The organism is Alicycliphilus denitrificans (assembly GCF_044792555.1).
GTDB lineage: Bacteria > Pseudomonadota > Gammaproteobacteria > Burkholderiales > Burkholderiaceae_C > Alicycliphilus > Alicycliphilus denitrificans_A.
In genome coordinates, this window is record NZ_CP126238.1 from 2694157 (window position 1) to 2751134 (window position 56978).

Sequence of the window (56978 nt, forward strand, 5' to 3'; positions counted from 1 at the left end):
CGGCTGCGCGGTTGCCGGCGGGGCGGCGCTGCCGCTCACAGGCACCTCCACCTGGCCCGGATGGCCGGCGCTGTGGCTGCTACCCCTGGGGCTGCTGGCCGCCGGTGGCCAGCTGTGCATGACGCTGGCCTATGCACGCTCACCCTCGGCGCGCGGCACGCTGGTGGTGGCCAACCTGCAGTACACCGGCCTGATCTTCGCCGCCATCTACGGCATCACGGTGTTTGGCGACGAGTTGCCGCTCATCTCCTGGCTGGGCATGCTGCTCATCGTGGGCAGCGGCATCGGCGCCACCGTGCTGCGCGCGCGCACCGCACCCGACACACCAGGCGAGGAACGCTGATACCGGTCGGCATTCCACGCGCACCGGCATCGGCAAAGCCGGCTACACGGCAGGCAAATCCTCGTGAATGCAGAGGTAGTTGCCCTCCGTGTCCTTGAACCACGCGGCCTTCTCCGCGCCCAGCACGCAGACATGGTCCACGGTCTTCAAACCGGGGAAGTCATAGTCCTCGAAGACCACGCCCGAACATTTCAACTCCGCGATGGCCGCAACGATATCTGCCACCCGGAAACTGATGGCCGTGTGGTCGGCCTTGGTGCCTTCGGGCTTAGGGAACAGCGCCAGCGTGGTACCGCCAACCATGTAGACAAACTTGCCATCGGGGCGCAAGCCGCCAGGTAGCAGGCCCAAACACCCTTCGTAGAAGGCACGCGCACGCGCCATGTCCTTGACCGGCAGCATGGTGGTGACGGATGAATCGGAAAACATAGACAGTCCTTTCTCCCGCGCTGGCCCCGGTGCGCGCTCACGGATGGGCTTACCTGGCCAGCGGTACAGCTTAGACCCGCGGCCCCCGTGGCGCCAGTGCCCGCAGCGCAGCCACAATCGAGGCCCGACTGTTCCCCCCACGCAAGTTCCATCATGCCCTTTACGACGCTCATTTCCGCCTCCCAATTACAGGCCCTGATGCACAGCGGCCAGCCGCTGATGGTGTTCGACTGCAGCTTCGACCTGGGCGACCCCGCGCTGGGCGCGCGCCAGTACCACGCGGACCACGTCCGCGGCGCCCTGCACGCCGACCTGGAGCGGCACCTGAGCGCCCCGCATGGCACGCATGCCGGCCGCGCCACCGCACCTGTCGATCAGCCCGCATCCGGCGGCCGCCACCCGCTGCCCAGCCGCGAACGCTTTGCCGCCTGGCTGTCGCAGATCGGCTTTGGCAACCACATGCAGGCCGTGGTCTATGACCGCAACGGCGCCAACTACTGCGGCCGCCTGTGGTGGATGCTGAAATGGGCGGGCCACGATGCCGTGGCCGTGCTCGACGGCGGCCTGCAGGCCTGGCAGGCGGCCGGTGGCGACATTGCCAGTGGCGCGGAGCCGGCCAGCCGGCCGTGCGATTTTGTGCTGGGCGCAGCGCTGCGCCGGCTGGTGAGCGCGCAAGAGGTGCTGACCTGCCTGGGCGACAGCTGCCAGACGGTGGTCGATGCGCGCGGCGCGCCACGCTATCGCGGCGAGGTCGAGCCGCTAGACCCCGTGGCAGGCCATATTCCCGGCGCGCTCAACCGCCCCTTCGGCCTGAACCTGGGGCCGGACGGCCGTTTCAAGGCCGCCGAGCAACTGCGCGCCGAATTTGTCGACCTGCTGGGCGAGCACCCGGCCGCGGGCGTGGTGCACCAGTGCGGCAGCGGCGTGAGCGCCATCCCCAACCTGCTGGCCATGGAGATCGCGGGCCTGGGCCCCACGACGCTGTTTGCCGGCAGCTGGAGCGAGTGGTGCAGCGACCCCAGCCGCCCGGTCGAGCGCGGCTGATGCAAAAGCCCCGGGGCCTTGCCGGCCGCCGGGGCTTTTGCTTTGCGTCGCCAGTGATCAGCGACTGAGAGTTTTTTGACCCTGCCCGCGCTTGGCGTGACGCTCAGGCCGGGACAAAAAACTCAGTGCATGTGCAGACCGCCGTTGACGGAGAAGTCCGCGCCGGTGGCGTAGCCGCCCTCGTCCGAGGCCAGCCAGGCGACGATGGAGGCGATCTCGCTGGGCTCGCCCAGGCGCTTGACGGGCACGGTGCCGACGATCTTCTCCAGCACGTCGGGGCGGATGGCCTTGACCATGTCGGTGCCGATGTAACCGGGGCTCACGGTGTTCACCGTCACGCCCTTGGTGGCGAGCTCCTGCGCCAATGCCATGGAGAAACCATGCATGCCGGCCTTGGCAGCCGAGTAGTTGGTCTGGCCGGCCTGGCCCTTCTCGCCGTTCACGCTGCTGATGTTGACAATGCGGCCCCAGCCCTTTTCCACCATGTCGGCCACGACCTGCTTGGTCACGTTGAACATACTGTTGAGGTTGGTCTCGATGACAGCGTCCCAGTCCTCGCGCGTCATCTTCAAGAACATGCGGTCGCGCGTGATGCCGGCATTGTTCACCAGCACGTCGATGCTGCCATGCTCGGCCTTGGCCTTGGCGAAGGCCTCGACGGTGGAGTCCCAGTCCCCCACGTTGCCGGCCGAGGCGTAGAAGGTATAGCCCAGCGCCTTCTGCTCGTTCAGCCACTTTTCATAGTCGCGGGTGGGACCGCAGCCAGCGATGACCTTCATGCCCTCGCGGTGCAGGCGCTGGCAGATCGCCGTGCCGATTCCACCCATGCCCCCCGTGACGTATGCGACTTTCTGACTCATTGTGTGCTCCTTGCTTGGTGGATGAACTCGTAAACACTCTACCCAATAAACCCGCCCGTTCGATAAAGGTAAACACGGGCTATCGGGCATTCCGGCCTTGGCGCCGGGCTCCGCCGCGACGCCAAGCCGCTGTCACGCTCAGCGTTCCAGGGCCAGGGACACGCCCATGCCGCCGCCGATGCACAGCGCCGCCAGGCCCTTCCTGGCATCGCGCCGCTGCATCTCGTGCAGCAGGGTGACCAGCACGCGGCAGCCCGAGGCGCCGATGGGGTGGCCGATGGCGATGGCGCCGCCGTTGACATTCACGCGCGCGGGGTCAATGCCCAGTTCCTTGTTCACGGCGCAGGCCTGGGCGGCAAAGGCCTCGTTGAGTTCGAACAGGTCCACGTCGGCCGCGTTCCAGCCCGCGCGCTGCAGCGCCTTGCGCGAGGCCGGCACCGGGCCCATGCCCATGGTGGCCGGATCCAGGCCGCTGGTGCCATAGGCGGCGATGCGTGCCAGGGGCTTGAGGCCCAGGGCTGCGGCCTTCCTGGCCGTCATCACCACCACCGCGGCGGCGCCGTCGTTGATGCCCGAGGCATTGCCCGCCGTCACCGAGCCGGCCTTGTCGAACGCCGGCCGCAGGCTGGCCAGGGCGTCGGCGTTGGTCTTGCGGTTCAGGTATTCATCGGCAGTGAAAAGGATGGGGTCGCCCTTCTTCTGCGCCAGCGAAACGCCGAAGATCTCATCGGCGAAACGGCCCGCGTCCTGGGCGGCGGCGGCCTTCTGCTGGCTGGCCAGGGCCAGGGCGTCCTGCATTTCGCGCGTGATGCCGTAGGCCTTGGCCACGTTCTCGGCGGTGATGCCCATGTGGTACTGGTTGTACACGTCCCACAGGCCGTCCACGATCATCGTGTCCTGCATCTTCCAGTCGCCCATGCGCTGGCCGTCGCGCGAGCCGTTCAGCACATGGGGCGACAGGCTCATGTTCTCCTGGCCGCCGGCCACCACGATCTCGCTGTCACCCGTGGCCACGGCCTGGGCCGCCAGCATCACGGCCTTCAGGCCCGAGCCGCACACGGCGTTGATGGTCAGCGCCGGGGTTTCCTTGGCCACGCCCGCCTTCATCAAGGCCTGGCGCGCCGGGTTCTGGCCGCAGCCGGCCGCCAGCACCTGGCCCATGATGACCTCGCCCACCTGGTCCAGCCCCACCTTGGCGCGCGCCAGGGCCTCCGTGATGACCAGGGCGCCGAGCTCGGTGGCCGGGGTCTTGGCGAGTGCGCCGCCAAACTTGCCCACGGGCGTGCGTACGGCGGAAACGATGACGATGTCTTCCATGGTGAGTCCTCTTGAGAGCAATGATGTCCTGCGGCCCCCTGCCGCAGGCTTATGAACATATTACGCGGGCAGTCAGGCCTTTTCCTTGACGTAGCGCCCCGGGGCGGGCTCGATGGCCTTGAATTCGGGCGCCCTGCCATAGTCCTTGGGCGCCGCGACCTGCTTGCCGGCATGGCCCTTGAGCCATTCGCTCCAGTCGTCCCACCAGCTGCCGGGCAGCTCATCGGCCCCGGCCAGCCATTCCTGCAGCGTGGCGGGCAGCTTGCCGTCCTCGCGCACCCAGTGGCTGCGCTTTTTCTTGGCCGGCGGGTTGATCACGCCGGCGATATGCCCCGACGCGCCCATGACGAAGCGTTTCTTGCCGGGCAGCACCTGGGTGGAGGCGTACGCCGCGTCGGCAGGCACGATGTGGTCCTCGCGCGAGCCGTAAATGTAGACGGGCAGCTTGACCTGGTTCAGGTCCAGCTGTTCGCCACACACGGTGAGGGCGCCGGGCTGGATGAGCTTGTTTTCCAGATAAAAGTTGCGCAGGTACCAGGCGTAGTACGGCCCGGGCAGGTTGGTGCTGTCGCTGTTCCAGTACAGCAGGTCGAACGGCGGCGGCGTCTGGCCCTTGAGGTAGTTGTCCACCACGTAGTTCCACACCAGTTCGTTGGGGCGCAGGAAGCTGAAGGTGGAGGCCAGGTCCTGCCCCTTCATCAGCCCGCCCTGCCCCATCTGCATCTCGCGCAGGCGCACGAAGTTCTCGTCGATGAACACGTCCAGGATGCCCGTGTCGCCAAAGTTGATCAGCGTGGTGAGGAAGGTGGCGCTGGCGACGCAGTCCTGCCCGCGTGCGGCCAGCACCGCCAGCGCGTTGGCCAGCATGGTGCCGCCCACGCAAAAGCCCAGGACGTTGATCTTGGGCACTTCGGCGATTTCCTGCACCTTGGCAATGGCGGTGAGCACCGCGCCTTCGATGTAGTCGTCCCAGGTCTTCTGCGCCAGCGACTCGTCGGGGTTGCGCCAGCTCACCACGAAGGTGCGCTGGCCCTGGGCCACGGCGTGGCGGATCAGCGAGTTCTCGGGCTGCAGGTCGAGGATGTAGTACTTGTTGATGCACGGCGGCACCATGAGGAAGGGCCGCTCGTAGACCTTGGGCGTGAGCGGCTTGTATTCGAGCAGCTGGAACAGCTCGTTCTCGAACACCACGGCGCCTTCGGTTGTGGCCACGTTGCGGCCGACCTCGAAGCGGCTCTCGTCGGTCATGGAGATATGGCCCTGGCGCATGTCGTGCAGCAGGTTGGCCAGGCCCTTGGCGATGCTCTCGCCATGGGTTTCCAGCGCCTTCTTCTGCGCATCGGCATTGAAGGCCAGGAAGTTGCTGGGCGCCATGGCGGCCAGCCATTGCTCCACGCTGAAGCGGATGCGGGCGCGGGTCTTTTCGTCCGCCTCAACGGCGTCCACCAGGCCCAGCAGGGCGCGCGCCTGCATCTGGTAGGCCGCCACCGAATACACCGACAGCGGGTTATTCGCCCAGTTCTCACCGGCAAAGCGTCGGTCGGCCGACTTGGGCAGCTGTGGACTCAGGCCCTGGCCCCAGAACGCGCGCACTTCCTCCAGGTATTGGTGCTGCAGAGCCGCCAGCTTGTCGGCCGCGAAAGTCACCGGCGACGATGGCGGCATGGACATAGCCTTGCCCAGCTCCCCCGGCTGCAGGGCCTGCAGCATGTGGCTCCAACTCTCGCCAAGCATTTGCTGAAATTGCCGGGCGCTTTCGGTCCAGCCTGCATCGTTGGTCATACGGTCTCCGTGAATACGCCCGGGAGCGGGCCTAGCGTCTTATTGTTGCCGAGCCATTCCTCGTGCGGCAATCCGCGGCAGCTTGGCGGGCTTTTTTTTGGGGCTTTGAGGATTTTTACGGCCGCCGGGTGGCCTGCCAGCCACAATTGGGCGTTTGCTTTCTTGAAACCGCTCATGTATCTGGTGCTTATCGCCTGGTTTTATGTCACCTTGATGATGGCCGTGGCCGAGGCCACCTCGGCCCAGGGCACGGTCTTGGGTGCCATCATCACCTTCGCGCTGTACGGGCTGCTGCCCATGGCCATCGTGGCCTACATCCTGGGCACGCCAGCGCGCAAGCGCGCCATTCGCGCCCGCGAGCAGGCCCAGGCCGCGTCAGGCGCCGATCCAGATGCAGGCGGCCATGCGCCCGCTGGCTCCGAGCAGGGAGCTGTCGCGCCGGTGCGAAAAGAACCGTGAGGGGTTGCCCACGGTGCACCAGGCGGGACTGCCGTCGTTGCCATAGAGCGCCGTGACGCCCTGGGCGCGCAGGCGCTGGCGCGCCAGGCCCGCCAGATCGGCCAGCCACTTGCCGGCGTTGCCCTGGGGCTTGAAGTACGCACTGGCCTGTGGGTCGTGATCGCAGAAGGCCGCGCGCACCTCTGCCCCCACCTCGAAGGCCTGCGGTCCTATGCACGGGCCCAGCCAGGCAAGAACCTCCTGCGGCGCCTCGGCAACAGCATTTTTGATAGCTGCTTGCGCTTTCCCCATAGGGCACTGAGCCATAAAAGACTTCAATGTTTCCTCCAGCACCCCCGCCGCCAGGCCGCGCCAGCCGGCATGGGCCGCGGCCACGCGTGTGCCCGCACGGTTGGTCAGCAGCACCGGCAGGCAGTCCGCCGCCATGACGGTGCAGGCCACGCCCGGGGTGGCGGTGGTGCAGGCATCGGCTGCGCCGCCTTCGGGCGTGCCGGCATCCAGCGGCTGTACGGTCGTGCCATGCACCTGGCACAGATAGACGGGGCGCACCGGCCGGCCCGCGGCGCTCACGGCCGCCTGCAGCGCGGCCCAGTTGGCCTGCACGGCGGCGGGATCGTCGCCCACAAGGCGGCCCAGGTTGAAGCTGTCATACGGCGGCGCGCTCACGCCGCCGTTGCGCGTGGTGCATAGCGCGTGCACATGGGCGGGCGCGGGCCAATCGGGCCGCAGCCAGTCGTGGGGGACGGTATGCGCCACTGCTTCAGCCCTCATGGTCCGGGCAGGCCGATGGTTGGGCGCGCTGGAAGGCCGGCAGCTGCATGCAGGCCTGGAATGCGGCCATGGTGCGCGGCAGGCCGCCCAGGTCCACGTTGAAGCGCTGGGCATTGAAGATCTGCGGCACCAGGCAGCAGTCGGCCAGCGTGGGTTGCTCGCCCCAGCACAGGCGCGAGGGCGCCAGGCCCGCATCACCGCGCTCGCACTCCAGCAGCGCCAGCTGGCGCTCGAAGGCTTCCAGCCCCTGGCGCACCCAGTGGTGGTACCAGGCATCCTTGGCCGCATCATCGACCCGCAGCTCGCGCTTGAGGTACTTGAGCACGCGCAGGTTGTTCAGCGGGTGGATCTCGCAGGCCACCATCTGCGCCAGCGCCCGCACATGGGCGCGCGCCAGCGCGTCGCCGGGCAGCAGCGGCGGCGCGGGGTGGGTTTCGTCCAGGTATTCGATGATGGCCATGGACTGGGCCAGCAGGTGGCCGTCATCGGTCTGCAGCGCCGGCACCAGCGCATCGCCCAGGCGGCTGGCGTAGGCCGGCGCGAGCTGCTCGCCCTTCACCAGATGCACGGGTACATAGTCGTAGGACAGGCCCTTGAGCTGCAGCGCGATACGCACGCGAAACGAGGCCGACGAGCGGAAGTAGTTGTAGAGCTTCATGCCCCGCAGCATAAGCGCGGGCGCGCGCTCATGGCACACTGCGGCAACGACCACCAAGGCAGAGACTTCCCGATGAGCTACGTCTTCCCCCCCAGCATCCAGGCCAGCGTGCCCGTCCTGGGCTCCACCGAGCGTTTTCCCGTGCACCGCATCTACTGCGTGGGCCGCAACTATGCCGAGCACGCCAAGGAAATGGGCTTCACCGGCCGCGAGCCGCCCTTTTTCTTCATGAAGCCGGCCGACGCCGTGCTGCCCGTGAACCCGGGCGAGACGGGCCGCATGCCCTACCCCAGCCTCACCCAGGACCTGCACCACGAGATCGAGCTGGTGGTGGCCATAGGCAAGGGCGGCAAAAACATCGCCGCGGCCGACGCGCTGCAGCATATCTGGGGCTACGCCGTGGGCCTGGACATGACGCGCCGCGACCTGCAGGGCGAGATGAAAAAGCAGGGCCGCCCCTGGTGCATTGGCAAGGGTTTCGACGCCAGCGCGCCCATAGGCCCCATCACCCCCGCCGCGCAGGCGGGCGACGTGCAGCGCGCCGCCATCTGGCTGCAGGTCAACGGCGCGCAGCGCCAGCGCAGCAGCGTGAGCCAGCTGATCTGGAGCATTGCCGAGACCATCGAGCACCTGTCGGCCGCCTGGGAGCTGCAGCCCGGCGACCTGATCTTCACGGGCACGCCCGAGGGCGTGGGCGCCGTGGTGCGCGGCGACGTGCTGGAGGGCGGCATCGACGGCCTGGGCCGGCTGCGCGTGGCGCTGGCTTGAAACTACTATAAAGATAGCTTCCAGCGCTTGATGCACAAGCGCTGGAGTCCTTTTTTCCTAAAATTATCCGATGATTTTCCGCCGCCCCATCAAGCATTGCCGCGAATGCGGCACGGCCGTGGCCTACCGCCTGCCCGACGACGGCGACACGCGCGAGCGCGCCATCTGCCCGGCCTGCGGCACCATCCATTACGAGAACCCGCTGATGGTGGTGGGCACCGTGCCGGTGCTCGGTGAGCGCGTGCTGCTGTGCAAGCGCAACATCGAGCCGCGCTGGGGCAAGTGGACACTGCCCGCCGGCTTCATGGAGCTCGACGAGACCACCGCGCAGGGCGCGGCGCGCGAGACCGACGAGGAGGCCGGCGCCCGGATTGAGATCGGCCCGCTGTTCTCGCTGCTGAACGTGCCCCAGGTGGGCCAGGTGCACATCTTCTACCTGGCCACGCTGCTGAGCGACCGCTTCGACCCCGGTCACGAGACCATCGAGGCAAGGCTGTTCCGCGAGGACGAGATCCCCTGGGACGAGATCTCGTTTCGCACGGTGAAGAAGACGCTGGAGCAGTTCTTTGCCGACCGCCGTGCGGGGCGTTTCGGCATGCACAGCTTCGACATTCTTTAGCCGCCTGCGCTCCTTGCGGTCAGGCCAAGGCCTGCTATCCCAGTTTGGCCAGAATGCCGGTCATTTCATCCTTGGAGAAGGCCCGCATGGTCTGCATGCGGACATTGCCGGCGGAGGCAATCGCCAGGCCGAAGGCCGTGGCCGATGCATCGTCGGCGGCTTCAATGAACGCCACCAGATCGTAGGAGCCAAGGGTCCAGTAGAGCTGCGGCATCTTGGCGCCGAATTTCGACGCCGCCTCCTGCACGGCGTCGGCGCGCTTGGTGGTGTCCTTGATGCTGCGGATGCCCTGGTCGGTGAAGTTGCATAGTGCGATGTACGTTGCCATGATGTTTCCCCTGCGCAAGAGGGCCTGGTCCGGTGAACCGGTTGGGCAGGCCCCGTTGTCCAACCGGAAATGCACCCTCCCTCGGTGAGCGGAAAAAACCAGAGGCCGATAACGAACGCCCGGCCACAGGCAAGCACATCAAGATGCGCCCTCTTTGGGGCAAAGTCAAGACATAGTCTTGTCCAACGAGGCATGCGTCTGGAGCCAGACCTGTGACTCCAACGAGGTTTGTGGCGGCAGCGGCGCCGTGGACTCCGGCTGGGGCGCCGCGGGCTCGGGCTGTTGCACCCACACGGGCGGCTCGGCTGTTGCGCTGGCGCGCGGCGTCACCTCCTGCAGGGGAATGAGCGGCGCCTCGATGATCTCGGGGCGCTCCTCCTGTGGCGGGGCGCTGGGCGCGGGCGCACTTGCGCGCGGCGGCTCAGGCTGCGGCGCGGGCGGCACCAGCGCCGGGCCGTCCGGCTCGCCCGTGCGGCGGCCGAACAGGTCATAGGCCCAGTTGCGCAGCGTGCCCGTAGCCGTGGCAATCCAGCTGCTTTCCTCTTCGTCGATAAAACGCTCGCGCGCGTCGATGATCTTGCCGCGCAGCGCCTGGCGAAACACGTCGCCCACCATGGGCAGCGCGCTGTGCGCGCCCTGCCCCCAGTAGTCGCTGCGCAGCGTGATGCGCCCGTCGTTGAACCCGGCCCAGGCGCCGGCCACGAGCTGCGGGTGCATCAGGATGAACCAGCCGTCGGTGTTGTCCTGCGTGGTGCCGGTCTTGCCGGCCACATCGGCCGTGATGCCGTAGCGGCCGCGAATCGCCGCACCCGTGCCCTTGTCGACCACGCCGCGCATGGCATCGCGCAGGGCCTGCGCGGCGCTGAGGCTCAGGGCGCGCTCGGGCGCCGCGCTCTTGAACGCCTCGAGCAGCCTGCCGTGCTTGTCCTCGATGCGCACAATCACCTGGGGCGCCTGGTAGAGCCCGCCGCTGGCGATGGTGCCGTAGGCGGCGACCATCTCCTTCAAGGTGACGGAGCTCGTGCCCAGCGCCAGCGCGGGCACGGCCTCCAGCCTGGATTCGCGCACCCCCATGGCGCGCGCCAGCTGCGCCACGCGCTCGGGCCCCACCTGCTGCATAAGCTGGGCGGTGATGGTGTTCTTGGAATACGCCAGGCCGTCACGCAGCTCCATGGCTTCGCCGCTCGGCGGCTGGCGGCCGTCCGTGGGGCGCCAGACCTGCCTGCCGCCCAGGGGGATTTCCACGGCCTGGTCCATCAGCTGGTCCGTGGGCAGCATGCCCCGGGCGAAGGCCGCGCCGTAGACGAAGGGTTTGAAGGTGGAGCCGGGCTGGCGCCGGGCGGCCTGCACATGGTCGAACGGGTCGGCGCCGTAGTCGCGGCTGCCCACCCAGGCCAGCACCGCACCGTTCCTCGGGTCCAGCGCCATGAAGCCGGCCTGCACGCGGGTCTTGGCCTGGCGCAGCTCGCGCAGAAAGCCGCCATCCGCCAGCAGTTTGCCCAGCGCCTCCTCGGGCGCTGCGCCGCCGGCCACGGCCTTGGCGTACTGGGGCGATTCGCGCACCAGCTGCTGCACCAGCGGGCTCTTGGCGCCCCACACGGCGCGCGGCGCCCAGGCGGCATCGGCCACGCCCTGCAGCTGGCGGCCCTGGCGCTGCACGGCTTGGGTGGCGATCTCCTGCAGCCGGCCATCGATGGTGGTGTGGATCACCAGCCCGTCGGAATACAGGCTGTAGCCGTTGCGGTCGGCCCAGTCGATGAGCTGGCGGCGCAGTTGCTGCGCCAGGTGCGGCGCCAGGCCCGCCACCTCGTTCTGGCGCTCGAAGCGGATGCGCAGCGGGCGCTTGATGAGCCTGTCGTACTCGGCCGGCGCGAGCTTGCCGCGCTTCTTCATCTGCGCCAGCACGGTGTTGCGCCTGGCCTGCGCGCGCTCGGGGTTGAGCACGGGGTTGTAGTAGGCCGTGCCCTTGAGCATGCCGATCAGCGTGGCGCTCTCCAGCACGTTGAGCCTGTCGGCAGATTTGTCGAAGTAGGTGCGCGCCGCCATCTCTATGCCATAGGCGTTGTAGAGAAAGGGCACGGTGTTCAGGTAGGTCTCCAGGATCTCGTCCTTGGAGTAGAGCCACTCGATCTTCAGCGCCGTGATCGCCTCCTTGATCTTGCGCGTGAGCGTGGGCGCGCGGCCTATGTCCTCGGGGTAGAGGTTGCGCGCGAGCTGCTGGGTGATGGTGGAGCCGCCCTGGCGGTCGCCGCCCGCCGTGCGCACCAGGGCCGAGGCCGTGCGCCGCCAGTCCAGGCCGAAGTGGTCGTAGAAGCGGTGGTCCTCGGTGGCGATCAGGGCATCGAGCACCGGTTTGGCGATGGTTGCAAGCGGCACCCATTCGCGGTTCACCCACTTGTATTCGGCCAGCAGCCGCCCGTCGGCCGACAGCAGCTGCGCGGGCTGCTCGGTCTTGGCCTTGCGGATGTCGCTGATGGCGGGCGTGAACGGGATCAGCGCCAGCACGTACACAAAGGCGGCACACAGCAGCCCGGCCAGCAGCCACAGCAGGCCGTGGGCAGAGGCCCAGCGCTCGGGCCGCTGCGCCAGGCGCGCGAGCCGCGGCCAGAGCAGGGCCCAGCGCGCGCGCAGGGAGGCGGTCAAGGTCATGAGTGATTACAGTAAAAATTGGCCTGCAACGCTTGTGTATCAAGCGCTTGGAGCTATGAATTCAGAAGTATTTACCCCCGCGGGCCTGGCAGCATCGGCCGCAGGGTGGCGCCAGGGCCTGGTGGCCGGCAAGGCCTGCTTTATACCGCCAATCATTTGAAATCAACGGCTTACAGGTTTTTCCAAACGTTCAGCCCAGGTTCAGCCCATGAACTGCCGCAGCTGCGGCAGGCTGGCCTGGGCGGCGCGCCGGCCCTCCTCGATGGCCTCCTTGGCGCGGTGAAAGTCGAGCTGGCCCAGGTGCGCCAGGCGCGGCGCGATCACCACCTCGGGCGGGTCGCCCGCCATGCGGCTCCTGGTGATGCGCATCTGCATGATGTTCACGCTGGTCATCATCACGTCCAGCATCGAGGGCTGCTTGGGCACGGGTGGCTTGCCGCCCGGGCCGGCCCAGAACTTCAGGCGGCGCGCCCACTCGCCATTGCGCGCCGGTTCGGGCTGGGGCGGCGGCGCGCTGCCCTCCGGCGCATCGGCCTCGGGTGCGCGCACCACGGCCAACGGATGCATGTGGCGCTGCACGATGTCGGCATTCAGGTCCACGCCGATGACGATGTCCGCCCCCATGGCGCGCGCCAGCGACGTGGGCACGGGATTCACCAGGCCGCCATCGACCAGCAGCCGCCCGTCGGCCTGCACCACGGGCGTGAACAGGCCCGGCAGCGCGATCGAGGCGCGCACGGCATCGGCAATCGAGCCTTCGCGCAGCCAGACCTCGGCGCCCGAGTGCAGGTCGGTGGCCACGGCGGCAAAGGGCAGCGGCGAGGACTCGATGTCGAAGTCGGCGAAGTTGCGGCGCCAGAAGGCAATCAGCTTCTCGCCCTTGAGCATGCCGCCCGCGAGGTTGAAGTCCATGAAGCCGAACACCTCGCGCAGGCCCAGGCTTTGCACCCAATCCCCAAAGCGGTCCAGCTCGCCCCCTGCATAGGCCGCGCCCACCAGCGCGCCGATGGAGGAGCCGCAGACCAGGTCCAGCGGCACGCCCTCGTCGCGCAGCACCTGCAGCACGCCGATATGCGCCCAGCCGCGCGCCGAGCCGCTGCCCAGCGCCAGGCCCACGCGGGGTGCGCGGCGTGCGAGTGCCATGGCTAGATCTCCCCCCGCAGCAGGGCGCGCATGCCGTCCTCGTCGAGCACGGGTATGCCCAGCTCCCGGGCCTTCTCCAGCTTGCTTCCGGCCTCGGCCCCGGCCACGACGTAGTGCGTCTTCTTGCTGACCGAGCCCGCCACCTTGGCACCCGCGGCCTCCAGCAGGTCCTTGGCCTCGTCGCGGCCGAGCGTAGGCAGGGTGCCGGTGAGCACCACGGTCTTGCCGGCCAGGGGCTGGGCGGCGGGCTCGGTGGGCGCGCCCTCTTCCCAGGTCAGGCCGCAGGCGCGCAGCTGCTGCACCACCTCGCGGTTGTGCGGCTGGGCACAGAAGGTATGGATGGACTCGGCCACCACGGGGCCCACGTCGCTGACCTGCAGCAGCTGCTCCACGCCGGCGTCCAGGATGGCGTTCAGGCTGCCGAAATGCCGCGCCAGGTCCTTGGCCGTGGCCTCGCCCACATGGCGTATGCCCAGCCCGAACAGAAAGCGCGCCAACGTGGTGCGCTTGGACTTTTCCAGCGCGTCCAACAGGTTCTGCGCCGACTTTTCCGCCATGCGCTCGAGCCCCGCCAACTGCGCCAGATCCAGCCGGTACAGGTCGGCCAGGCTGTGCACCACATTGCCGTCGATGAGCTGGTCCACCAGCTTCTCGCCCAGGCCCTCGATATCCAGCGCGCGGCGCTGGGCGAAGTGCAGCACGGCCTGCTTGCGCTGCGCCGGGCAGAACAGCCCGCCCGAGCAGCGGTGGTTCATCTCGCCGCGCTCGCGCACCACGGCACTGCCGCAGATCGGGCAGGCCGCGGGCATGCGGAAGTTGGCCACATAGGGGCGGCGCGGCAGGGGCCGGCCCGCGCCGTCGGTGGCGCTGCCGACGCGGCCCACCACCTCGGGAATCACGTCGCCCGCGCGGCGCACGATGACGGTGTCGCCCACGCGCACGCCCTTCTTGCGGGTCTCGAACAGGTTGTGCAGCGTGGCATTGGTGACGGTGACGCCGCCCACGAACACCGGCGCCAGGCGCGCCACCGGCGTGAGCTTGCCGGTGCGGCCCACCTGCACGTCGATGCCTTCGCAGACCGTGAGCATCTCCTGCGCCGGGTACTTGTGCGCCACGGCCCAGCGCGGCTCGCGCGTCTTGAAGCCCATCTGGCGCTGCAGCGCCAGGCTGTTGACCTTGTAGACCACGCCGTCGATGTCATAGGGCAGTGCATCACGCTGCGCGCCCAGGCTCTGGTGAAACGCTACGAGTTCAGGAGCGCCTTGCGCAATCCGCACCTGCGGCGCGACCGGAAAACCCCATTCTTTCAGCTGCAGCAGCAGGGCGTAGTGGGTGCCGAAATCTGGCCCGCCCTGGTCGGCGGGCGTGACCTCGCCCAGGCCGTAGGCGAAGAAGGACAGCGGGCGCTGGGCGGTGATGCCGGAGTCCAGCTGGCGCACGGCGCCGGCGGCGGCGTTGCGCGGGTTCACAAAGGTCTTCTCGCCCCTCTCGCGCTGGCGCTCGTTGAGCGCCTCGAAGTCGGCGCGGCGCATATAGACCTCGCCGCGCACCTCCAGCACCGGCGGCACGGCCGCGGGCAGGGTCAAGGGGATCTGGCGGATGGTTCGAATGTTGTGCGTCACGTCCTCGCCCACCTCGCCGTCGCCGCGCGTGGCGGCCTGCACCAGGCGGCCGCCCTCATAGCGCAGGCTCATGGCCAGGCCGTCGAACTTGGGCTCGGCCACATATTCCACGGGCGCTGCCGAGGGGTCCAGCCCCAGCTCGCGGCGCACGCGCGCGTCGAAGGCCTGGGCACCGCTGGCCTCGGTGTCGGTCTCGGTCTGGATGCTGAGCATGGGCACGGCGTGGCGCACGCTCGCCAGGCCGCCCATCACCGCGCCGATGACGCGCTGCGTGGGCGAATCGTGCGTGACGAGGTCGGGGTAGGCGCCTTCGAGCGCCTGCAGCTGCTGGAACACGCGGTCGTACTCGGCGTCGGGCACGCTGGGCGCGTCCTGCACGTAGTACTCATGGGCCCAGCGATTCAGCTGGGCACGCAGTGCTTGTATTTTTGTAGCTACCAGCGCAGGTCCCTTGGGCGCTGGATCCGAAAAAAGCTCTGATTGACTGGACATGGTGCTCAACTGAACAGCCGCCGCGCCAGCACCGAACCGGCCGACAGCTCACGGCTGTCGAGCTTGTCGTAGAGCAGTTCCAGGTCGGCGGCGATGGGCTCCATGGTCATGGCGGGCAGCGGCTGGCCGTTCTGGTCGCAGAGCACGCCGTCCATGGCCTGGCCCAGGGCGGCTGCGACCTCGCGCAGACGCGCGAAGGGCTGTTCGCCGCGGTGCACCTGGGACACATCCAGGCTCAGCAGCACTTCGCGCACGGCGGACTGCTCGGGGTCGTCGGACATGGCGGCCTGCGCGTCGTAGCTCAGCGTCAGCAGGGGCGGCAGCCCGGCGCCGCTGGCCGGCAGCACCAGCCGCCCCGGAATGGGGCCTGCCACCAGCCCCAGGCGCGCGGCGTTCTGCTGCACGTAGCCGGGGCTCCACGCGGCCTGGCGTGCGCGCAGCATGAAAGTGAGCTGCGCGTCATGGTCGCTGGCGAACTGGTCGAGCTCGCGCGCACGCGCCACCTCGTGCAGCATGTCGGGAAAGTCGGGCGTGGCGTTGATGGCGTCGGCAAAGCCCTGGGCCTTCATGACGAACTCGGAGAACTCGATCTCGTTGAGCGCACCCAGGCGGTTGGCCAGCTGCACGCCGGCCTGGAACTGCAGGTAGCGCTGGCCCGGCTGGGGCGTTTCCCATTGCTGCTGGTGCTCGTTGAAGCCCTCGATGGCAAAGGGCTTGCTGCCCGCGCGGCGCGTGGGCGGCAGCGCCGCCAGGGCGGCATCGCCCGAAACCTGCTGCTCGGCGACGATGGGGGCGATCACGTCGATGAGCGGGTCCAGGCCGCCGCGGCGCTCGGGCGACGGCACGGGCATCTGCAACGCGTCGCGTGCGTCCACGGCGTGATCTTCGAAGTGCGGCTCGGTGGCGGCGGCAGCGTGGCCGCCCAGCCCCGCAGCGTCGAACGCCGGCTCCTGGCGCACGGCGGGCTCCTGCGCGCCCTCGCCCTCGCGCGGGCTGGCGCGCTTGGGGGCGTTGCGCTGCGTGGTCCAGGCGTTGTAGGCAATGACGACGATGAGTACCAGCGCGCCGGCGAGGATGAGTCCAAGTTGGAAGTTGCTCATGATGTTCAGGTCTCCGCCATCGACAGGGCGGACTCCATGTCGACCGCCACGATGCGCGAGACACCCTGCTCCTGCATGGTCACGCCGATCAGTTGCTCGGCCATCTCCATGGCGATCTTGTTGTGGCTGATGAATAAAAACTGCGTGCCGCGCGCCATGCTGCTCACCAGCTTGGCGTAGCGCTCGGTGTTGGCGTCGTCCAGCGGCGCGTCCACCTCGTCGAGCAGGCAGAACGGCGCGGGATTCAGCTGGAAGATGGCGAACACCAGGGCGATGGCCGTGAGCGCCTTCTCGCCGCCCGACAGCAGGTGGATGGTCTGGTTCTTCTTGCCCGGGGGCTGGGCCATGACCTGCACGCCGGAGTCGAGGATCTCGTCGCCGGTCATGATCAGGCGCGCCTGGCCGCCGCCGAACAGCTCGGGGAACATGCGGCCGAAATGGCCGTTGACGGCGTCGAAGGTGCCCGACAGCAGGGTGCGCGTCTCGCCGTCGATCTTGCGGATCGCGTCCTGCAGCGTGGTCATGGCGAGCTGCAGGTCCTCGGTCTGCGCATCCAGGAAACTCTTGCGCTCGCGCGCCAGTTGCAGCTCGTCGAGCGCCGCCAGGTTCACCGCCCCCAGGGCCGCGATCTCGCGCTGCAGGCGGTCGATCTCCCCCTGCAGGCCGCTGGCGCGCACGCCGCCCTCCTCGATGGAGCGGGCCACGGCCGCCAGGTCGGCCTGCGCGTCCTGCAGCAGCTGGCTGTACTGCTCCAGTCCCAGGCGCGCGGCCTGCTCCTTGAGCTGGAATTCCGTGATGCGCGCGCGCAGCGGGTCCAGCTGGCGTTCGTGCTGCAGGCGCCGCTCGTCGCTGGCGCGCAGCCGGGCAGTGAGCCCGTCGTATTCGCTGCGCTGTGCACCGAGTTGCTGCTCGCGCTCCATCTTCAATTCGAGGGCCTGCTGCAGCCCGCCCTGGGCCGCAGCGTCGGACAGGCGCGCGAGCTCATCCTGCGCGCGCTGGCGCTCGTCGTGCAGCGCCCTGGCCTGGCTGGCCGCCGTGTCCATGGTGCGCGCCAGCTCGGCGCGGCGCGCCTGCAGGCTGCGGTGCGAGAACTGCGCTTCCTGCACGCGCCGCTCCAGTTGGCGCTGCTGCTCGCGGCATTCGTTCAGGCGGCGTTCGGCCTCGATCACGCGGTCGCCCAGCTGGGCGTGGCGCTCCTGGCTGTCGGCCAGCTGCATATCGAGCTCTTCGAAGCGCGCCTCGGACGCCACGCGGCGCTCCTGCAGCTCGGACAGCTCGGCCTCGACCTCGGCCAGGTCGGCATCGATCTGTGCGCTGCGCGTGCGTGCCTGCTCGGCCAGCTGGGACAGGCGCAGCGTCTCCACCTGCAGCGCATGGAAACGCCCCTGGGCCTCGCTGGCCTCGCGGCGCGCGGCCACCAGGCGCTGGGAGGCGTCGGCGTAGGCGGCCTCGGCGCGCACCAGGGCCGTGCGCGCCTCCTCGGCGATCAGGGCCTGGGCGCGCAGTTCCTTCTCCAGGTGTTCGATCTCCTGGGCGCGCGCCAGCAGGCCCGACTGCTCCGAGTCCTGCGCATAAAAGCCCAGGCTGTGCGCCATGACCGCATGGCCGTCGGCGACATAAATGGCCTCGCCCGGCTGCAGCTGGGCGCGGCGGTCAAGGGCCTCGTCCAGCGACTGCGCCGTATAGCAGCCCTGCAGCCAGTCCACGAGCACGGCGCGCAGGCCCGCACCCTCCACGCGCAGCAGGTCGGACAGGCGCGGCTGCGCGCTCGCGGGCTCGGGCTGGGCATGGGCGGGCGCGCTGTAGAAGGCCAGGCGCGCCGGCGGCGCGTCGCTGCCGCCGGCGCCGAGGAAGCCGCGCACCATGTCCAGCCGGCCCACGGGCAGCGCCGCCAGGCGCTCGCGCAGCGCGGCCTCAAGCGCGTTTTCCCAGCCGGGCTCGACATGGATGCGGCTCCACAGCCCCTGCAGGCCGTCCAGGCCATGCCTGGCCAGCCAGGGCTGGAGCTTGCCATCGACCTTGAGCTTTTCCTGCAGCGCCCTGAGGGCGTCGAGGCGCGCCGACAGGTCGGCCTGGCGCGCCGCCTCGGCATTCACGGCCTGCTGGCGCGCGCGCCGGTCTGCGTCGAGCCGAGGCACGCCGTCCTGCAGCTCGGCCTGGCGTGCCTCGGCCAGCTCGGCGCCCTCCTCGGCCTCGGCGAGCTGCTGGCGCAGCTGTGCCAGGCGCGACTCGTCGGGTGCGGCCAGGGCGTTACGGTCGCCGCGCAGGCGCTCGTGGCGCGCCTCCAGCTGGCGGCTTTGCTGATCCAGGCTGCGCTGCTCGGCGGCCAGCACCTGGATCTGCTGCTGGACCTGCACCACGGTGCTGCGCTGCTGCTCGCTGCGCTGCTGGCTCTGGCGCAGGGCGTCTTCCAGGTCGGGCAGCTGCAGGGCTTGTTCTTCCAGCTGGGCGGCCAGCAGTTCGGCCTGCTCCTCGGCGCCCTCGCCGACGCCGGCCAGGTGCTCGGCCTCGGCCTCGGCCTCCTCCTTGCGCGTGGACCATTCACTGATCTGTCCGGCCAGCTGCACCAGGCGCTGCTCCACGCGCTGGCGACCCTCGACCACGTAGCGGATCTCGGCCTCCAGCCGGCCGACCTCGGCCGTGGCCTCGTAGAGCCGCCTCTGGGCCTGATTGACCTGGTCGCCGGCCTCGTAATGCGCCTGGCGTATGGCTTCGAGGTCGGCCTCCACATGGCGCAGGTCGGCCATGCGCGATTCCAGGTCGTTCACGGCCTGCAGGCCCTCGGCGCGCACGCGGGCCTGCTCGGCTTCGGCATCGGCGCGCTTCAAAAACCACAGCTGGTGCTGCTTGAGCGTCACGTCCTGCTGCAGGGCGTTGTATTTGGCCGCCACCTCGGCCTGCTTTTCCAGCTTTTCCAGATTGGCGTTCAGCTCGCGCAGGATGTCCTCGACGCGCGTCAGGTTCTCCACCGTGCCTGCCAGGCGGTTCTCGGTCTCGCGCCGGCGCTCCTTGTACTTGGACACGCCCGCGGCCTCCTCCAGGAACAGGCGCAGTTCCTCGGGGCGGCTTTCGATGATGCGGCTGATCGTGCCCTGGCCGATGATGGCGTAGGCGCGCGGCCCCAGGCCCGTGCCCAGGAACACGTCCTGCACGTCGCGCCGGCGCACCGGCTGGTTGTTGATGTAGTAGCTGCTGGTGCCGTCGCGCGTCAGCACGCGCTTGACGGCGATCTCGGTGAACTGGTTCCACTGACCGCCGGCGCGGTGATCGTGGTTGTCGAAGCTCAGCTCCACGCTGGCGCGGCTGGCCGGCTTGCGGCTGGTGGTGCCGTTGAAGATCACGTCCTGCATGGATTCGCCACGCAGCTCGCTGGCCTTGGACTCGCCCAGCACCCAGCGCACGGCGTCCATGATGTTGGACTTGCCGCAGCCGTTGGGGCCCACCACGCCCACCAGCTGGCCCGGAAGCTGAAAGTTGGTGGGCTCGGCAAACGACTTGAAGCCGGCGAGTTTGATCGAGTTGAGACGCACGAATTACCTGTCACACCGTGCCGCTCGCGTGCCCGGCGGTTCAAAGAAACGAATGTTACCCGAGGCGGGTGACGCAACCGCGCCCATGGCTCATGCGGGGCCTTGGAATCTGCGGCGGCGTATCGCCCTCAGCCCCTCCCCGCCTGCCAGCCAAGATTTCGTCGGTTTTTTTTACAACTCATCGGATTCGGTCCCAGGAAAAAAATACAACTGATTGATTTTGAAAGGATTTTTATATTTGGCACGAATGATGCTTACAGGACTACCACCGCAACCGATCAACTCACAAGTGAGGTTCCCATGAAATTCAAGAGAGCTCTTCAAACCATTGCGCTTTGCTGCGGGCTGGTGGGTTTTGGCAGCAGCAACGCGGCGGTCATGCTGTTCGATGGCGTGAGCGATACGGGTTCGATCCTGTATTCGGGCTCCCAAGACGGGGCCACGCTGTCGGCAACGGTGCAGTTCACGCTCAATTCGCTGTCGGCCACGCAAGCAATCTTCGGGGTAGTGGTCGCAAACAACTCCTCCGGCCCCGGCAGCAACCGGCTGACCTCGTTTGGGATCGACGTCGTCAGCCCCGCATTGAGTTTCGCTTCGTCCAACAACGGCTGGGATACCACACTCAATACCAACTTCCCATCCTTCGGAAGGGTAGACCTTTGCGTTTGGGATGGCAGCAACTGCTCCGGCGGCGCTAGCGGGGGTGTTGGCGAAGGACTGACCGAGTCCTTTTCGCTGAGACTGTGGACCACAGGAAACTTCCTCACGAATGGGATTGAGTTCACCAGCCCTTATGCCGTCAAGTTTCAAAGTGTTGGCACCCGTGGCGACTCCACTGAATTCGCCGGCTGCATCGTGGGCACGGCCAATTGCGGTTCGAACCCGATTCCCGAGCCTGCCTCGCTTGCCCTGATGGGCCTGGGCCTGCTGGGCGCCGCACTGGTCCGCCGCCGCAAGGCCTGATCGCCCAGGCGCAGCCAAAACCTACCGCGACCCGGCAGGGTTCTCCCATCCAAAAGCGCTCGACGAGCGCTTTTTGCATGGGTGCTTGCAACCTGGCCAGGCCCGCCGGGCCTTGCTGCCTTCGAACAATGGAGTTATTGCCAAATCCGCGCCTAACGCCCGTGTATCAAGCGCAAACAGCTATTGTTTTTGGGGATTTTATAGATACCTTCAGCCGCGTGGCGCAAACGCGATGATGGCCATGCCGCACAGCGTGACGGCCACGCCCAGCCAGTCCCAGGGGCCGGGGCGTATGCCGTCCACGGCCCAGAGCCAGGCCAGCGCCACGGCCACGTAGACGCCGCCGTAGGCGGCATACACGCGCCCCGCCGCCGCCGGGTGCAGCGTCAGCAGCCAGACAAACAGCGCCAGGCTGGCCCCGGCCGGCAACAGCAGCCAGGCACTGCGGCCCTGGCGCAGCCACAGCCAGGGCAGGTAGCAGCCGACGATCTCCGCCAGGGCCGTGGCGAGGAACAATCCGAGGGTCGTGAAAATCTGCATAAAGGCCCGGGCGTAAGCGCGCTCACACCTTCTCGGGCGCTTCGTCTGGGGCATGTTCGAGCACCAGATCCTCAAAGGCCGGCACCGGCAGCGGGCGGCTCAGCAGATAGCCCTGCCAGGCGTGGCAGCCGCTGCGCTCCAGGAAGCTGCGCTGCGCCTCGGTCTCCACACCCTCGGCGACGACCTGCAGGCCCAGGCTGGTGCCCAGGGCGACGATGGTGCGCGCGATGACCGCATCGTTGGGGTCGGTAAGCACGTCGCGCACAAAGCTCTGGTCGATCTTCAACTCGTGCAGCGGCAGGCGCTTCAGGTAAGCCAGCGAGGAATAACCGGTGCCAAAGTCGTCCAGCGCAAAGCCCACGCCGTAGCCGCGCAGCTGCACCATCTTGGCAATGGTGTCCTCCACGTCCTGCAGCAGCAGGCCCTCGGTCAGCTCCAGCCGCAGCCGGCGCGCATCGGCGCCCGTGCCGGCCAGCGCCTCCAGCACCTGGGGCACAAAGCTAGCCTCATGGAACTCGCGCGGGCTGACGTTCACCGCCACCGACAGCTGGCCCAGCACCGGGTGGGCGTTCCACAGCGCCAGGCGCTCGCAGGCCGCACGCAGCACCCATTGCCCCAGGCGCAGGATCAAGCCACATTGCTCGGCCAAGGGTATGAACTCCGACGGCGGTATGAAGCCCTTGACCGGGTGGCGCCAACGTACCAGGGCCTCGGCGCCCGTGATGCGCCCACGCACCATCTTGGGCTGGTAGTACAGCTCGAAGTGACCGGCCTGCAGACCGGTGCGCATATCTTTCTCCAGGGCCACGCGCTCGGACATCTGGGCCTGCATCTGCGGGTCGAAGAAGCGCAGGGCGTTGCGCCCCGCCGCCTTGGCCTCGTACATGGCCATGTCGCTGCGCTTGAGCAGTTCGTCTGGCGATTCACGCAGGCCCTGGAAGATGGTGATGCCCACGCTCAACGTGCTGTGGCGCAACTCGCCACCGCCGATGGCGAAAGGCTCGCGCATGGCGACCAGGAGTTGCTGGCCCACGGCCTCGGCATGGGCTGCGGCTTCCTGCGGGTTGGCGCCCAGGTCCTTGAGCACGACGACGAATTCATCCCCCCCATGACGCGCCAGCGTATCGTCCTCGGGTATGCAGCGGCGCAGGCGCGCGGCCACGTCCTGCAATAGGCGGTCGCCCATGTCATGGCCCTGGGTCTCGTTGATTTGCTTGAAGTGGTCCAAATCCAGCATCAGCACCGCGCCACACTGCTGGTGGCGCGCGCTCACCGCCAGGGCCTGCTGCAGGCGGTCAAGCAGCAGGCGCCGGTTGGGCAGTCCGGTCAGCGGATCGTTGTTGGCCAGGTAGTTCACCTCTTGCTCGGCCTGTCTGCGCTGGCTCAGGTCCACCATGGTCACGATATGGCTGTCTTGCAGCATCACCCCCGACAGTTCCACGGTGCGTTGCTGGCCAGACTGGGAGGTGATCACGCATTCCAGCGGGCGAATGGCCCCGTTCGCATCGTCACGCGCCGCCGTGCAGGCGGCCCGCCAAGCCTCGCGCGTGTGCAGGCGCTGCGCGGCATCGGGCATCGCCAGGCGCCACCAGCTGTCCACATCCGGCGCCTCCCGTGCACCATAACCACAGATCTGCACGTGGCTGTCATTGCGAAACACAATGGCCCGATCCTGCACCAGATTCACACCCACAGGCATGTGGTTGAGGATGCTGAGCAGGCGCTGCTCGCTACCCCGCAGCGCCTGCTCCATGCGTTTGCGCTCGCTGATGTCCTGCAGTACGGCCAGGTGAAAGCCTGGCTCGTGCGCCAGGTTCATGCGCGAGACCATGAGATCGCCCCACACAACGCTCCCGTCCTTGCGGCGGTAGCGTTTTTCCATGCGGAAGTCACCCAACTTACCGGCGTGCAGGCGCTCCATCAGCGCCAGACCGGTGCTCAAGTCCTCGGGGTCGGTGATGTCCTGAAAGCGCAGCTGCTGCAGCTCCTGCTCGGTATAGCCCAGCATGTCGCAGAATCTTTGGTTCGTGCGCATCAGCCTGTCCGTGTTCAGGTCGACCTGGGCCATGCCCACAGCCGCCTGGTTGAACACGGCGCGAAAGCGCGCCTCGCTCTCGCGCAGCGCCATGCCGGACAGCTCCACGTCTTCGAGCGCGCTGGCGCGGCGCAGCACCAGCAGGCTGACCAGGGCCGTGAGCAGCGCCGTGATCAGCAGCCCCCCTAAGCCCCGCATCCAGGGCAGGCGCTGCTCCTGGGGTGACAGCAGGCTGGCCGTGGGCCGGAACTCCAGCAGCCAGCGCCGCCCGCCCACCTGGATCTCCTGGCTACGCTGCATGGCGCCGTAGGTGGGCGTGTCCATGCCGAACAGGCGCCGAGCGGGGGCGGCCTCCGTTTTGCCAACCAGACCGATGTCGGACAGGGTCAACGCCAGGTCCTGGAGATGGCCCACGCGGCGCAAGGCCTGCACCACATCGTAGATGCGCACGCTCACGCCCACGGAGCCCAGGAAACGCCCCTCCTCCTGCTGCCCCGGCGCAGCGGCGGCGAACACCGGGGTGCGGATCATGATGCCGGTGCGGTGCTCGCTCTCCTGGATCAGGTCAAAGGGCGCCGATGCCACCAACACCTCGCCGTCGCGCGCACGCCCCATGGCCTCCAGGTTGCTGGGCTGAGGATGGATTTCCAGCCCCAGCACCCCGGCATTGCCGGCCTGGGGCCAGAGGAATTCGATGACGAAATATTCCGCCCGTTCCTGCTCGGGGTGAATGGCAAAGTCGACGGGCAGGCTGCCGTCCATATGAGGGTCGCTGCGGGTCTGCGCCTGGAAGGCCGCGCGCTGCGCCCCCGGCACATAACGAGTGAAGTGGATGTTCTTCACGCCGGGGTGGTTGCTCACCAGATTCAGTTCGCTGGCCACGCGCTCGAATTCAGCGCGCCGCAGCTGCGGTTTGATGGTGAACAGGCCACGCAGGCCCTGCAGCAGGTCGGTATGCGACTCCATCTGCCGCTGCAGCGCATCGGCAAACGGACGCGTTTCCTGCTCGAAACGCAACTCGGCGATGGCGTCTACAGACGCCTGCTGCTGCTGCCACAGCGCGTAACTGGTCAGGCAACCCACCAATGCCACTGCCACGCCAGGAAGCCAAAGCCGGAGTGCGAACCGCCCAATGGAATGCTGAAACATGGTCAGGAGAAACGGGGAATTAGAGCGTGGATGCCTCGCAGGAGGAACGCATCATAGTCACACAAAGTTGCACCATGAACTGATCCAATCAATCTACCGAGAAACAGGGGAAATCAAGGGCAAATACCAATTGCCTTACCGGTATCACCAATAAATTCACCTCGCCCTGACGCTGGATTATTACAAGTAACACAAATCAACAATCTGAAACCATCTGCCGGCAAGTTAAACGGCTCCCCGTGTTACCCTCGCTCTCCATGTTTCGTCGGTTCATCGTTTTGCTACTGCTTAGTGCAAATGCTTACGCCTCTCCTCCCGACGAGATGGAACGCTTGCTGGCCGACCGCGGCCTGATCGTGCAGCTGCAGGAAATGCGCCACACCGTCGCCGGCCGCACCTCGGATTTGGTCTCCACGGCCATGGGCTTCATCGGCGTGCCCTACCGCCGCGGCGGCAACAGCGCCGAAACCGGTTTTGATTGCAGCGGCTTCGTACGCACCATCTACGAGCAGGCCAAGGGCATGGTGCTGCCGCGCAAGGCCAGCGAGCAGGCCGCAGCCACCGCGGTCATCGACAAGAAAGACCTGCAGCCCGGCGATCTGGTGTTCTTCAACACCATGCGCCGCACCTTCAGCCATGTCGGCATCTACCTGGGCGATGGCAAGTTCATCCACTCCCCGCGCGCGGGCGCCCAGGTGCGCGTGGAGGACATGGGGGTGGCCTATTGGGCGCGGCGCTTCAACGGTGCCCGCCGCGTGGCACAAAACGACTTGGACATGCCGGCCATCGCCGCCTCGGCCCAGCCCTGAGCCTTCATATCACCATCACCACCACCGGCCGCTCCTATCGCGGCCGGTTTGCTTTGGACCTCTTCTACCGCCTCCCCGGCGCAGCCGGAGAGGCCCTTTGAGAACTAGAACCGATAGCCCACGCCCACACCCACCAGCAATGGGTCGACCTTGAACTTGCCGATGCCGTTGCTGACCGTGGTGTCGATGTAGAGCTTCTTCACGTCGAAATTGAGCGACCAGTTCTTGTCCAGCGCATAGTCAAAGCCAACCTGCAACGCCGCGCCCCAGCTGTTCTTCTTCACCGTCAGCGCGCCGCCGGCGATGTCCACACCGGAAAAGCGCGTGTAGTTGATGCCGGCGCCCACGTAGGGCTTGAACGCGCCCATGCCGGTGAAGTGGTACTGGCCCAGCAGCGAGGGCGGCAGGTGCTTGAGGGTGCCGATCTTGCCGCCGTTCAGGCGCACGTCATGCTTTTGCGGATAGGTCAGGATCAGCTCGGCCGCGAAGTTGGGCGAGAAGAAGTACGACACATCGACTTCCGGGATCCACTTGTTATTGACGCTCACGCCAGCCGCGCCCGCGGCACCGCCGTTGGCACTGTCAAGATGTACGGCACGCGCGCGTACCAGCCATTGGCCGTCTTGTTGCTGTGCGTAAGCCGCACCGGAAGTCATTGCACACAAGATGGCCAGTGCCAGCAGATTCTTTTTCATTGGACTCATTACCTTGGTTGAACGGGGACGGCCCCCGTACACCTATTAGGCCCACCAGCAAAATGGTCAACTTTGCTTCATATCAAAATTTAACCATGAGCCGTGTATGGGTGTGATGAAAGCGACAGCCACTCCAGACTATTCATGCGTCCCGCCGGGACTGCGCAGGCGCCCCAGCAGCATCCACCCGGCCAGAACGACGGCGCCGGCCACGAGCCCCGCCAGGGCGTTGAGCAGGTTGCTCACCAGCAACGTCCACAGGCCGCCCAGCGGCCAGCCAAGCACTGCGGCGCCCACCCCCTCGACGGCGTGGTACAGCGCCGGCACGCCATGCACCAGAATGCCGCCGCCCACGAGAAACATGGCCGCCGTGCCCAGCACCGACAGCGTCTTCATGAGCCACGGCGCCGCCGCCAGAATGCCGCGCCCCAGCGCCCGCGCGGCGCCGCTGGCCCGGCCGCTGAGCCACAGGCCCAGGTCGTCGAGCTTGACGATGCCCGCCACCAGGCCGTAGACGCCCACGGTCATCACGGCCGCAATGCCCACCAGCACGGCGACCTGCTGCATCAGCGGCGCGGTGGCCACCGTGCCCAGGGTGATGGCGATGATCTCGGCCGAGAGAATGAAGTCGGTGCGCACCGCGGCCTTGATCTTGTCCTTCTCCAGCGCCGCCAGGTCCATGGCCGGATCGGCATTGGCCTGGGCATGGCGCGCGTGTTCCGCCGCATCTTCATCGGCCGAATGCAGGAACTTGTGCGCCAGCTTCTCGCAGCCTTCGAAGCACAGAAAGGCGCCGCCCAGCATGAGCAGCGGCGTCACGGCCCAGGGCGCAAGCGCGCTGATGAGCAGCGCCGCCGGTACCAGGATGGCCTTGTTGACCAGCGAGCCACGGGCCACGGCCCAGACCACGGGCAGCTCGCGCTCGGCGCGCACGCCCGTGACCTGCTGGGCGTTCAGCGCCAGGTCGTCGCCCAGCACGCCGGCTGTCTTCTGCGCCGCGACCTTGGCCATGACCGACACGTCGTCGGCCATGGCGGCGCTCTTCTTGGCCGCAAGCTTGGACATGAGCGCCACGTCGTCCAGGATGGAAGCAATGTCGTCGAGCAGGGTCAGAAGGCTGGCACCGGCCATGAATCACTCCAGGGAGAAGGAGCTGGCATTATGAACAAAATAGCCCCTGGCACTTGATACACAAGCGCCAGGGGCTATCGTTTTAAGAGTTAGGAAAGACTTAGCCGACCCACTTGCGCGCGTTGCGCCAGATGCGCATCCAGGGGCTCAGGGCCTCCAGGCCACCGGTGGCGGCCAGGTCGGTCCAGCTCATCTGGATGTTGCGGAAGGCGCGCTCGGGGTGCGGCATCATGGCCGTGAAGCGGCCGTCCTGCGTGGTCACTGCCGTGAGCCCCCCGGGCGAGCCATTGGGGTTGAACGGGTACTGCTCGGTGGGCTGGCCGTGGTTGTCCACGAAGCGCATGGCCGCTACCGCCTTGTCCGCGTTGCCGCGGCGCGCGAAGTTGGCATAGCCTTCGCCGTGCGAGACCACGATGGGCAGGCGGCTGCCGGCCATGCCCTGCAGGAACAGGCTGGGCGAATCGAGCACCTCGACCATGGACAGGCGTGCCTCGAAGCGGTGGCTCTGGTTGGTGGTGAAGCGCGGCCAGTCCTGGGCACCGGGGATGATGTCGGCCAGCTCGGCAAACATCTGGCAGCCGTTGCACACGCCCAGGGCGAAGGTGTCGGCGCGGCCGAAGAACTGCTGGAACTGCTCGGACAGGCGTTCGTTGAAGGTGATGGAGCGCGCCCAGCCAATGCCCGCGCCCAGGGTGTCGCCGTAGCTGAAGCCCCCGCAGGCGACCACGCCGGCAAAGTCCTGCAGCCGGGCGCGGCCGGCCTGCAGGTCGGTCATGTGCACGTCGAAGGCCTCGAAGCCGGCCTCGGTGAAGGCGTAGGCCATCTCCACATGCGAGTTCACGCCCTGCTCGCGCAGCACGGCCACCCTGGGCCTTGCCAGGTTCAGGTAGGGCGCGGCCACGTCATCCTGCGGGTCGAAGCTGAGGCTGACATGCAGGCCGGGATTGGCCGGGTCGCCCATGGCGGCGTGCTCGCTGTCGGCGCAGGCGGGGTTGTCGCGCTGCAGGCAGATCTTCCAGCTTACGGCGTCCCAGACCTGGTGCAGGTCGGAGAGGGTGGCGCCAAATACCTTCTTGGCGTCGCGCCAGACCTGCAGTTCGCCCTTGCCGGCATCCACGGGCGACGTAGCCGGGCGTGTCTTGCCAATGGTGTGGCTGCACTGGACCAGGCCATGCTCGCGCAGGGTCTGCATGACGGCGGCGCGGTCGGCGGTGCGGATCTGCAGCACCACGCCCAGCTCCTCGTTGAACAGCGCGGCCAGGGTCTGGGCCTCGCGCCGGCCGCTGACCTGGGCGCCCCAGTTCTTGCCCTCGCCGCTGTCCATGCGGCTGTCGCTGATGCCGTCGCCCTCGGTGATCAGCAGATCCACGTTCAGCGCCACGCCCACCTGGCCGGCGAACGCCATCTCGGCCACGGTGGCCAGCAGGCCGCCGTCGCCCTTGTCGTGGTAGGCCAGGATCTGGCCCTGGGCGCGCAGCGTGTTCACGGCGTTCACCAGGGCGACCAGGTCCTTGGCGTCGTCCAGGTCGGGCACCTCGTTGCCGCTCTGGCCCAGTACCTGGCCCAGGATGGAGCCGCCCATGCGCATCTTGCCGCGGCCCAGGTCGATGAGCACCAGGGTGCTGTCCTCTTCCCGTGCATCGAGCTGGGGCGTGAGCGTGCCGCGCACGTCGGAGAGCGTGGCAAAGGCGGTGACGATCAGGCTCACGGGCGAGGTGACTTTCTTGACCTCGCCGCCCTCGCTCCACTGCGTGCGCATGGACAGGCTGTCCTTGCCCACGGGGATGGAGATGCCCAAGGCCGGGCACAGCTCCATGCCCACCGCCTTCACGGTTTCATACAGCGCGGCATCCTCGCCCGGCTCGCCGCAGGCGGCCATCCAGTTGGCCGACAGCTTCACGCGCGGCAGCTCGATCGGCGCCGCCAGCAGGTTGGTGATGGCCTCCGCCACCGCCATGCGGCCGGATGCGGGCGCGTTGATGGCGGCCAGCGGCGTACGCTCGCCCATGGCCATGGCCTCGCCGGCAAAGCCGCGGTAGTCGGCCAGGGTCACGGCCACGTCGGCCACGGGCACCTGCCAGGGGCCGACCATCTGGTCGCGGTGCGTGAGGCCGCCCACGGCGCGGTCGCCAATGTTGATGAGGAAGCGCTTGGAGGCCACCGTGGGGTGGGCCAGCACCTCGATGACGGCCTTCTCCAGCGGCAGGCCATCGAGCTGAATGGGCGCGAAGCTGCGCTGCACACTCTTGACATCGCGGTGCATCTTGGGCGGCTTGCCCAGCAGCACATCCATGGGCATGTCCACGGGGTACTTCTGGTCGCCATCGGCCACGGCCGTGTCTTCCAGCACCAGTTGGCGCTCGTCGGTGGCCGTGCCGATCACCGCGAAGGGGCAGCGCTCGCGCTCGCAGAAGGCCGTGAACTGCGCCAGCGATTCAGGCGCAATGGCCAGCACGTAGCGTTCCTGGCTTTCGTTGGACCAGATTTCCTTGGGCGCCAGGCCCGATTCCTCCAGTTGCACGGCGCGCAGGTCGAAGCGCGCGCCGCGGCCGGCGTCATTCGTCAGCTCGGGGAAGGCGTTGGACAGGCCGCCCGCGCCCACGTCGTGGATGGCGAGGATGGGGTTCGCCGCGCCCTGCGCCCAGCAGTGGTTGATGACCTCCTGCGCGCGGCGCTCGATCTCGGGGTTGCCGCGCTGCACGGAGTCGAAGTCCAGCTCGGCCGCGTTCGTGCCCGTGGCCATGGAGCTGGCGGCGCCGCCGCCCATGCCGATGCGCATGCCGGGGCCGCCCAGCTGGATCAGGAGCGTGCCGGCGGGAAACAGGATCTTCTTCGTGTGCTGCGCGTCGATGGTGCCCAGGCCGCCCGCGATCATGATGGGCTTGTGGTAGCCGCGCGTGATCTCGCCGACCTGCTGCTCGTACTCGCGGAAGTAGCCGCAAAGGTTGGGACGGCCGAACTCATTGTTGAAGGCCGCGCCACCCAGCGGGCCCTCGGTCATGATCTGCAAGGGGCTGGCAATATGCTCGGGCCGGCCCACAGTGCTGCCCCAGAGCTTGGAGACAGTGAAGCCGGTCAGGCCGGCCTTGGGCTCGGAGCCGCGGCCCGTCGCGCCCTCGTCGCGGATCTCGCCGCCCGCGCCGGTGGCGGCGCCGGGGAAGGGCGAGATGGCCGTGGGGTGGTTGTGCGTCTCCACCTTCATCAGCACATGGTGGGTGCCACTTCGCTTTTGATAGCTGGGTGCGCTTGCCTGATCTGCGAAAGAGTTGAATTTTGCAAAAAACTGCTCGACCTCGCTGCCCTCCATGATGGAGGCGTTGTCGGCATAGGCCACGATGGTGTGCTGGGGCGAGACGGCCTCGGTGTTGCGGATCATGCCGAACAGGCTTTTCTCCTGCGCCACGCCGTCGATGGTGAACTGGGCGTTGAAGATCTTGTGGCGGCAATGCTCGCTGTTGGCCTGGGCGAACATCATCAGTTCCACGTCCGTGGGGTTGCGCGCCAGGCCCGTGAAGGCCGCGACCAGGTAGTCGATTTCGTCGTCGGCCAGCGCCAGGCCCCAGGCTTTGTTGGCGGCCTCCAAGGCGGCGCGGCCGCCCTTCAGTACATCGACGAAGGCCATGGGCTCGGCCTGCAGCTCGGTGAACAGCCGCTCGGCTTCGGCGCGCGAGGCGACCACCGATTCGGTCATGCGGTCGTGCAAGAGCGCCGCGACCTGCTGCAGCTGTGCCGCATCCAGCTCGGGCTTGCCGCCAAGCAGTCCGCTCTTGAGGCTGATGCGGTACTCGGTGATGCGCTCCACACGGCGCACGGCCAGGCCGCAGTTGTGGGCGATATCGGTGGCCTTGGAGGCCCAGGGCGAGACCGTGCCCAGGCGCGGCGTGACCAGCAGCACCACGCCATCCTGCGGGCCGGCGTAGGGGTCGCCATAGGCCAACAGCGCGGTCAGCCGCTCCAGCGCGGCGGGAGTAGGGGCGGCGTCCTGCGCCACCAGGTGCACATGGCGCGCGGCCAGGCCTTCGATCTTGGGGTGGATGGCCTGCAGCTGGGGCAGCAGTTGCTGGGCGCGAAAGGTGCTGAGGGCATTGCCGCCCTCCAGCTGGGTGATGTGCAAGGTCACGGTATGGCGGCCTGGAGTGGTGGGAGGAAAAGGCTTTGCTGCCGCAGGGCGCGGATGGCCGCTGAATGGGGCCACCGCGCCCGGCGGCGCGTATGCGTGGTAACCCGACATTTTAACGGCGACCACCTTGCCGCGCAGGCGGGGTGGGCAAGCGTCTGCAGGGGGTAAATGCGAATGGGATAATTTCCGCCATGAGCAGCATCACCATCAAAGACTCCCAGGGCATTGCCGGCATGCGCGAGGCCTGCCGCCTGGCATCCGAAGTGCTGGACTACATAGCACCCCATATCAAGCCTGGCATCACCACCCTGGAGATCGACCGCCTGGGCGCCGAGTGCATGGCAGCCCAAGGCACCGTGTCCGCCACCGTCGGCTACCAGCCACCGGGCTACCCGCCCTACCCCGGTCACCTGTGCACCTCGGTCAACCATGTGGTGTGCCACGGCATACCGAACGAAAAGCCGCTGAAGAAGGGCGACATCGTCAATGTGGACGTGACGGTGATCACCAAGGATGGCTGGTACGGCGACAACAGCCGCATGTACCTGATCGGTGAATGCTCGATCGCCGCCAGGCGGCTGTCGTCCCTGACCTATGAGGCCATGTGGCTGGGCATACAGCAGGTCAAGCCCGGCGCACGCCTGGGCGACATCGGCCACGCCATCCAGAAATTTGCCGAGGGCCACGGCCTGTCGGTGGTGCGTGAGTTCTGCGGCCACGGCATAGGCCAGAAGTTCCACGAAGACCCCCAGGTGCTGCACTACGGCCGCCCCGGCACCGGCCAGGAACTGGTGCCGGGCATGACCTTCACCATCGAGCCCATGCTGAACCAGGGCAAGCGCGACATCAAGGAACTGGGCAACGACGGCTGGACCATCATCACCAAGGACCGCAGCCTGTCGGCGCAGTGGGAACACACGGTGCTGGTCACGCCCACGGGCTACGACGTGCTCACGCTCTCGACCGGATCGCCCGCCCTGCCCTCCTTCGTGACTACGACCACCACCTGAGCACGGGGCTGGCGCATACGACTCCTGCCTCATGCCATCGTCCCAGCCACCATCTGCCGATCCCGCCGCGCTGCACGCGCTGCGCGACGGTTACCGCCGGGACAAGGACGCCCTGCTGACCAGGCTGCAGGTGCCCGGCGCCTCCACGCGCGGCATCCGCAGCCTGTTGCGCAAGCTCTCCGCGCTGGCCGACGGCTTGCTGTGCCGGCTATGGACGCGCGCTCAGCTGCCGCCGGGCTGGGCGCTGGTGGCCGTGGGCGGCTATGGCCGTGGCCAGCTGTTCCCGCATTCCGACGTGGATGTGCTGCTGCTGCTGCCCGACGGTACGGCGGCGGCCGACGACGCGGCGCGCCAGCCCATCGAGGCCTTCATCGGCAGTTGCTGGGATGCGGGCCTGGAGATAGGTTCCAGCGTGCGCACCGCGGGCGAATGCCTGAGCGAGTCCGCCGCCGATGTGACGGTGCAGACTGCGCTGCTGGAATCGCGCCTGCTGTGCGGCAGCGCTGCGCTGTTCGAGGAGTTCCGCCAGCGCTATGACGCGCAGATGGATCCGCGCGCCTTCCTGGTCGCCAAGACGCTGGAAATGCGCCAGCGCCACACCAAGTACGAAGACACGCCCTACGCGCTGGAGCCCAACTGCAAGGAGTCACCCGGCGGCCTGCGCGACCTGCAGCTCATCCTGTGGACCGCCCGCGCCGCAGGCCTGGGCCGCAACTGGCGCGAGCTGGCGGCCAACGGCCTGGCCACGCCCTTCGAGGTGCGGCAGATCGAGCGCAACGAGGCGCTGCTGCTCCTGATCCGCGCGCGCCTGCACCTGCTGGCCGGGCGGCGCGAGGACCGCCTGGTATTCGATATGCAGACAGCCGTGGCCGAGGGCCTGGGCTACCGCTCCACGGCGCCGGACGGCCGGCGCCTGGCCATGCGCGCCAGCGAAACGCTGATGCGCCGCTACTACTGGGCCGCCAAGGCCGTGTCGCAGCTCAGCCAGATCCTGCTGCTGGGTATCGAGGAGCGGCTCAACCCCTCGACGCACGAGCCGCGCCCCATCAACCCGCGCTTCTTCGAGAAGGCCGGGCTGATCGAGGTGGCCAGCGACGACCTGTACGAGCGGCACCCGCACGCCATCCTGGAGACCTTCCTGCTCTACGAGAGCACGCTGGGCCTGAAGGATCTGTCGGCGCGCACGCTGCGCGCGCTCTACAACGCGCGCGCCGTGATGGACGGGGGCTTTCGCCGCGACCCGGCCAACCGCGCGCTGTTCATGCAGATCCTGCGCCAGCCGCGCGGCATCACGCACGCCATGCGGCTCATGAACCAGACCTCGGTGCTGGGGCGCTACCTGTGGCCCTTCAGGCGCATCGTCGGCCAGATGCAGCACGACCTGTTCCACGTCTACACGGTGGACCAGCACATCCTGATGGTGCTGCGCAACGTGCGGCGCTTCTTCATGGCCGAGCATGCGCACGAATACCCGTTCTGCTCGCAGCTGGCCGCGGGCTGGGACAAGCCCTGGATCCTGTACGTCGCGGCGCTGTTCCACGACATCGGCAAGGGCCGCGGCGGCGACCATTCGCGGATCGGCGCACAGGAGGCGCGGCGCTTTTGCCGCGCGCATGGCGTAGAGAGCGAGGATGCGCGGCTCATCGAATTCCTCGTCGCCGAGCACCTGAGCATGAGCCAGGTAGCGCAGAAGCAGGACCTGTCCGACCCCGGCGTGATCGCGGCGTTCGCCAAGCGCGTGGGCAACGAGCGCTACCTCACCGCCCTGTACCTGCTCACCGTGGCCGACATTCGCGGCACATCTCCGAAGGTCTGGAATGCCTGGAAGGGCAAGCTGCTGGAAGACCTGTACCGCGCCACGCTGCGCGTGCTGGGCGGGCGCGCGCCCGACCCAGCCGCCGAGATCGAGGCGCGCAAGCGCGAGGCGCTGATCCTGCTGGCCCTGAGCGCGCTGCCGCACGAGGCGCACAAGCGCCTGTGGGAGACGCTGGACGTGAGCTACTTCATGCGCCACGAGGCGCCCGACATCGCCTGGCACACGCGCCACCTCTCGCGCCATGTGGGCAGTACGCGGGCCATCGTGCGCGCCCGGCTGTCGCTGGCCGGGGAGGGGCTGGAGGTGCTGGTCTACGCCCCGGACCGGGCCGACCTGTTCGCCCGCATCTGCGGCTACTTCGACCGCGCGGGCTTCTCCATCCTGGACGCGCGCGTGCACACGGCACGCAACGGCCACGCGCTGGACACTTTCCAGGTCGTGGCTGCAAACCAGCCTGGCGCCTACCGTGAGCTCATCCATATGGTCGAAAACGACCTGCAGCGCGCCATCGAGGACCAAGGAGCGCTGCCCGAGCCGGCACGCAGGCGCGTTTCGCGCCGCGTCAAGAGCTTTCCCATCGCGCCGCGCGTCACGCTGCGCCCCGACGAAAAGGCCCAGCGCTGGCTCATCAGCATCTCGGCAAGCGACCGCGCCGGCCTGCTGTACATGGTGGCGCGCGTGCTCTCGCGCCATGGTCTGAACGTGCAGCTGGCCAAGGTCAGCACCCTGGGCGAGCGCGTGGAGGACACCTTTTTGGTGCAGGGTACGGAACTGCAGAGCAACGCGCAGCAGATCCGCATCGAGACCGAGCTGCTGCAGGCGCTGGCCGATCAGTAGCTCATCAGTGCGCGTGTGCGCCGGCCACGGGCACCAGCTTGCCGCTCTTGTCGTAGAGCTTGCCGTCCACCACCACATCACCGTCATACAGGCTGGCCAGCACCTGCGCGCTCAACGTGCGGTCCGAGGCCGCGACAAACACTGATTGCTGGTCTGAATTGCCCCGCTTGAAGTGGTTGAACAGCAGGTTGAGCACGATGGCGACCAGGGCGGTGGCGCTGATGCCGGAATGGAAAATGGTGGCGAACCAGTCGGGGAACTGTGCGTAAAACTTGGGCGCGACCACGGGAATCAGCCCCGCGCCCACCGAGGTGGCGACCACGATCAGGTTCATGTTGTTCTGATAGTCCACCTTGGACAGGGTGCGTATGCCGCTGGCCGCCACCGTACCAAACAGCACCAGCCCGGCACCACCGAGCACCGACGGCGGCACGCAGGCCACCACGCGGCCCATGATGGGCAGCACGCCCAGGGCGATCAGGATCAGGCCGCTGTAGGCCACGACGAAGCGGCTCTTGACGCCGGTGACGGCCACCAGGCCCACGTTTTGCGCAAAGGCGCTTTGCGTGAACGAGCCGAACAGCGGCGCGACAATGCTCGACAGCATGTCGGCGCGCAGACCGTCGCCCAGGCGGCGCGAATCAACGCGCGTACCCACAATGTCGCCGACCGCCAGCACATCGGCCGAGGTCTCGACCAGGATCACCAGGATGACGATGAACATCGACAGAATGGCCGCCAGGTTGAACACCGGCCAGCCAAAGTGCAGCGGCGCAGGGAGGGCAAACCACGCGCCTTGCGCCACCTGCGAAAATCCGCCTTGCCCAGCAGGGCCGCCACCAGCGTGCCGATGACGATGGACAGCAGGATCGATAGGCGCGAGATCGCGGCGTTGCCGAGCTTGGAGAGCAGCAGCACGGTCGCCAGCGCAATGCCCGCCAGCGCGATATTGCCCACGCTGCCGTAGTCCGCCGCACGCACATTGCCGCCCATGGCCCAGTGCGCGGCCACGGGGATCAACGACAGGCCGATCACCGTGATGACGCAGCCATTGACCAGCGGCGGGAAAAAGCGCGTGACCTTGGAAAACACCGGTGCGATCAACAGTCCAAGCATGGCCGAGGCCATCACCGCCCCCAGGATGCCCTGCATGCCACCGCCGGTCTGCAGGATGCTGACCATGGTGGCTACGCCGGCAAACGACACACCCTGCACCAGCGGCAGGCGGCTGCCGAAGAAGGGAATGCCCAGGGTCTGCAGCAGCGTGGCCACGCCGCCCATGAACAGGCAGGCCGTGATGAGCAGGCCGGTATCGGCGGCCGCCATGCCGGCCGCCTCGGCCACGATCAGCGGCACGGCGACGATGCCGCCGTACATGGTCAGCACATGCTGCAGGCCATAGGCGAGGTTGGCGCCCAGGCCCAGGTTTTCGTCCTCCGGCCGCTGCTCGCTGGTCGCGTTCGTAGGTTTGACGGAATGCGTGTTCACTGTGGTCTCCTAGAGTTTTTAAGCCCAAGGCTCTTCATGGCCACTTGGCTCGCTGCACCGCCCTCTTTTCTTGGATGCGCGTTCTTGCTATCGCACCCAATCTCCTCAACTGCAGCCTGCGAGGCACTGTACGATCAGCTCAGGCAAAAATTGCATACGGTTATGTATACAGTCTTTAACCATTCTTCTGCCAATTCGCAATCTGCAAACGCGACGGGGAAACCGCCGTTATTCCTCCTCGACCGTGCCGATGTCCGAAAACAGCACCTCGGTAAAGCCGAACTGGCGGAAATCGCGCATGCGCATGGGATAGAGCTTGCCCCACAAGTGGTCGCATTCGTGCTGCACCACACGCGCATGAAAGCCGCTGACCATGCGGTCTATGCGCTCACCATGCACATCAAAGCCGGTATAGCGCACGGTCTGCCAGCGCGGCACCATGCCACGCAGTCCGGGGACTGACAGGCAGCCCTCCCAATCGAACTGCTCTTCATCGCCTACGGGTGTGATCGACGGATTGATCAACACCGTGCGCGGCACGATGGGCGCGCCTGGGTAGCGCGGATTGGGCGCACCCGAGCCGAACACCACCACTTGCAAATCCACGCCGATCTGGGGGGCAGCCAGACCGGCGCCGTTGGCCGCATGCATGGTCTCGAGCAAGTCAGCGACCAGCTGATACAGCTCTTCGGTGTCGAAATGCGTGACCGGCTGGGCGACCCGTAACAGACGCGGGTCACCCATTTTCAGAATAGTGCGCAGGGTCATTGAGTCAAGTCAAAAGCAATGGCAACGTACAGGTCATGCAGGATAACGCGTGTCAACTCCTGCCCGGCCAACGGCACAATCAGCCCCATGACCGAGCACACCGAGTCTCTGCCCCCCGTGCCCGAGCAGCCGCCATTGCCGGCGCTGGCACGCTGGCTGCTGCTGGTGTTTGCCGTGCTGTGCCTGGTCATGGGCGCGATTGGCGTCGTTGTGCCAGGCCTGCCCAGCACGGTCTTCGTCCTCCTGGCCGGCTGGGCAGCGGCACGCAGTTCACCACGCCTGTACCGCTGGCTCTGGTACCACCCCCTGTTTGGCTCCATGCTGCGCAACTGGGCCAACGGCGGGCGCGTGAGCCGCCACGCCAAATGGAGCGCCACCGGCCTGATGACGCTATGCGCGGTCATCCTGCTCGTGATCGACACCCCGCGCTGGGCCGCCTACATGGCATGCGGCTTCATGGCCATCACGCTCACCTGGCTATGGCTACGGCCCGAACCAGTCCGCTAAACAGCCAGCAACCGATTGATTGCGAGAAAGTATCCAGACAAGGTCGTTTTTATGTATATAATTTAAGGCTTATTCCCCGATAGCTCAGTCGGTAGAGCGACGGACTGTTAATCCGCAGGTCCCTGGTTCGAGCCCAGGTCGGGGAGCCAAAGTTGAAAGGCCTTGCAATTGCACAAGGCCGGCAAGAATTACCGATCATTCCTCAATAGCTCAGTCGGTAGAGCGCCGGACTGTTAATCCGTAGGTCCCTGGTTCGAGCCCAGGTTGAGGAGCCATTCAAGGCCATCCCGAATATATTCCGGGATGGCCTTTTTCTTTGCCTGAGTCGCGTCGGCCAGAGAAAAAAGGCCCGCCCGATCAAGGGCCGGCCTTGTGCCTGAGTACAAACCCGTGCAGCTCACATATTGTCGATCATGACCTGCCCAAAGCCCGAGCAGCTCACCTGGGTTGCGCCTTCCATGAGGCGCGCAAAGTCATAGGTGACGCGCTTGCTCTGGATAGCCTTTTCCATGGCCCGGATGATGAGGTCAGCCGCCTCGGTCCACCCCATGTGGCGCAGCATCATCTCGGCCGAGAGGATTTCGGAGCCCGGGTTCACATAGTCCTTGCCCGCGTACTTGGGTGCCGTGCCGTGCGTGGCTTCGAACATGGCCACCGAATCCGACATGTTCGCGCCCGGTGCTATGCCTATGCCCCCCACCTGGGCCGCCAGCGCGTCGGAGATGTAGTCGCCATTCAGGTTCAGCGTGGCAATCACGCTGTACTCGGCCGGGCGCAGCAGGATCTGCTGCAGGAAGGCATCGGCAATGCTGTCCTTGATGGTGATTTCCTTGCCCGTGCGCGGATTTTTCAGCCGCATCCACGGACCGCCGTCGATCAGCGTGGCACCGAACTCCTGGGCCGCCAGCTCGTAACCCCAGTCACGGAAGCCCCCTTCGGTGAACTTCATGATGTTGCCCTTGTGCACCAGGGTCACACTGGGCTTGTCGTTGTCGATGGCGTACTGGATCGCCTTGCGCACCAGGCGCTGCGTGCCCTCGCGGGACACGGGCTTGACACCGATGCCGGAGGTCTCGGGGAAGCGGATCTTCTTGACGCCGAATTCGTCCTGCAGGAACTTGATGAGCTTCTTGGCCTTGTCGGACTCGGCCTCGAACTCGATGCCGGCGTAGATGTCCTCCGAGTTCTCGCGGAAGATCACCATATTCGTCTTGTGCGGCTCCTTCACCGGCGAAGGCACACCCTTGAAATACTGCACGGGCCGCAGGCAGACATACAGATCGAGCTCCTGGCGTAGTGCCACGTTCAGCGAGCGAATGCCCCCGCCCACGGGTGTCGTCAGCGGCCCCTTGATGGAAACCACGTAGTCGCGCACGGCTTGCAGGGTTTCCTCGGGCAGCCATACGTCGGGGCCATAGACCCGGGTGGATTTTTCGCCCGCGTAGACTTCCATCCAGTGGATCTTGCGCTGCCCGCCATAGGCCTTGGCCACGGCGGCATCCACCACCTTGAGCATCACCGGAGTGATGTCCATGCCCGTGCCATCGCCCTCGATGTAGGGAATGATGGGCTGGTCCGGCACGTTGAGGGACATGTCGGCATTGACGCTGATCTTCTGGCCCTGGGCGGGCACCTTGATGTGCTGGTAGCTGGTCATGTAGCAGGTCTCCGGTAATGATTGCCAGGCGAGCGGTACTTATGCCCAGCCTGGCCGCAAATGCCTGGGGATTCTAGCCAGAGATAGAACGAGAACGCCTGCCTGCCTGCGCAAGGTTTGGCAGAGCGCAAACGGCCCAGCTTGCGTGGATGCGCATGGGACATCCCAAAAACCGCCAAAATGCTCACCGTTCTCCGGGCATATGGCTGCCCAATTTTTGCATCAGACTCACTGGCCCTCCATGAAGCCGAATTCCTTTCTTTCTCGCACCTTCCTGCTGGCGGCAATCACCCTGTCCAGCGCCGCCGGGGCCCAGAATGGCCCGCAAATGAATCTGCAACGCGTGGAACTGGCGGCGGGCATGCACCGCATAGAGGCACAGTTGGCTGCGTCGGCCCAGGAACGCCAGATCGGCCTGATGTTTCGCCGCGAGATGCCGCAGCACGAGGGCATGCTGTTCGTCTTTGAACAGCCCGCCACGCAGTGCTTCTGGATGAGAAACACACCGCTCGCGCTCACGGCCGCCTTTGTGGCCGACGATGGCACCATCGTGAACCTGGCCGACATGCAGCCCATGACCGAGGACTCGCACTGCTCGGCAAGGCCCGTGCGTTACGTGCTGGAAATGAACCAGGGCTGGTTCTCCAAGAAGGGGCTCAAGGCAGGCAGCAAGCTCACAGGCCGGCCATTTCAACCCGCACGCCCATAAGCCACACAACCCGAAATGCAAGAAGCCGGCCCAGGAGCCGGCTTCTCGTCTATTGAGAAGAGCCGGCTTACAGCCAGCTCCGGGTATCAAGCCGTCAGCGACGCGATGGCTGCATTGAATGTGCTGCTTGGACGCATCACGGCATCAAGCTTGGCCGAATCAGGCTGGTAGTAACCACCAATGTCCACCGCCTTGCCCTGCACGCTGTTCAATTCGTCAACGATCTTGGCCTCGTTGTCGGCCAACTGACTGGCCAGCGGAGCAAATTTGGCAGCCAGCTCGGCATCCTCGGTCTGGCCGGCCAGCTCTTGCGCCCAGTACATGGCCAGGTAAAACTGGCTGCCACGGTTGTCCAGCTGACCTGTCTTGGGGCTGGGGCCCTTGTTGTTGTCCAGCAGCTTTCCGGTGGCCGCGTCCAGCGTCTTGGCCAGCAGCTTGGCGCGGGCATTATTGTGCTTGATGCCAAGGTCTTCCAGCGACACGGCCAGGGCCAGGAACTCACCCAGCGAGTCCCAGCGCAGGTGGTTTTCCTCCACCAGCTGCTGCACATGCTTGGGCGCAGAGCCACCGGCGCCCGTTTCATACATGCCGCCACCGGCCATCAGGGGCACGATGGAGAGCATCTTGGCGCTGGTGCCCAGCTCCATGATGGGGAACAGGTCGGTGAGGTAGTCGCGCAGGATGTTGCCTGTGGCGCTGATGGTGTCCAGGCCGCGGATGACGCGCTCGAGCGTGTAGCGCATGGCGCGCACCTGGCTCATGATCTCGATCTGCAGGCCCGTGGTGTCATGCTCGTGCAGGTACATCTTGACCTTGGTGATGAGCTGCGCCTCGTGCGGACGGTAAGGGTCGAGCCAGAACACCACCGGCATGCCCGACTGGCGCGCACGCGTGACGGCGAGCTTTACCCAGTCGCGGATCGGTGCGTCCTTGACCTGGCACATGCGCCAGATGTCGCCGACTTCCACGTTCTGGCTCATCAGCACCTCGCCGGTGTCCAGGTCGGTGATATTGGCCACGCCATCCTCGGTGATCTCGAAGGTCTTGTCGTGGCTGCCGTATTCCTCGGCCTGCTGGGCCATCAGGCCGACGTTGGGCACGGTGCCCATGGTCTTGGGGTCAAACGCGCCGTGCCACTTGCAGAAGTTGATCATCTCCTGGTAGATGCGGGCGAAGGTGGACTCGGGCATCACGGCCTTGACATCCTTCAGGCGCCCGTCGGCGCCCCACATCTTGCCGCCGTTGCGAATCATGGCCGGCATGGATGCATCCACGATGATGTCGTTGGGCGAGTGGAAGTTGGTGATGCCCTTGGCCGAATCGACCATGGCCAGCTCAGGGCGGTTTTCATGGCAGGCATGCAGGTCGCGCATGACTTCGTCACGCTGGGCCGTAGGCAGGGTTTCCAGCTTGTCGTACAGGTTGACCATGCCGTTGTTCACGTTCACGCCCAGCTCCTCGAACAGCTTGGCGTGCTTCTCGAAGGCTTCCTTGTAGAAGATCTTCACGCAGTGGCCGAAGACGATGGGGTGCGAGACTTTCATCATGGTGGCCTTGACGTGCAGCGAGAACATCACGCCAGTCTTGCGCGCGTCCTCGATCTCCTTTTCGTAGAAGGCAAGCAGGGCCTTCTTGCTCATGAACATGGAGTCGATGACCTCGCGGTCCTGCAGGCTGACCTTGGGCTTCAAGACGATGGTCTTGCCGCTCTTGGTGATCAGCTCCATCTTGACGTCGCGCGCGCGGTCGAGCGTCATGGACTTCTCGCCATGGTAGAAGTCGCCGCCGTGCATGTGCGAGACATGCGAGCGCGAGGCCTGGCTCCACTCGGCCATGCTGTGCGGATGCTTGCGCGCGTATTCCTTGACGGCCTTGGGCGCGCGGCGGTCGGAATTGCCCTCGCGCAGCACCGGGTTCACGGCCGAGCCTATGCACTTGTTGTAGCGCGCACGGATGGCCTTTTCTTCGTCGGTCTTGGGGTCTTCCGGAAAGTCGGGGATGGCGTAGCCCTTGCCCTGCAGCTCCTTGATGGCAGCCATGAGCTGCGCCACCGAGGCGCTGATGTTGGGCAGCTTGATGATGTTGGTATCGGCCTGCAGCGTCTTCTTGCCCAGTTCGGCCAGGGTGTCGGGCACGCGCTGGGATTCGGCCAGGGCCTCGGGAAACTGGCCGAGCACGCGCGCGGCCACCGAGATATCGCTCTCCGCGACGTTGATGCCGGCCGGCGCGGCAAAGGCGCGCACGATGGGCAGGAACGAGGCCGTTGCCAGGCGCGGCGCCTCGTCGGTCAGGGTGTAGATGATGGTGGGTTGTTCAGTGCTCATCTTGTCTCTCGGGTCAACAAAAAACGGTGGTTTGAAGCTGTCCAGTACGTGGGCGCTTGGCTTACGCGCTGACGATATGACATTGTGCTTGAGGGAAACTGACAACCTCCCATTTTTTGCAATCAAATCCCGCAATGCAAAATTTTCTCCCAGGGAAATGGCTTTTTTTGCAAGTCTTATACAAGAGTCCAAGAAAAAGGGCCTGGGGATCACTCCCCAGGCCCTTTTCCCGGATGTCAGGCGTCAGGCGAAGTTGGCCTCGGCAAATTTCCAGTTCACCAGCTTATCCAGGAAGGTCTCGACAAACTTCTGGCGCAGGTTGCGGTAGTCAATGTAGTAGGCGTGCTCCCACACATCCACCGTCAGCAGGGCCTTGTCGGCCGTGGTCAGAGGCGTGCCGGCGGCACCGGTGTTGACGATGTCCACCGAGCCATCGGCCTTCTTCACCAGCCAGGTCCAGCCCGAGCCGAAGTTGCCCACGGCGCTCTTGACGAAGGCCTCCTTGAAGGCGGCGTAGCTGCCCCACTTGGCGTTGATGGCGGCGGCCAGCGCGCCGGTGGGCTCGGCGCCGCCATTGGGGGCCATGCAGTTCCAGAAGAAGCTGTGATTCCAGATCTGGGCGGCGTTGTTGTAGATGCCGCCGGAGGATTTCTTCACGATTTCCTCGAGCGTCATGCTCTCGAACTCGGTGCCCTTTTGCAGGTTGTTCAGGTTCACGACATAGGCGTTGTGGTGCTTGCCGTGGTGGTACTCCAGCGTTTCCCGGCTGTAGTGGGGGGCCAGGGCATCAATAGCATAGGGCAGCGCAGGCAGGGTATGTTCCATGGTGTTGTCCTTCGTGGGTTGTGGTGAGGGGATGGCCGATGCCAGCACCGGCAAGGCAACGGACATTGTAGAAAGTAGTAGCAAACCCCGCTGAGGCCGCACCATGACCCCTGCCTGCCGGTGCGGGATTGCCGATGACGGCGCCTACAGCAGGCGGCGCTGCGTCACCGCCAGGTCCAGTTCGCCCTCGGCCAGCCGCGCATGCACGGCATCGCCATGGCGCACCTGGCTGGGGCGCATCACCGGCTGGCCCTGGGCATCGGTCAGCAGGGCGTAGCCGCGCTCCAGCACCCGTTGCGGGTTGAGCAATTCCAGCCGCAGGGCGGCGCGCTCCAGGCGCTCGCCGCGCTGCATCAGGCTGCGTTGCACGATATGCGGCAAATTGGCCTGTAGCGCTTGATGGGTCTGCGCAACATGCTGTGTTTTCAATAGCATTCCATGGCGCATGCGCTGGGCCAGCTGCGCCAGGCGCAGCTGTTGGCGCGCCACCAGGCCCGAGGGCCGGCCCAGGCGCTGGGCCGCCTGGTCCAGCCGTTGGTGGCGCAGGTCGATCTGGCGCTGCACGCCGTCCTGCAGGCGCCCGGCGAGCAGCTCCAGCGCACCCAGCCAGACGGCGCGCGGCTCGCTCACAAGCTCGGCGGCGGCGGTGGGCGTGGGCGCGCGCAGGTCGGCGCAGAAGTCGGCGATGCTGAAGTCGGTCTCGTGCCCCACGCCGCTGACCAGAGGCACTGGGCTTTGCACGATGGTGCGGGCCACGCGCTCATCGTTGAAGGCCCACAGGTCCTCTATGGAGCCGCCGCCGCGCACCAGCAGGATCACGTCGATGGGCGGCGCAGCCACAGTTTTTGAGGCCAAATCGCCATCTGACGCTTGCCTACCCTGCGCAAGCAGATACAACTTCGATAGCGCATCGCAGATCGAGGCCGGCGCCGGCGCACCCTGCACCAGGGCCGGCACCAGTACCACCGGGATATGCGGCACGCGCCGGCGCAGGGCCGTCACCACATCGTGCAGGGCGGCCGCGCCCGGCGAGGTGACCAGGCCTATGCCGCGCGGCATGGCCGGCAGCGGTCGCTTGCGCGCGCCGTCGAACAGGCCCTCGGCCTCCAGCCGCGCCTTCAGAAGCAGGAACTGCTCGAACAGCGCGCCCTGCCCCGCGCGGCGCATGCCCTCGACGATGAGCTGCAGATCGCCGCGCGCCTCATACACGCCAAGCTGGCCCTGCACCTCCACCAGCTCGCCGTCGCGCGGCATGAAGTCCAGCTGGCCGGCGGCGCGGCGGAACATGGCGCAGCGAATCTGTCCCTGCCCGTCCTTGAGCGTGAAGTAGCAATGCCCGCTGGACGCGCGCGAGAAGCCCGAGATCTCGCCGCGCACCGCCACCGGGTTGAAGCGCGCCTGCAGCGCGTCAGCAATGGCGCGGCATAGCGCGCCGACTTCCCAGATATGCGCCGCCGGCGCTGCACCCTCACGCTCAAACATGGGCCGCTCCTTGCCTGTACGGGCATGTGCGGGCCGCAATAGTCCACAGACTGGCATGAGCGGCCGCCACGAAGCGAAGTTTGCAACCACCCCCCCGCAAATCACGCATACATGCGCAAGTCGTTGATTTCAAATAATTTTTCAATGCGCAATTTTTCATCAATCTAAGCAAACCACGCATTGGCGCCACCTGGCGGGCTTTGTACACGCGGTTTCCCACAAAGTTATCCACAGAAAATGTGCGTCAAGCGCCGCTGGCGCGCAGGTGGTGTCGGCCCGGCCAGCGCCAAGTCCGTCGAAAAGCGGTGACCGCAAGCTGCGCCATAATCCGGCGCTGCCTTCAACCGTGTGCGGAGTGAGAATTGCTGTCGATCATACAAGCCGCAGGCTGGCCCATCTGGCCCCTGATTGCGTGCTCCATCCTCGCGCTGGCGCTGGTTTTCGAGCGCTTTGTGGCCCTGAAGACGGCCCGCGTCGCCCCCCCGAGGCTGCTCGATGAGGCTATCACCGTCTCCTCCAGGGCCGTTCCCCCTCCCGACGTGGTGGCCCAGCTGGCACAGAACTCGGCCCTGGGCGAGGTGCTGGCCAGCGGCCTGCGCACCTTGAACAGCAACCCGCAGAGCAGCGAGGCCGAGCTGCGCGCCGCCATGGAGGGCGCGGGCCGCACGGTGGCCCACCGCCTGGAAAAATACCTCACCGCCCTGGCGACCATTGCCTCGGCCGCGCCGCTCCTGGGCCTCTTGGGCACGGTGATCGGCATGATCGAGATTTTCGGCGCCCAGGCCGGCACGGGCGCCGTGGGCGGCGGCAACCCGGCGCAGCTGGCACATGGGATCTCGGTGGCGCTGTACAACACGGCCTTCGGCCTGATCGTGGCCATTCCCACGCTGATCTTCTGGCGCTACTTCAGGAGCCGCGTGGACGCCTACCTGCTGACGCTGGAACTCGCCTCGGAACAGTTCGTGCGCCACATCGGCCGCCTGCGCAAGTAACCGGCACAGGCCCGCCATGAACTTCCGCCCCCGCCAGAAGGAAGAGCCGGAGATCAACCTGATCCCGTTCATCGACGTGCTGCTGGTGATCCTGATCTTCCTGATGCTGTCCACCACCTACAGCAAGTTCACCGAACTGCAGCTGACCCTGCCCGTGGCGGATGCGCAGCAGCTGCGCGACCACCCCAGGGAGGTCATCGTCTCGGTGGCCGCCGACGGGCGCTACGCCGTCAACAAGACCACGCTGGAGGGCCGGCATGTCGAGCAGGTGGCGCGAGCCCTCGCCGAGGCCGCCACGGCCGGGCCGAACAGCGTGCTCATCATCAGCGCCGACGCCGCCGCGCCACACCAGTCCGTGGTCACGGTGATGGAGGCCGCGCGCCGCGTGGGCCTGGCGCAGATCACCTTCGCCACCCAGTCGTCGGCCACGGCCGGCCGGTGAACCCATGACCGCCGCCACGCGGCTGCGTCGGGCCTGGCAGCAGCGCGGCCTGCTGGCCATGGCGCTATGGCCGCTGTCCCTGCTGTACGGCGCACTCAACGCCCTGCGCCGCGCGCTCTATCAATGGGGCCTGCTGCGCAGCGAGCGCCTCCCCGTGCCGCTCATCGTGGTCGGCAACGTCATCGTGGGCGGCGCCGGCAAGACCCCCGTGACCCTGGCCTTGGTGCAGCATCTGCGCGCCGCGGGCTGGCGCCCGGGGGTGATTTCGCGCGGCTACGGACGCACCACCACGGATTGCCGCGAGGCGCGGCCCACGGCCAGCGCCGCCGAGGTGGGCGACGAGCCCGCGCTGATCGCGCGCGCGGCCGGCGTGCCGGTGTTCGTGGCGCGCCGGCGCGCCGATGCCGGCCGGGCCCTGCTGGCGGCCCACCCCAGCTGCGACATCCTGGTGTGCGACGACGGCCTGCAGCATCTGGCGCTGGCGCGCGACCTGGAGGTTTGCGTCTTCAATGACGAGGGCTCGGGCAACGGCTGGCTGCTGCCCGCAGGCCCCTTGCGCGAGCCCTGGCCTCGCGCCGTGGATCTGGTGCTGCATGCCGGTGCGGCGCCCGGCGGGCCGGCGCCGCAGTTCGCGCTGTCGCGCACGCTGGCCCCGTACGCCGTGGATGCCAGCGGCCGGCTGCTGCCGCTGGCGCAGCTGCGCGGCCAGGGCCTGCACGCACTGGCGGCCATCGCCCGGCCGCAGGACTTCTTTGCCATGCTGCGCGCCCAGGGCCTGGCACCCGCCACCGAGGAGGCGCTGCCAGATCACTATGATTTTTCTAGCTGGCAGCGCCCTATGGATAAGCGCTTGAGGCTTGTTTGCACCGAAAAGGACGCCGTCAAGCTCTGGCCCGCCCACCCCGACGCCCTGGCCGTGCCGCTGGAGGTGCAGATCGCGCCGGCTTTCTTCGACGTACTCGACGCCCGTCTGGCGTCGCTATCATCGCCACGCCATTGAGGAACACCATGGACCCGAAACTGCTTGAACTGCTGGTCTGCCCCGTCACCAAGGGCCCGCTGACCTATGACCGCGAACGCCAGGAACTGATCTCGCGCAGCGCGCGCCTGGCCTATCCCGTGCGCGACGGCATTCCCGTGCTGCTGGAGAACGAGGCCCGGCCCCTGACCGATGAGGAGCTGGAACGGTGAGCGCCGCCGCGCCGTTCACGGTGCTGATCCCGGCGCGCCTGGCCTCCACGCGCCTGCCGGGCAAGCCGCTGGCCGACATCGCCGGCCTGCCCATGGTGGTGCATGTGGCGCGCCGCGCCGCGCAAAGCGGCGCCCGGCGCTGCGTGGTGGCGGCCGACGACGCGCGCATCGTCGAGGCCTGCCGCCTGCACGGCGTCGAGGCCCTGCTGACGCGCGCCGACCATGCCAGCGGCAGCGACCGCCTGGCCGAGGCCTGCGCACTGCTGGGCCTGGCCGGCGACGACATCGTGGTCAACGTGCAGGGCGACGAGCCGCTCATCGACCCGCGGCTCATCGACGCCGTGGCCGCGCTGCTGCACGCGCGCGCCGATGCCAGCATGGGCACGGCCGCCCACGCCATAGACAGCGCCGCCGACTTTGCCAACCCGAATGTGGTGAAAGTGGTGCTGGACGCGCACGGCCTGGCGCATTACTTCAGCCGCGCGCCCATTCCCCATGCGCGCGACCACGCCCCGGGCAGCGCCTGGTGGCAGCAGGGCCAGGGCGTGCCCGCGGGCTTTGCGCCGCTGCGCCACATCGGCATCTACAGCTACCGCGCGGGCTTTCTGCGCCGCTTTCCCGAGCTGCCGCCCGCGCCCACCGAGCAGCTGGAGGCACTGGAGCAGCTGCGCGCCCTGTGGCACGGCCACCGCATCGCCGTGCATGTGGCGGCGAGCGCACCCGGCGCCGGCGTGGATACGCCCGAAGACCTGGAGCGCGTGCGCGCCCTGCTCGCCGGGTAGGCGCTGCGTCAGCTTGACGCAGGATGCGCATGCTATCCTTGCCCGCGCAAAAAAAGCACCGGCCGCGCATCCACGCGCCTGCCGATAGAGTGCCCACCGATTTCAAAACACCAGAGGACATCCATGAGACTGATTTTGCTGGGCGCGCCAGGCGCCGGAAAGGGTACGCAAGCGGCCTTCATCTGCCAGAAGTTCGGCATCCCGCAAATCTCCACGGGCGACATGCTGCGCGCCGCCGTCAAGGCCGGCACGCCGCTGGGCCTGCAGGCCAAGGCCGTCATGGATGCGGGCCAGCTCGTCAGCGACGACCTGATCATCAACCTGGTGAAGGAGCGCATCGCCGAGGCAGACTGCGCCAATGGCTTCCTGTTTGACGGCTTCCCGCGCACCATCCCCCAGGCCGACGCCATGAAGGCCGCCGGCGTGAAGCTGGACTATGTGCTGGAGATCGACGTGCCGTTCGACGCCATCATCGAACGCATGAGCGGGCGCCGCTCGCACCCCGCCTCGGGCCGCACCTACCACGTCAAGTTCAACCCGCCCAAGGTGGAAGGCCAGGACGACGTGACCGGCGAGCCCCTGGTGCAGCGCGAGGACGACAAGGAAGAAACCGTGAAGAAACGCCTGCAGGTGTATAGCGACCAGACGCGCCCGCTGGTGGACTACTACTCCGGCTGGGCCAAGGCCGATCCCGCCGCAGCCCCCAAGTACCGCGCCATTCAAGGCACGGGCAGCGTGGAAGAAATCACTGCGCGCGCTCTGGCCGCCCTGAGCAACTGATCACCTTGCGCAGCGACAACGCCCCGCACCGCGGGGCGTTTTGCTTCATGGCGCCCGCATCAGCTCCAGCATCAGGCTGATGCGCGCCTTCACCGGGCTTAGGCCCTCTGCATCGCGCCAGGGTGCATCGCACACCTCCAGCATGCGCCCCTGCGGGCAGCGCGAGGCCACCCACACCCGCACACCGGCGGCCACGGCGCGCGCCAAGGCCTTCTCCAGCGCATGGTGCAGCGTGCCATTGCCGGTGGCGGCGGCCACGATGCCCCGGACCCTCTTCTCCACCAGCCAATCCACCAGGGCGCCGTCGCTGCCGGCATGGCTCAGCACAATCTCCACGCGCGGCCAGGCGGCGGCGCCCAAGGCCGGCAGCAACGCGGCATGGGGTGCTGCCAGCGCCAACGGAGCGCGCCCATGCGCCCAGCGCACGCGGCCCGCCTCCACCCAGCCCAGGGGCCCGGTGTCGCCGGAATCGAACGCATCCAGGCGCAGCGGATGCACCTTGCTCACCGCGCGCGCACCATGCACCACGCCCGCGGCCACCACCAGCACGCCACGCGCCTGGGGCTCGGCCGCCAGGCTCACGGCATCCAGCAAGTTCTGCGGCCCATCGGGCACCAGCGCCGTGGCCGGGCGCATGGCGCAGGTCAGCACCACGGGTTTGGATGTATCGAGCAACTGGTGCAGCAGCCAGGCCGTTTCCTCCAGCGTGTCCGTGCCATGCGTGATGACGATGCCGGCAACCAAGGGGTCGGCCAGGTGGGCGGCACAGCGCTGCGCGAGCCGCGCCCAGACGTCGAAGTCCATGTCTTTGCTATCGAGCTGCGCCACCTGCTCGGCCGCCAGCGCACCGCCTGCGGCCTGCTCCAGCCCGGGGATTGCGGCCAGCAGCTGCCCCACACCAATCTGCCCTGCCGTATAGCCCACATTGGCCCCGGCCACGCTGGACGTGCCGGCAATCGTGCCCCCGGTGCCCAGCACCACGATTTTTCTTTGCATATTTGCTTGCGCCTTTTAAAAAACTGTTCAAAAATACAGTTACTGGATCAAAAAACAGTTGTCCTTCACCACCCGTACTGGATTAGCACCATGCTCGACAGTCCCAAGCTCACCGCCCGCCAGCAGCAGATCCTGGACCTGATCCAGACCGCCATCGCGCGCACCGGCGCTCCCCCCACACGCGCCGAGATCGCGGCCGAGCTGGGCTTCAAGTCCGCCAACGCAGCCGAGGAACACCTGCAGGCCCTGGCACGCAAGGGCGTCATCGAACTGGTGAGCGGCACTTCGCGCGGCATCCGGCTGTGCGGGCAGACCGTGCGCAACATCAACGCCGTGCGCGGCACACAGTTCAGCCTGCCGATCCCGGGCCTGTCGCAGCTCACGCTGCCGCTCATCGGCCGCGTCGCCGCAGGCTCGCCGATTCTCGCCCAGGAGCATGTGGACCAGACCTACACGGTCGAGGGCAGCCTGTTTGCGCACAAGCCCGACTACCTGCTCAAGGTGCGCGGCATGTCCATGCGCGATGCCGGCATCATGGACGGCGACCTGTTAGCCGTGCAGGCCACGCGCGAGGCGCGCAGCGGCCAGATCATCGTGGCACGGCTGGGCGACGACGTCACCGTCAAGCGCCTCAGGCGCACCGGCAGCGCCATCGAGCTGCTGCCCGAAAACCCCGACTACCCCGTGATCCGGATCGCTCCGGGCGAGCCCTTCGAGATCGAGGGCCTGGCCGTAGGCCTGATCCGCAACACCATGCTGATGTAGCCAGCACCGGCGCCGCCGCAGGTGGCGGGCGTTTGGACTGCGGGCCGGCCACCTGCCTGCAGCCAACCCTGCGGTTGTGCGTCTTTCTTTATCCGGCAATCCTGCCTGTGTTTCACTTTTATGCCCCTGGCATCAAGGAGTCTTCACATGGGATTCGCCCTCTTTGCCCTTTCATCGCTGCACCTGCACCTGCCCCTGCGCCGCGTGGCTCAGCGCATGCGCTCGCGCCCTGCACTGCATAGCGTGCCTGGCAGCACCGACGACGGGCCGCGGCACACAGACGGCACCAGCGCCGCGAAGGCTCCCGAGATCGCGGCACACCCGCCCCCCCCGCAGGCACATGCGACACAGGCCCCCCATGCAGCCAGTGCAGCACACTGCGCTCCAGCTGCACAGCGTCCGCTGCGCGTGATCCTCAATCGCCATGAGGGCAAGGCCTGCCGGCTGGTGATTTCCGGGCGCATGGCCGATGTCTGCGCGGAGCTGGAGCGCCTGGCGCTGCATTGAGGGATACATTCTTCTCAACGCCTTGCGCACCTTCATCGCACAACCGCATCTACGCCACTTCGCCTGCGGCCACAGGGCTTTGCGGTTTCACACCCACTTGCCCGCCGAGCAGATGGGAAAAGCCCCGGCGCCTTGCCGGCCGCCGGGGCTTCTGCTTTGCAGCGCCAGTGATCAGACGTTGGTGATGGAGATTACGCGCGTATTCAGGCAGGCCTCCAGCGCCTCCGGCCCGCCCTCGGAGCCATAGCCCGAATCCTTGATGCCACCGAACGGCAGCTCGGCCGTAGGCGTGGCCGGCTGGTTGATCCACAGCATGCCCACCTCCACGCGCTGCGAGAGCAGGTGCGCGTTCTTCAGCGAACGCGTGAACGCATAGCCCGCCAGGCCAAACGGCAGGCGGTTGGATTCGGCGATCGCGTCCTCGAGCTGCGTGAAGCCGCGCACCGAGGCCACGGGGCCAAAGGGCTCTTCGTTGAAGATGCGCGCGCTGGTGGGCACGTTGTCGAGCACCGTGGGCGCGAAGAAGTTGCCCACCTCGCCGATGCGCTCGCCGCCGGCACGCACGGTGGCGCCGCGTTGCACCGCATCGCCCAGCAGCTCGGCCATGGCGGCCACGCGGCGGGGGTTGGCCAGCGGGCCCATCTGCGTGCCCTCGGCCAGGCCGTCGCCCACCTTCAGGCCCTGGGCGTGGCGCGTGAGCGCGGCCACGAAGTCGGCGCGCACGCTCTCATGCACCAGGAAGCGCGTGGGTGCGATGCAGACCTGGCCGGCGTTGCGAAACTTGGCGCCACCCGATGCCTTGACAGCCAGCTCGATGTCGGCGTCCTCGCAGACGATCACCGGCGCATGGCCGCCCAGTTCCATGGTCACGCGCTTCATGTGCTGGCCGGCCAGCGCGGCCAGTTGCTTGCCCACGGGCGTGGAGCCGGTGAACGTGACCTTGCGCACGACGGGGTGCGGGATCAGGTAGTTGGAAATCTCGGCCGGGTTGCCATACACCAGGCCCACGGTGCCGGCGGGCAGGCCCGCGTCGGCGAAGGCGCGGATCAGCTCGGCCGGGCTGGCGGGCGTCTCCTCGGGCGCCTTGACCAGCACCGAGCAGCCCGCGGCCAGCGCCGCGCCCAGCTTGCGCACCACCTGGTTAATGGGGAAGTTCCAGGGCGTGAACGCGGCCACCACGCCCACCGGGTCTTTCACCACCAGCTGACGCACGGCCAGGTTGCGCGAGGGCACGATGCGGCCATAGACGCGCATGCCTTCGTCGGCAAACCATTCGATGATGTCGGCCGCTGCCAGGACCTCGGCGCGCGCCTCGGCCAGGGGCTTGCCCTGCTCCTGCGTGAGGATGGCGGCGATGGCGGCGGCACGCTCGCGCACCAGCACCGCGGCGCGGCGCATGGCCTTGGCACGCTCGATGGCGGGTATGTCACGCCAGGCCTCGAAACCCTTTTGCGCAGCCGCGAGGGCGCGGTCCAGATCGGCAATACCCGCATGCGCCACGCGACCGATCTCCTGGCCCATGGCCGGGTTATGCACGGCCAGGGTCTTGCCGTCGGCGGCATCCTGCCATTGGCCGGCGATGAAAAGGCGGGTATCGGGGTAGCGCATGCGGTTGCTCCTTGTACTGCTGCTGGGATGAAATCAATTTGCCGACTATAGGCTGTCGCGCAGACAGGCCGCGCCCCTGCGCCCCGGCATCCGACTGCACATGCGGGAATTCCTGATCACTGCGCGCCAAGGGGCCAGGCATGGTGCCAATAGCGGCGCGCGGCCTCGCGTTCGCAGTGCACGGCCTGCGGCGTGCTGGAGGACCAGCGCGCCGCACCGCATTGCGCCGTCTGCACCAGGGCCATGCCATGCCCCCGGTAGCGCGCCGCCACCTCGGGCGCGGGGTGGCCGAAGCGGTTGCGGTAGCCGGCCTGCACCAGGGCCAGGCGCGGGCGCACGGCAGCGACAAAGGCCTCGCTGGACGAGGTCTTGCTGCCATGGTGCGGCACCAGCAGCAGATCGGCCGCCAGGGGGACGCCCGCGGCCACCAGGGCCTGCTCCTGCGCGCGCTCTATGTCGCCCACCAGCAGGGCCGAGGCGCCCGGCACCCCGCCCTCGGCCGCGGCCGTGATGCGCAGCACGCAGCTCAGCGCGTTGGACTTCGGCGCCTTGGCGCCGGGTGCTGCCGCTGGGGCGGGGGCCATGTCCGGCGGCGGGTACAGCATCTCGAAGCGCACGCCGTCCCACTGCCAGCCCTGCCCTGCCGCGCAGGGCTCTACCGGGCGCAGCGCCTGCAGCACGTGGCCGGCCCCGATCGAGCCCTGCAGCCGCGCCCGGAGCTGTGCGCTCAGCACCGCGGCGGCGCCGCCCGTGTGGTCGCTGTCGCGGTGGCTCAGCACCAGCAGGTCCAGCCGCTCGCCCAGGGCGCGCAGGAGCGGCACCAGCACGCGCTCGCCGGCGTCGCTGTCCTGGTGGTAGCGCGGGCCAGCGTCATACAGCAGCGCATGGCGCGCCGTGCGCACCAGCACAGCCTGGCCCTGGCCCACGTCGGCCGCCAGCAGCTCGAACTGCCCCGGTGCGGGCCGCGGCGCCTGCCACCACAGCGCCGGCAGCAGCAGCGGCAGGCCCAGGACACGCCAACCCCAGGGCAGGCGCAGCGCCAGCAGCGTGCCCCCGGCCACGGCCGCCACGCCGGCCCACAGCGGCGCCATGGGCAGGGCAAGCTGGGCCCAGGGCCAGGCGGCCAGCCACTGCAGCGGCAGCGACAGAACCTGCACGCACCAGGCGGCGGCCTGCCACAGCGGCGCCCACAGCACGCCCAGCAGCGCCAGCGGCGTGACCACCAGCGTGGTCCACGGAATCGCCAGCAGATTGGCCAGCAGGCCCACGAGCGAGACCTGGCCGAACAGCAGCAGCGTGAGCGGGGTGAGCGCCAGCGTCACCACCCACTGCTCGCGCAGCAATGCATGAAAATGGCCTTTTACGCTTGATGGACGGGCGCCAATAGCTCCCGAATCCGTAGCAAAAAGCACCCCCACGGCAACAAAGCTGAGCCAGAACCCCGGCTGCAGCAAGGCCCAGGGGTCGGCCGCCAGCACCACGGCGCAGGCCAGCAGCCACACCTGGGGCCAGGGCCAGCGCCGCCCCGACAGGCCGAGCAGCGCCACCGTGGCCAGCATGCCCACCGTGCGCTGCGCCGGCACGCCCCAGCCGGAAAACAGCGCATAGGCCGCGGCCAGCAGCACGCCGCCCACCAGCGCCGCCGTGGGCGCGGGCAGGGCCAGGCACAGGCGTTGCGAGCGGCGCCAGGCCCGCTGGATGAGCGCGGCCGCGAGCCAGGCGAACAGCGTGATGTGCAGGCCCGAGATACTCATGAGGTGGGCCACGCCCGTGGCGCGGAACAGCTCCCAGTCGGCGCGCTCGATGGCACGCTGGTCGCCCGTGACCAGGGCCGCGACCACGCCCATGGCGCGCTGCCCGGCCATGTCGGCCGCGGCGGCCCGCCGCACGATGGCGTCGCGCACGCGCTGGCGCAGCTGCTCCACGGGATGCTGCCAGGTGGCGGCCAGCCGCTCAGGCGGGCCGTGCAGCGCATCCAGGCGCGCGCCGGTACGCACATAGCCCGTGGCCTGCACGCCCTGCTCCCACAGCCACAGTTCGTAGTCGAAGCCATGCGGGTTGCGCCCACCATGCGGCGCCTTGAGCCGCACCGTGAGGCGCCAGCGCTCACCCGCCTGCAGCGCGGGCGGGGGCCGCACCTCGTCCGGCACCGCCGCCTGCGCGCCGTCGCCCGGGGTGCTGGCGTACCAGGACAGATCGATGAGCGCCGGCACGCGCACGGGCGTGCCATCGAGCCGCGCCGACTCCACCGCCAGCCGCAGGCGCAGCCCGGTTTCGCGCGACTGCGGCATGGCGGCGATCACGCCGGTGACCCGCAGGTCGCGCCCCTCCAGCTCGGGCGCCAGGGCATCGGCCAGAAAGGCCGCGGCGCGCAACCCGCACAGGCCGTAGACCAGGGCGGCGGCAATGAGCAGCACACCCGCGCCATGCCAGCGCCGCGCGCCTTGGCGCTGCGCCGCATGGGCCAGCGCAAGCACCGTACACAGGCCAGCGCCCAGCAACGCCGCATAGGCCGGCCATGGCCACAAGGCCGGCTGCTGCAATTGCAGGGCCACCCCCAGCAAGGCGCCCAGCAAGGCCGCCGGCAGATGCCATGGGCGCGCCGCATGCCCGGGCACGGGCAAAGGGACTGCCGCGGTCCGGGCCGCGTCAGCGCTCCCTCCACCAGGCTGTTGTGCAAGCATGGGCGCATGCTAAGGTATGCGCCCTTCCAGCGCCGGCCGGCAGCACGGGCGGCGCACCCTGTTCAATTGTGTTTATTTGTGTTTAAGGACTGCCATGAGCGTTTACGACAAGCTGAAAGAACTCGACATCACCCTGCCGCCGGTGGCCGTGCCCGCCGCCGCCTACGTGCCCTACGTGCAGACCGGCAACCTGGTCTTTCTGAGCGGTCACATCGCGCGCAAGGACGGCAAGCCCTGGGCGGCCCAGCTCGGCAAGGACCTCAGCACCGAGGAAGGCAAGGCCGCCGCGCGCGCCGTGGCGATTGACCTGCTGGGCACGCTGCACGCCGCCACCGGCGGCGACCTGAACCGCGTGCAGCGCATCGTGAAGCTGATGAGCCTGGTGAACTCCACAGGCGACTACACCGAGCAGCACCTGGTCACCAACGGCGCCAGCGAGCTGCTGGGCGAGGTGTTCGGCGACAAGGGCCGGCACGCGCGCAGCGCCTTCGGCGTGGCGCAGATCCCCATGGGCGCCTGCGTGGAGATCGAGCTGATCGCCGAGATCGACTGAAGTAACTCGCAAAAACAGGAGCTGCCAGCGCTTGGCACACATTGGGTTTCGATGGTTTTAACCATCAAACCCAGTGGTGGTGTGCGCTGGCAGCTCTTTTTTTTGAATCACTCCACGCGCAGCACGGCCGCCGGCTTGAAGCCCAGGTCCGCCGCCTTGCCCTTGCGCCCGCGCGGCGCCCGGGCGTTGTTCAGGCTGCGGATTTCGAGCTGCTCCTCGCGCTCCTTGCCGCCGCGGCCCAGGCCCGAGATGCGCACGCTGCGCGTATAGGCCGCCGCCCCGGCCAGGCTGTCCTTGTCCTCCAGCGCGATCAGCATCAGGCCGCGCCCGCCGTTGGCCATGGTCTTGAGTTCGTTGATGTCGAAGGTCAGGATGCGCCCGCCCACCGAGGCGCAGCAGACATGGGTGGCGTCGGCCAGCGGCGCGCTGGCGCTCGTGCCCGCCACATGCGAGGGCGCGCACAGGCTCTCGCCCTCGCTCAGCGTCACGAAGGCCTTGCCGCTTTTGTTGCGCGAGACCATGTGCTCGACCTGCGCCACGAAGCCATAGCCACCCGAGCCGGCCAGCAGCAGCGCTGCCTGCGGCGGCCCGGCGAAGTAATGCCGCACCTGGGTGCCGGCCTCCAGCTCGATGAGCGTGGTGATCGGCTGGCCGTCGCCGCGCCCGCCGGGCAGCTGCGCCACGGGCACGGAATACAGGCGCCCGTTGCTGCCAAAGGCGATGAGCTGATCCACCGTGCGGCACTCGAAGGTGGCGTACAGGCCGTCGCCGGCCTTGAAGGCAAAGGCCGCGGCCTCATGCCCATGGCCCTGGCGCGTGCGCACCCAGCCCTTTTGCGATACCACGACGGTGACCGGCTCGTCCACCACCTTGACCTCGGCCACGGCCTTTTTCTCGGC

Annotated in this window: 46 protein-coding genes, 2 tRNA genes and 1 pseudogene (2 of these 49 only partly in view); 22 read left to right on the forward strand and 27 right to left on the reverse strand. The window is 67.5% G+C overall.

What is annotated here, in order from left to right; genetic code table 11:
• Positions 1–343, forward strand: partial view of a DMT family transporter gene (locus tag P7644_RS12850; protein WP_404299663.1) — the final stretch only. 569 nt of this gene lie to the left of the window's left edge; only the last 343 of its 912 coding nucleotides appear in the window; its start codon lies beyond the left edge, outside the window; it ends in the stop codon at positions 341–343.
• 42 nt (positions 344–385) lie between these two features.
• Here the strand turns inward: P7644_RS12850 and P7644_RS12855 are convergent, their stop codons facing one another.
• Complete coding sequence (locus P7644_RS12855; RefSeq protein WP_404299664.1) at positions 386–772, reverse strand: VOC family protein; 387 nt, start codon at positions 770–772, stop codon at positions 386–388.
• A 153-nt stretch (positions 773–925) separates the two neighbouring features.
• Here P7644_RS12855 and P7644_RS12860 point away from each other — a divergent pair, with 153 nt between their 5' ends.
• Entirely contained in the window at positions 926–1816 is an 891-nt protein-coding gene (locus tag P7644_RS12860; protein WP_404299665.1) for a sulfurtransferase, read from the forward strand.
• A 122-nt stretch (positions 1817–1938) separates the two neighbouring features.
• Here P7644_RS12860 and phbB read toward each other — a convergent pair whose 3' ends face one another.
• From phbB to P7644_RS12875, 3 genes are all read right to left on the reverse strand, one after another.
• Complete coding sequence (gene phbB / locus P7644_RS12865; protein ID WP_404299666.1) at positions 1939–2676, reverse strand: acetoacetyl-CoA reductase; 738 nt, start codon at positions 2674–2676, stop codon at positions 1939–1941.
• Positions 2677–2814: 138 nt separating this feature from the next.
• A complete protein-coding gene (locus P7644_RS12870; RefSeq protein ID WP_404299667.1) occupies positions 2815–3993 on the reverse strand; it encodes an acetyl-CoA C-acetyltransferase in 1179 nt (392 codons plus the stop codon).
• A 72-nt stretch (positions 3994–4065) separates the two neighbouring features.
• The gene (locus tag P7644_RS12875; protein WP_404299668.1) at positions 4066–5775 is read right to left on the reverse strand and encodes a PHA/PHB synthase family protein; all 1710 of its coding nucleotides are present in this window, start codon (positions 5773–5775) and stop codon (positions 4066–4068) included.
• A gap of 174 nt (positions 5776–5949) precedes the next feature.
• Here P7644_RS12875 and P7644_RS12880 point away from each other — a divergent pair, with 174 nt between their 5' ends.
• Complete coding sequence (locus P7644_RS12880) at positions 5950–6234, forward strand: hypothetical protein (RefSeq protein ID WP_404299669.1); 285 nt, start codon at positions 5950–5952, stop codon at positions 6232–6234.
• Here P7644_RS12880 and pgeF read toward each other — a convergent pair.
• Positions 6151–7005 (reverse strand): peptidoglycan editing factor PgeF, encoded by an 855-nt coding sequence (gene pgeF / locus P7644_RS12885; RefSeq protein ID WP_404299670.1) that lies wholly within the window; start codon positions 7003–7005, stop codon positions 6151–6153. The genes P7644_RS12880 and pgeF overlap by 84 nt on opposite strands.
• Positions 6995–7663, reverse strand: coding sequence for a maleylacetoacetate isomerase (maiA, locus tag P7644_RS12890; protein WP_404303197.1), 669 nt, complete (start codon positions 7661–7663; stop codon positions 6995–6997). Before maiA ends, pgeF begins: the two co-directional genes overlap by 11 nt.
• A gap of 72 nt (positions 7664–7735) precedes the next feature.
• On the opposite strand from maiA, the gene P7644_RS12895 reads away from it, so the two are divergent.
• Together P7644_RS12895 and P7644_RS12900 are read left to right on the forward strand one after the other, a co-directional pair.
• A complete protein-coding gene (locus P7644_RS12895; protein WP_404299671.1) occupies positions 7736–8431 on the forward strand; it encodes a fumarylacetoacetate hydrolase family protein in 696 nt (231 codons plus the stop codon).
• A 70-nt stretch (positions 8432–8501) separates the two neighbouring features.
• Complete coding sequence (locus P7644_RS12900) at positions 8502–9050, forward strand: NUDIX hydrolase (protein WP_404299672.1); 549 nt, start codon at positions 8502–8504, stop codon at positions 9048–9050.
• Positions 9051–9084: 34 nt separating this feature from the next.
• Here P7644_RS12900 and P7644_RS12905 read toward each other — a convergent pair whose 3' ends face one another.
• From P7644_RS12905 to smc, 6 genes are all read right to left on the reverse strand, one after another.
• Positions 9085–9378 carry a GYD domain-containing protein gene (locus P7644_RS12905; RefSeq protein WP_404299673.1) on the reverse strand — a complete coding sequence of 98 codons (294 nt, stop codon included), beginning with the start codon at positions 9376–9378 and terminating at the stop codon, positions 9085–9087.
• A gap of 165 nt (positions 9379–9543) precedes the next feature.
• Positions 9544–12027 (reverse strand): penicillin-binding protein 1A, encoded by a 2484-nt coding sequence (locus P7644_RS12910; protein WP_404299674.1) that lies wholly within the window; start codon positions 12025–12027, stop codon positions 9544–9546.
• 201 nt (positions 12028–12228) lie between these two features.
• Positions 12229–13170, reverse strand: a complete 942-nt coding sequence (locus P7644_RS12915; RefSeq protein WP_404299675.1) for a patatin-like phospholipase family protein — start codon at positions 13168–13170, stop codon at positions 12229–12231.
• A gap of 2 nt (positions 13171–13172) precedes the next feature.
• Positions 13173–15284, reverse strand: coding sequence for an NAD-dependent DNA ligase LigA (gene ligA / locus P7644_RS12920; RefSeq protein ID WP_404299676.1), 2112 nt, complete (start codon positions 15282–15284; stop codon positions 13173–13175).
• 5 nt (positions 15285–15289) lie between these two features.
• Positions 15290–16384, reverse strand: a complete 1095-nt coding sequence (locus tag P7644_RS12925) for a cell division protein FtsZ (RefSeq protein ID WP_404299677.1) — start codon at positions 16382–16384, stop codon at positions 15290–15292.
• 5 nt (positions 16385–16389) lie between these two features.
• On the reverse strand, positions 16390–19914 hold the full coding sequence (smc, locus tag P7644_RS12930; RefSeq protein WP_404299678.1) for a chromosome segregation protein SMC: 3525 nt from the start codon (positions 19912–19914) through the stop codon (positions 16390–16392).
• Positions 19915–20214: 300 nt separating this feature from the next.
• Here smc and P7644_RS12935 point away from each other — a divergent pair, with 300 nt between their 5' ends.
• Positions 20215–20877, forward strand: coding sequence for a cistern family PEP-CTERM protein (locus P7644_RS12935; protein ID WP_404299679.1), 663 nt, complete (start codon positions 20215–20217; stop codon positions 20875–20877).
• Between the two features lie 210 nt (positions 20878–21087).
• Here P7644_RS12935 and P7644_RS12940 read toward each other — a convergent pair whose 3' ends face one another.
• Both P7644_RS12940 and P7644_RS12945 read right to left on the reverse strand, forming a co-directional pair.
• Positions 21088–21417 (reverse strand): YnfA family protein, encoded by a 330-nt coding sequence (locus P7644_RS12940; RefSeq protein ID WP_404299680.1) that lies wholly within the window; start codon positions 21415–21417, stop codon positions 21088–21090.
• 22 nt (positions 21418–21439) lie between these two features.
• Positions 21440–24601, reverse strand: coding sequence for an EAL domain-containing protein (locus P7644_RS12945; RefSeq protein ID WP_404299681.1), 3162 nt, complete (start codon positions 24599–24601; stop codon positions 21440–21442).
• 257 nt (positions 24602–24858) lie between these two features.
• Between P7644_RS12945 and P7644_RS12950 the strand changes: the two genes are divergently transcribed.
• On the forward strand, positions 24859–25410 hold the full coding sequence (locus P7644_RS12950; RefSeq protein WP_404299682.1) for a C40 family peptidase: 552 nt from the start codon (positions 24859–24861) through the stop codon (positions 25408–25410).
• 104 nt (positions 25411–25514) lie between these two features.
• Here the strand turns inward: P7644_RS12950 and P7644_RS12955 are convergent, their stop codons facing one another.
• The 3 genes from P7644_RS12955 to purL form a co-directional block, all read right to left on the reverse strand.
• Positions 25515–26105, reverse strand: a complete 591-nt coding sequence (locus P7644_RS12955) for an OmpW family protein (protein WP_404299683.1) — start codon at positions 26103–26105, stop codon at positions 25515–25517.
• A 138-nt stretch (positions 26106–26243) separates the two neighbouring features.
• Positions 26244–27236, reverse strand: a complete 993-nt coding sequence (locus P7644_RS12960) for a DUF808 domain-containing protein (RefSeq protein WP_404299684.1) — start codon at positions 27234–27236, stop codon at positions 26244–26246.
• A 100-nt stretch (positions 27237–27336) separates the two neighbouring features.
• Positions 27337–31356 (reverse strand): phosphoribosylformylglycinamidine synthase, encoded by a 4020-nt coding sequence (purL, locus tag P7644_RS12965; RefSeq protein ID WP_404299685.1) that lies wholly within the window; start codon positions 31354–31356, stop codon positions 27337–27339.
• Between the two features lie 191 nt (positions 31357–31547).
• On the opposite strand from purL, the gene map reads away from it, so the two are divergent.
• Both map and P7644_RS12975 read left to right on the forward strand, forming a co-directional pair.
• Positions 31548–32366 (forward strand): type I methionyl aminopeptidase, encoded by an 819-nt coding sequence (map, locus tag P7644_RS12970; RefSeq protein WP_404299686.1) that lies wholly within the window; start codon positions 31548–31550, stop codon positions 32364–32366.
• Positions 32367–32397: 31 nt separating this feature from the next.
• Positions 32398–35019, forward strand: a complete 2622-nt coding sequence (locus P7644_RS12975; protein WP_404299687.1) for a [protein-PII] uridylyltransferase — start codon at positions 32398–32400, stop codon at positions 35017–35019.
• Between the two features lie 4 nt (positions 35020–35023).
• Here the strand turns inward: P7644_RS12975 and P7644_RS12980 are convergent.
• Positions 35024–36507 (reverse strand): annotated as a pseudogene (locus P7644_RS12980) (nucleobase:cation symporter-2 family protein).
• 228 nt (positions 36508–36735) lie between these two features.
• On the reverse strand, positions 36736–37275 hold the full coding sequence (gene def, locus P7644_RS12985; protein WP_404299688.1) for a peptide deformylase: 540 nt from the start codon (positions 37273–37275) through the stop codon (positions 36736–36738).
• Between the two features lie 87 nt (positions 37276–37362).
• Between def and P7644_RS12990 the strand changes: the two genes are divergently transcribed.
• The 3 genes from P7644_RS12990 to P7644_RS13000 all read left to right on the forward strand — a co-directional run bounded on the left by P7644_RS12990 (position 37363) and on the right by P7644_RS13000 (position 38057).
• Positions 37363–37782, forward strand: coding sequence for a YbaN family protein (locus P7644_RS12990; RefSeq protein WP_404299689.1), 420 nt, complete (start codon positions 37363–37365; stop codon positions 37780–37782).
• A gap of 73 nt (positions 37783–37855) precedes the next feature.
• A tRNA-Asn gene (locus P7644_RS12995) sits at positions 37856–37931 on the forward strand.
• A 50-nt stretch (positions 37932–37981) separates the two neighbouring features.
• Positions 37982–38057: transfer RNA gene (locus P7644_RS13000), tRNA-Asn, on the forward strand.
• 122 nt (positions 38058–38179) lie between these two features.
• On the opposite strand, the gene icd is transcribed toward P7644_RS13000, so the two are convergent.
• Positions 38180–39439: an NADP-dependent isocitrate dehydrogenase gene (gene icd, locus P7644_RS13005; RefSeq protein WP_404299690.1), complete on the reverse strand. Its 1260-nt coding sequence runs from the start codon at positions 39437–39439 to the stop codon at positions 38180–38182.
• A 241-nt stretch (positions 39440–39680) separates the two neighbouring features.
• Here icd and P7644_RS13010 point away from each other — a divergent pair, with 241 nt between their 5' ends.
• Positions 39681–40148, forward strand: a complete 468-nt coding sequence (locus P7644_RS13010; protein ID WP_404299691.1) for a DUF192 domain-containing protein — start codon at positions 39681–39683, stop codon at positions 40146–40148.
• 86 nt (positions 40149–40234) lie between these two features.
• Here P7644_RS13010 and P7644_RS13015 read toward each other — a convergent pair whose 3' ends face one another.
• The 3 genes from P7644_RS13015 to xseA form a co-directional block, all read right to left on the reverse strand.
• Positions 40235–42472, reverse strand: a complete 2238-nt coding sequence (locus tag P7644_RS13015) for an NADP-dependent isocitrate dehydrogenase (RefSeq protein WP_404299692.1) — start codon at positions 42470–42472, stop codon at positions 40235–40237.
• A gap of 243 nt (positions 42473–42715) precedes the next feature.
• Positions 42716–43297, reverse strand: a complete 582-nt coding sequence (locus P7644_RS13020; RefSeq protein ID WP_404299693.1) for a Fe-Mn family superoxide dismutase — start codon at positions 43295–43297, stop codon at positions 42716–42718.
• Positions 43298–43441: 144 nt separating this feature from the next.
• On the reverse strand, positions 43442–44779 hold the full coding sequence (gene xseA / locus P7644_RS13025) for an exodeoxyribonuclease VII large subunit (protein WP_404299694.1): 1338 nt from the start codon (positions 44777–44779) through the stop codon (positions 43442–43444).
• Positions 44780–45141: 362 nt separating this feature from the next.
• Between xseA and P7644_RS13030 the strand changes: the two genes are divergently transcribed.
• From P7644_RS13030 to adk, 6 genes are all read left to right on the forward strand, one after another.
• On the forward strand, positions 45142–45771 hold the full coding sequence (locus P7644_RS13030; protein ID WP_404299695.1) for a MotA/TolQ/ExbB proton channel family protein: 630 nt from the start codon (positions 45142–45144) through the stop codon (positions 45769–45771).
• Positions 45772–45787: 16 nt separating this feature from the next.
• Positions 45788–46213: an ExbD/TolR family protein gene (locus P7644_RS13035; protein ID WP_404299696.1), complete on the forward strand. Its 426-nt coding sequence runs from the start codon at positions 45788–45790 to the stop codon at positions 46211–46213.
• Between the two features lie 4 nt (positions 46214–46217).
• Entirely contained in the window at positions 46218–47213 is a 996-nt protein-coding gene (lpxK, locus tag P7644_RS13040; protein ID WP_404299697.1) for a tetraacyldisaccharide 4'-kinase, read from the forward strand.
• An 8-nt stretch (positions 47214–47221) separates the two neighbouring features.
• Positions 47222–47404: a Trm112 family protein gene (locus P7644_RS13045; RefSeq protein WP_404299698.1), complete on the forward strand. Its 183-nt coding sequence runs from the start codon at positions 47222–47224 to the stop codon at positions 47402–47404.
• The gene (gene kdsB / locus P7644_RS13050; RefSeq protein WP_404299699.1) at positions 47401–48186 is read left to right on the forward strand and encodes a 3-deoxy-manno-octulosonate cytidylyltransferase; all 786 of its coding nucleotides are present in this window, start codon (positions 47401–47403) and stop codon (positions 48184–48186) included. The genes P7644_RS13045 and kdsB overlap by 4 nt, the downstream gene beginning before the upstream one ends.
• Positions 48187–48309: 123 nt before the next feature.
• A complete protein-coding gene (gene adk, locus P7644_RS13055; RefSeq protein WP_404299700.1) occupies positions 48310–48966 on the forward strand; it encodes an adenylate kinase in 657 nt (218 codons plus the stop codon).
• Positions 48967–49011: 45 nt separating this feature from the next.
• Here the strand turns inward: adk and P7644_RS13060 are convergent, their stop codons facing one another.
• Positions 49012–49962: an asparaginase gene (locus tag P7644_RS13060; protein ID WP_404299701.1), complete on the reverse strand. Its 951-nt coding sequence runs from the start codon at positions 49960–49962 to the stop codon at positions 49012–49014.
• A 90-nt stretch (positions 49963–50052) separates the two neighbouring features.
• Here P7644_RS13060 and lexA point away from each other — a divergent pair, with 90 nt between their 5' ends.
• Both lexA and P7644_RS13070 read left to right on the forward strand, forming a co-directional pair.
• On the forward strand, positions 50053–50727 hold the full coding sequence (lexA, locus tag P7644_RS13065; RefSeq protein ID WP_404299702.1) for a transcriptional repressor LexA: 675 nt from the start codon (positions 50053–50055) through the stop codon (positions 50725–50727).
• 147 nt (positions 50728–50874) lie between these two features.
• The gene (locus P7644_RS13070) at positions 50875–51234 is read left to right on the forward strand and encodes a hypothetical protein (protein WP_404299703.1); all 360 of its coding nucleotides are present in this window, start codon (positions 50875–50877) and stop codon (positions 51232–51234) included.
• Positions 51235–51405: 171 nt separating this feature from the next.
• Here P7644_RS13070 and P7644_RS13075 read toward each other — a convergent pair whose 3' ends face one another.
• Complete coding sequence (locus P7644_RS13075; RefSeq protein ID WP_404299704.1) at positions 51406–52842, reverse strand: NAD-dependent succinate-semialdehyde dehydrogenase; 1437 nt, start codon at positions 52840–52842, stop codon at positions 51406–51408.
• Positions 52843–52958: 116 nt separating this feature from the next.
• A complete protein-coding gene (locus P7644_RS13080; RefSeq protein WP_404303198.1) occupies positions 52959–55418 on the reverse strand; it encodes a DNA internalization-related competence protein ComEC/Rec2 in 2460 nt (819 codons plus the stop codon).
• 202 nt (positions 55419–55620) lie between these two features.
• Between P7644_RS13080 and P7644_RS13085 the strand changes: the two genes are divergently transcribed.
• Positions 55621–56079 (forward strand): RidA family protein, encoded by a 459-nt coding sequence (locus P7644_RS13085; RefSeq protein WP_404299705.1) that lies wholly within the window; start codon positions 55621–55623, stop codon positions 56077–56079.
• A gap of 107 nt (positions 56080–56186) precedes the next feature.
• On the opposite strand, the gene parC is transcribed toward P7644_RS13085, so the two are convergent.
• On the reverse strand, positions 56187–56978 hold the final stretch of the coding sequence (parC, locus tag P7644_RS13090) for a DNA topoisomerase IV subunit A (protein ID WP_404299706.1). The gene runs 1554 nt beyond the window's last position; only the last 792 of its 2346 coding nucleotides appear in the window; its start codon lies beyond the right edge, outside the window; its stop codon occupies positions 56187–56189.

Excerpts from the sequence above, each read along its gene's own strand:
- P7644_RS12855 (WP_404299664.1), bottom strand. The coding sequence starts at position 772 with ATGTTTTCCGATTCATCCGTCACCACCATGCTGCCGGTCAAGGACATG.
- P7644_RS12860 (WP_404299665.1), top strand. The coding sequence starts at position 926 with ATGCCCTTTACGACGCTCATTTCCGCCTCCCAATTACAGGCCCTGATG.
- phbB (WP_404299666.1), bottom strand. The coding sequence starts at position 2,676 with ATGAGTCAGAAAGTCGCATACGTCACGGGGGGCATGGGTGGAATCGGC.
- P7644_RS12870 (WP_404299667.1), bottom strand. The coding sequence starts at position 3,993 with ATGGAAGACATCGTCATCGTTTCCGCCGTACGCACGCCCGTGGGCAAG.
- P7644_RS12875 (WP_404299668.1), bottom strand. The coding sequence starts at position 5,775 with ATGACCAACGATGCAGGCTGGACCGAAAGCGCCCGGCAATTTCAGCAA.
- P7644_RS12880 (WP_404299669.1), top strand. The coding sequence starts at position 5,950 with ATGTATCTGGTGCTTATCGCCTGGTTTTATGTCACCTTGATGATGGCC.
- pgeF (WP_404299670.1), bottom strand. The coding sequence starts at position 7,005 with ATGAGGGCTGAAGCAGTGGCGCATACCGTCCCCCACGACTGGCTGCGG.
- maiA (WP_404303197.1), bottom strand. The coding sequence starts at position 7,663 with ATGAAGCTCTACAACTACTTCCGCTCGTCGGCCTCGTTTCGCGTGCGT.
- P7644_RS12895 (WP_404299671.1), top strand. The coding sequence starts at position 7,736 with ATGAGCTACGTCTTCCCCCCCAGCATCCAGGCCAGCGTGCCCGTCCTG.
- P7644_RS12900 (WP_404299672.1), top strand. The coding sequence starts at position 8,502 with ATGATTTTCCGCCGCCCCATCAAGCATTGCCGCGAATGCGGCACGGCC.
- P7644_RS12905 (WP_404299673.1), bottom strand. The coding sequence starts at position 9,378 with ATGGCAACGTACATCGCACTATGCAACTTCACCGACCAGGGCATCCGC.
- P7644_RS12910 (WP_404299674.1), bottom strand. The coding sequence starts at position 12,027 with ATGACCTTGACCGCCTCCCTGCGCGCGCGCTGGGCCCTGCTCTGGCCG.
- P7644_RS12915 (WP_404299675.1), bottom strand. The coding sequence starts at position 13,170 with ATGGCACTCGCACGCCGCGCACCCCGCGTGGGCCTGGCGCTGGGCAGC.
- ligA (WP_404299676.1), bottom strand. The coding sequence starts at position 15,284 with ATGTCCAGTCAATCAGAGCTTTTTTCGGATCCAGCGCCCAAGGGACCT.
- P7644_RS12925 (WP_404299677.1), bottom strand. The coding sequence starts at position 16,384 with ATGAGCAACTTCCAACTTGGACTCATCCTCGCCGGCGCGCTGGTACTC.
- P7644_RS12935 (WP_404299679.1), top strand. The coding sequence starts at position 20,215 with ATGAAATTCAAGAGAGCTCTTCAAACCATTGCGCTTTGCTGCGGGCTG.
- P7644_RS12940 (WP_404299680.1), bottom strand. The coding sequence starts at position 21,417 with ATGCAGATTTTCACGACCCTCGGATTGTTCCTCGCCACGGCCCTGGCG.
- P7644_RS12945 (WP_404299681.1), bottom strand. The coding sequence starts at position 24,601 with ATGTTTCAGCATTCCATTGGGCGGTTCGCACTCCGGCTTTGGCTTCCT.
- P7644_RS12950 (WP_404299682.1), top strand. The coding sequence starts at position 24,859 with ATGTTTCGTCGGTTCATCGTTTTGCTACTGCTTAGTGCAAATGCTTAC.
- P7644_RS12955 (WP_404299683.1), bottom strand. The coding sequence starts at position 26,105 with ATGAAAAAGAATCTGCTGGCACTGGCCATCTTGTGTGCAATGACTTCC.
- P7644_RS12960 (WP_404299684.1), bottom strand. The coding sequence starts at position 27,236 with ATGGCCGGTGCCAGCCTTCTGACCCTGCTCGACGACATTGCTTCCATC.
- map (WP_404299686.1), top strand. The coding sequence starts at position 31,548 with ATGAGCAGCATCACCATCAAAGACTCCCAGGGCATTGCCGGCATGCGC.
- P7644_RS12975 (WP_404299687.1), top strand. The coding sequence starts at position 32,398 with ATGCCATCGTCCCAGCCACCATCTGCCGATCCCGCCGCGCTGCACGCG.
- def (WP_404299688.1), bottom strand. The coding sequence starts at position 37,275 with ATGACCCTGCGCACTATTCTGAAAATGGGTGACCCGCGTCTGTTACGG.
- P7644_RS12990 (WP_404299689.1), top strand. The coding sequence starts at position 37,363 with ATGACCGAGCACACCGAGTCTCTGCCCCCCGTGCCCGAGCAGCCGCCA.
- icd (WP_404299690.1), bottom strand. The coding sequence starts at position 39,439 with ATGACCAGCTACCAGCACATCAAGGTGCCCGCCCAGGGCCAGAAGATC.
- P7644_RS13010 (WP_404299691.1), top strand. The coding sequence starts at position 39,681 with ATGAAGCCGAATTCCTTTCTTTCTCGCACCTTCCTGCTGGCGGCAATC.
- P7644_RS13015 (WP_404299692.1), bottom strand. The coding sequence starts at position 42,472 with ATGAGCACTGAACAACCCACCATCATCTACACCCTGACCGACGAGGCG.
- P7644_RS13020 (WP_404299693.1), bottom strand. The coding sequence starts at position 43,297 with ATGGAACATACCCTGCCTGCGCTGCCCTATGCTATTGATGCCCTGGCC.
- xseA (WP_404299694.1), bottom strand. The coding sequence starts at position 44,779 with ATGTTTGAGCGTGAGGGTGCAGCGCCGGCGGCGCATATCTGGGAAGTC.
- P7644_RS13035 (WP_404299696.1), top strand. The coding sequence starts at position 45,788 with ATGAACTTCCGCCCCCGCCAGAAGGAAGAGCCGGAGATCAACCTGATC.
- lpxK (WP_404299697.1), top strand. The coding sequence starts at position 46,218 with ATGACCGCCGCCACGCGGCTGCGTCGGGCCTGGCAGCAGCGCGGCCTG.
- P7644_RS13045 (WP_404299698.1), top strand. The coding sequence starts at position 47,222 with ATGGACCCGAAACTGCTTGAACTGCTGGTCTGCCCCGTCACCAAGGGC.
- adk (WP_404299700.1), top strand. The coding sequence starts at position 48,310 with ATGAGACTGATTTTGCTGGGCGCGCCAGGCGCCGGAAAGGGTACGCAA.
- P7644_RS13060 (WP_404299701.1), bottom strand. The coding sequence starts at position 49,962 with ATGCAAAGAAAAATCGTGGTGCTGGGCACCGGGGGCACGATTGCCGGC.
- lexA (WP_404299702.1), top strand. The coding sequence starts at position 50,053 with ATGCTCGACAGTCCCAAGCTCACCGCCCGCCAGCAGCAGATCCTGGAC.
- P7644_RS13070 (WP_404299703.1), top strand. The coding sequence starts at position 50,875 with ATGGGATTCGCCCTCTTTGCCCTTTCATCGCTGCACCTGCACCTGCCC.
- P7644_RS13075 (WP_404299704.1), bottom strand. The coding sequence starts at position 52,842 with ATGCGCTACCCCGATACCCGCCTTTTCATCGCCGGCCAATGGCAGGAT.
- P7644_RS13085 (WP_404299705.1), top strand. The coding sequence starts at position 55,621 with ATGAGCGTTTACGACAAGCTGAAAGAACTCGACATCACCCTGCCGCCG.